The following is a 57,548-nucleotide window of genomic DNA, read 5'->3' on the forward strand; positions in this document are numbered from 1 at the left end:
CCTGCTCGTCGCCGCGACGGACCTGCTGAACCGGCACTGGGCCACCGGCCAGTCGTCGCTGGAGGACCAGCATCTGGGGGCGCTGCTGGCCTGGTCCGGGGCCCCGCCGCTGTTCCGTGTCCGGCCGCGCTACTTGTCGATGTCGCCGACGACGAAGAACAGCGACCCCAGGATCGCCACCATGTCGGCGACCAGCGTCCCCGGCAGCAGTACGGCCAGCGCCTGGATGTTGTTGTACGAGGCCGAACGCAGCTTCAGCCGGTACGGCGTCTTCTCGCCCTTGGAGACCAGGTAGTAGCCGTTGATCCCGAGGGGGTTCTCCGTCCAGGCGTACGTATGGCCCTCGGGCGCCTTCAGCACCTTCGGCAGCCGCTGGTTGACCGGCCCCGGCGGCAGACCGGCGAGCCGGTCCAGACAGGCGTCGGCCAGGTCCAGGGAGTTGTGCGTCTGGTCCAGCAGTACCTCGAAACGGGCCAGGCAGTCGCCTTCGGCCCTGGTCACGACCTTCAGGGTGTCCGCCAGCTCCCCGTACGCCAGATAGGGCTCGTCCCGCCGGAGGTCGAAGTCGACACCCGAGGCCCGGGCGATCGGCCCGCTGACCCCGTACGCGTGCACCGCGTCCGCGCCGAGCACCCCGACGCCCCGGGTACGGCCCCGGAAGATCTCGTTGCCGAGCACCAGCTTGTCGTAGACGTCCATCCGGGACCGGACATCGGCCACCGCCGCCCGCACCCGGCCCGCCCAGCCCGCCGGCAGGTCCTCCTTGAGCCCGCCGACCCGGTTGAACATGTAGTGCATCCGGCCGCCGGAGACCTCCTCCATCACGGTCTGGAGCTCCTCGCGCTCCCGGAAGGCATGGAAGACGGGCGTGATGCCGCCCAGCTCCAGCGGGTAGGAGCCGAGGAACATCAGATGGTTGAGCACCCGGTTCAGCTCGGCCAGCAGGGTCCGGATCCAGACCGCGCGCTCCGGCACCTCCATGCCGAGCATCCGCTCCACGGCCATCACGACGCCCAGCTCGTTCGAGAACGCCGACAGCCAGTCGTGGCGGTTGGCCAGCATGATGATCTGCCGGTAGTCGCGGGCCTCGAAGAGCTTCTCGGCACCGCGGTGCATATAGCCGACGACGGGTTCGGCCTGCTGGACGATCTCGCCGTCCAGTACGAGGCGGAGCCGGAGCACCCCGTGGGTGGACGGATGCTGGGGCCCGATGTTGAGCACCATGTCGGTGCTTTCCGCGGTCCCGCCGAGGCTGAACGTCGTCTCCGTCATGCGCTCAGTATCTCCCGCCGCGCGCCACGGCCTTTCCCGGTTCCCAGGCCGCCCGCCGGGGGCATTCCCCGGTCCCCTCCCTGGTCCCTTCCCCGGCCGGTCACCCGGCCCGATCCGCGAGCCCGCCCCCGGCCCGTTCCGTGCTCCGTTCCGGTCCCGCCCCGGCCCCGGACGGCGGGGGTACGGGCTGCCGCAGCCAGAGGAAGTCGCCGAGACCGCCGCGGGCAAGCAGCTCCGCCGCCTCCCCAGCCGCCGACAGCGCCCGCAGATACGCCCCGGGATCCGCGGAGGCCAGCGCCAGCGGCGGCCGGGCCGCGGTGATGCCAAGACCGGCCAGGGCCTCGCGCTGGGTGGTGAGCCGGGCCCCGGGCAGGGCGCAGGCGTCCAGGGCGACGTGCGAGGTCAGATCGCAGCTGCCGTCCGGTACCGGGGGCACCTCGCGCCCCGCGCGGAATCCCGTCAGGGTGCCGTACGGGGGCCGGGCCCCCGCGAGGTGCCCGTAGTCGACCGCGACCGCGAGACCGGCGCGCAGGGTCCCGACGGCCGCCGCCCACGCCTCGTCGCGCGGGCGGCCGATCTCGGCCCGCGACCCGGGCCCCTCCGGCGGCCACCAGCGGTCCAGCCAGTCGGCGTCCGGGCCGGTGACGGGCGGGCCGGGCCGCTCGCCGCCGTCGGCGCGGACCAGGACCAGCCGCGGTACGCCGTCCTCACCGGTCTCGGCGATGTCGACGGGCACATTGTCGAGCCACTCGTTCGCGAAGAGCAGCCCGCTCACCCCCTCGGGCGGCGTGTCCGTCCAGACGATCCGCGGATCCAGCCCCGCGGGCCGGGGCGCCAGCTCCACTGCGTACGCCCGTACCGCGAAGCCCTCGGGGAGCGCCGCCAGCACCCCGGTGACCAGCTCGCCCCGGCCCGCGCCCAGGTCGACGAAGGCGGGCGGACCGGCGGCGGGGTCCAGCGCGGCGGCCGTCTCCACCAGGAGCCGGGCCACGGCGGACGCGAAGAGCGGCGAGGCGTGCACGGAGGTCCGGAAGTGCCCCGCGGGCCCCTCGGGCCGCAGATAGAACCCGCCGGGCGCGCCGTACAGGGCCCGCTCGGTGGCCTCCCGCCAGGTGGCCCAGCCGCCTCCGGCGGCGGCCCGGTCCGCCGCGGGTTCTCCCGGCTCCCCGGGGCCCGGGGAGCCGTCCCGGGGACCGCCGGAGGCATCCCCCGGCGGGGCACCGGCCGGCCCGTCCCCGGAGGCCCGGCCCGCCGTCCCCGGGGTCCGGCTTTCTTCCGGGTGACATCCGCCTTCGCCGGCGCTCACCGGCCGGGTCTCTCTTTGGTCACCACTGTCACCGGTCACCACAGTCACCGCCGTCCCGGGCGGCCGGAGCGACCGCCGCCCGCCCGGCCCGCTCAGCCGTCCGGCCCGCACGGCTCCGACCAGGGGAATCGTCCGCCATACCGATCGTCTCCTCGTCCGCCACGACCAGCAGTCTCCACCTTGCGGAGTATGTCCTCACAGCCGGGATCGCTCTGGCGGTTGACCCCTACACCTGTCGGTCTTCCCTACGCTGGGTTACGTGCAGCGTCTCTATGACTTCCTCCGCAGACACCCCACGGGCGTCGACGCCTTCTGGGCCGTCGTCCTCCTGGGGTTTTCGGTTCTGGCGTGGGCCGACCCGGTCGGCCCGGGCGAGCAGTCATGGCTGATTCTGCCTCTGGGGCTGGGGATGGGCGTCGTGGTGGCGCTCCGCCGCCGGGCCCCGGAGAAGATGCTGGTGCTCGCCGCCGTCATCGGTGTCGTCCAGCTGGTGACCGGTGTCCCCCTGGGCCCCGGCAACTTCGCCATGCTGGTGATCATCTACACCGTCGCGGCCCAGTCCGGTCTGCGCTGGGCCTCCCGGTTCGCCCTGATCGGCGGATTGAGCGCGGCCACTTTCGCTCAGATCCGCTGGCCGCAGCCGGACACCACCGCCCTCGGCCAGATCTTCTTCACCATCATCCTGACGGTGCCGTTCGCCCTCGCCTGGGTCCTCGGCGACTCGGTCAGGACCCGGCGCGCCTACTTCGCCCAGCTGGAGGAGCGGGCCCACCGGCTGGAGAAGGAGCGCGAAGCGCAGTCCAAGGTCGCGGTGGCCGCCGAGCGGGCCCGGATCGCCCGGGAACTGCACGATGTCGTCGCGCACAACGTCTCCGTGATGGTGGTCCAGGCCGACGGCGCCGCCTATGTCCTGGACGCCGCCCCCGACCAGGCCAAGCAGGCCCTGGAGACCATCTCCACCACCGGCCGCCAGGCGCTGGCGGAGATGCGGCGGCTGCTCGGCGTACTGCGCACCGGCGACGACCCGGAGGGCGGGGAGTATGTGCCGCAGCCCGATGTCGGGCAGATCGAAGACCTGGTCGAACAGGTCCGCCGATCGGGCCTGACGGTCGACTTCAAGATCGAGGGGACGCCGCGGCAACTGCCGAGCGGCGTCGAGCTGACGGCGTACCGCATCGTCCAGGAAGCCCTGACGAACACCCGCAAGCACGGCGGCCCCGAGGTGGGGGCCAGCGTCCGGCTGGTCTACTTCGACGACGGACTCGGGCTGCTCGTCGAGGACGACGGCCGCGGTGCGACGCACGAGCTGTACGAGGACGGCGGCGCGGACGGACAGGGCCACGGGCTCATCGGTATGCGCGAACGCGTCGGTATGGTCGGCGGCACGCTGGACGCCGGGCCGCGCCCCGGCGGGGGCTTCCGGATCAGCGCGCTGCTCCCCCTCAGGACGGCCTGACCGGCCGGCCCGGCCGGGGCGCCGCACCGGCCCGCCCCGGTACCGGCACCGCACCGGCCAAGCACCGCACCGGCCGGCGACAGACAGAAGAGCACGACGGCTCACTACAGATAGAGGATCCTTCAGACATGTCCATCCGGGTGATGCTCGTCGACGACCAGGTACTGCTGCGGACCGGATTCCGGATGGTGCTCGCCGCCCAGCCCGATATGGAGGTCGTCGCGGAGGCGGGGGACGGGGCCGAGGCGATCGACATCCTCCGCGCCACCGCCGTCGACGTGGTCCTGATGGACGTCCGGATGCCGAGGCTGGACGGGGTGGAGGCCACCCGGCGGATCTGTGCCGAGCCGAACGCGCCCAAGGTGCTGATCCTGACCACCTTCGACCTCGACGAGTACGCGTTCTCCGGGCTGAAGGCCGGGGCCAGCGGGTTCATGCTCAAGGACGTACCGCCGGGAGAGCTGCTGGCGGCGATCCGCTCCGTGCACAGCGGGGACGCGGTGGTCGCGCCCTCGACCACACGACGGCTGCTGGACCGGTTCTCGCCCATGCTGCCGAGCCGCGGGGCCGAGCCCGCCAACAAGGACCTGGACCGGCTCACCGACCGCGAGCGCGAGGTGATGCTGCTTGTCGCGCAGGGCATGTCGAACGGCGAGATCGCGGCCCGGCTGGTGCTCTCCGAGGCCACCGTGAAGACGCATGTCGGCCGGATCCTGACCAAGCTGGGCCTGCGGGACCGGGTCCAGGTGGTGGTGCTGGCCTACGAGTCCGGCCTGGTCCGCGCGGGCGGCGGCCCGACCCGCTGAGACCCCGGCCGCTGGGACCCCGGCTGCCCGGATCCGGCCCCGGGGCGGGGCGCCGGGCTTAGGGTCGGGGGCATGCTGCTGTGGATCAACGGGCCCTTCGGGGGCGGCAAGACCCAGACCGCTTTCGAGCTGCGGCGCCGGCTGCCCGGCAGCTTCGTCTCCGACCCCGAGCGGGTGGGCTTCGGGCTGCACGGGATGACCCCCCGGTCCGTACGCGCCGACTTCCAGGACTACCCGGCCTGGCGCCAGGGAGTGTTCGAGGCCCTCGACCGGACGCTGCGGGAGTATCCCGGCACCGTCATCACCCCCATGACGGTGGTCGAGCCGCGCTACTTCCGCGAGACGGTCGGCAGACTGCGCGAGGCCGGGCACGAGGTGCACCACTTCGCGCTGCTCGCGGAGCGGGAGACGGTCCTCCGGCGGCTGCGGGAGCGCGGTCTCGGGCGGGGGCTGAAGAGCGAGAGCTTCGCCGTGGGCATGCTCGACCGCTGTCTGGACGGGCTGCGGGATCCGCTGTTCGCCGAGCACATCCGGACCGACGCGATCGGGGTGCCGCAGGTCGCCGACCGGATCGCGGCCGCCGCCGGGCTGACGCTGCGGCCGAACACGGACGGCCCGCTGACCCACCGGCTGCGCAAGGCCTGGACGGGCCTGCGGCATATCCGCATCGTCTGACCGGCGACCGGCGACCGGCGACCGGCGACCGGCGACCGGCGACCGGCGACCGGCGACGGGCGACCGGCGACGGGTGACCGGTGACCGGCGGCTTCCGCGGCGCTCCTCAGCGGAGTACGGCCTCCAGGAAGTCGCTGCCCAGCCTGGCGACGACGGCCACATCGAGCTGGTGCAGCACATAGCGGCCCCGGCGCCGGGTGGTGATCACCCCGGCCTTCTTCAGTACGGCCAGATGCCGGGAGACCTCGGGAGCGGTGATGCCGTGCGCCTCGGCCAGCTCGCTGGTGGTGTACGGGGTGCGGGCCAGATTGCGGCAGAGCTGGATGCGCATGGGGTGCGCGAGGGCCTCCATCCGGAGCTTCAGCAGCTCGACGGAGCCCGGCCCGGTGAATTCGGCGCCCCCGCCGACCGGGTAGAGGATCACCGGCCGCCAGGCGGGTGCGTGCAGCACCAGCAGATGGGGCCGGCCGAAGGCCGAGGGGACGAGCGTCAGCCCGGTGCCGACGGCCGGGTCCACCGCCGTGGTCCGGCCGGAGACGAGCTTGTCGACGGTGATCCGGGTCAGGCCCTCGTCCACCGAGACCGCGGGCGACACCGTGTGCAGCGCCTCGGCGAGGCCCTTGTGGCGCAGGATCTCCGCCTTGTGCCGGGCGTCAGCCGCGAGCTGCGGCGCCACCCGGCGCCAGGCGTCCGCGAAGAACGCCTCGTCGCAGTCCTCCAGCAGCCTGCGCAGCCAGGCCCGGAAGGCCGGGAGGTCGCCCAGCAGCTGCCGGGCGGCGGCCAGCACCTGGGGCCCGCGGGCGGCGGCCAGCGCCAGGGTCCGGTCCCGGTACACCGGATCGCCCAGCACATCGCCGCCCTTCCCGTACGACATACCGCAGGTGAAGTCGAGGGCGGCACCGGCGAACCGCTCGTCGTCGAGCCGGTCCATCAGGTCCAGCTCCTCGGCGAGCACCGCCCCCGGCCGCCGCGGGGTGGACAGCAGCCCGGCGAAGGGCATCAGCACATCGGAGTGGGTGGTCTGCCAGAGGAACCCGGCCTCGTGGAGACGGTCCGCGAGATCGGGGGAGAGCCCGGCGGCGGTGGCGGTCACCCAGCCGTGGAGCCCCGGATGGTGCCCGGGCGTGGACAGTGCGTGCAGGGCCATCCCCAGCTCCGCGAGGGGGGATATCTCGAAGGCGATGTGCTCCCGGGGCAGCCCGGCGATGTCGATGGTGACGCTCACGCACCCCATTCTGCGGGGCCGCCGGACGGCCCGGACAACGGTTGACGGGGGTCGTCAATCGACGTGACGGCGGTGCGGGGACGGGCGGAGCGTGAAGGACATGAACGCACTCCACCAGCACATGATCGACAGCTATCGGGCCACCGGCCACGGCACCCGTATCCCGCCCCGCCCGGGCACCCTCGACTGGCAGGCCGCTCGCGAACTCGTCTCCCAGGCCGCCCTGCCCCGCCGCCGGAGACGCTCCCTGCGGGAGCGCTGGGCGGGACGGCGCGGCCGGGGGGAGCCGGGGTGAGCGCACCCCGGGTCCCGTACGGGACGGGTCCGTACGGGGCCCGGGGTGCGCGGGGTCCGCAGCCCGTCCGGGCGGGACGGCCGTACGACCCGCGAGGCGCTGTTCAACGGCCGCCCCGGTCCCGCGGCTCCGGCCGCGGGCCCGCCCGGCGCGGCGGGCCTGTCGGACGGGCGTGCCATGCTGGCCGCGGCCGGGACCGGTGGGCGGGGTCGGACACGGCCCGAGAGATCAGGGGAGATACGGATGGATGCCGACTACTACGGGGCCGACAGCGAGAACGGGGACCGGATCGCCGACCCGTCGGAAGACGCGCTGTTCATGATGATCGGCGACCTCGACGAGTCCGGGAACACCTTCCTCCATATCCGGCCCGACGGGCCCGCCCCGGCCTGGTCCGCCACGGTGACCCTGGTGGGCACGGCGAAGGGGAACGTCTACGAGGTCGTCCGGCGCGACAGCGGGCGCAACGAGCACGAGGTCACCGTCTCGTCCGACCCCGACGACATCGCCCGCGGACTCACCATCTGGATGGCGGGCCGCGGCCTTCGCGGACCGAACGGCTGAACCACCCGCATCCGCTCAGCCGCCTGCCCGCCTGCCTGCCCGCCCGCATCCGCTCAGCCCGGCCGGCCGGCCCGCGGCTTCCCGGACCACCCGGGTCATGAAGTCCGCCACCGCCTCCTTCACATCGGTCTCCGTCCACTCCAGGCCCGCCCCGGTGACCGTCACCTCGGCCGCCGACACCCCCGGCACCCGGGGCTCGTCGGACCAGAAGTGGAAGAGGGTCGTCCCGCTCTCCTCCGACTGGGCGAGGGAGGCGGCGAGGAGCACCTCCGCCGGGTAGGGCAGCAGCACCGTGAACTGATGGGTGTGCGGTATGCCCGGGTGGACCCGGAACCAGGGCGCGGGCGACTCCGCGAAGGCAGCCGTCAGGGCGGCCGCGACCATCTTGGCCCGGGCCACGTACGAGGGGAGCTTCGGCAGCTCCCGCTCCAGACCGACGAGCGCCGCGAGCGCCGCCGGGAACTGCTGGAACAGCGTGCCCCCGTAGCGGTGGCGCCAGGCCCGGGCCTCCGCGGCCAGCTCCTCCGGGCCCGCCAGTGCCGCGCCCGAGAAACCGCCCAGCGACTTGTAGAACGACACGTACACACTGTCGGCGAGGGCCGCGATCTCGTGCAGCGGGCGGCCGAAGTGCGGCGGGCACTCCCACAGCCGCGCCCCGTCGAAGTGGACCACCGCGTCCCGCTCGCGGGCCGCCGCGGTGACCTCCGCCAGCTCCTCCCAGGACGGCAGGACGAACCCGGCGTCCCGCAGCGGCAGCTCCAGCATCAGGGCCCCGAACGGCTCCTCGAAATCACGGACCTCCCCGGCCGTCGGCAGCCGGGGCTCCGCCGTCGGATGCACCGTGCGCAGCCCGCTCAGCACCTGGAACGCGTCCCGCTCGTGCAGCTCGGGATGGGACATCGGATGCAGCGCCACCACCGGGCTGCCCGTCCGCCCGGCCCAGCAGCGCAGCGCGACCTGCTGCGCCATCGTGCCCGTCGGGAAGAAGACCGCGGCGGGCAGCCCCAGCAGCCCGGCCACCCGCTCCTCCAGCTCCCCGACCACCCCGTCGCCGTACCAGTCGGGACGGGTGTCCAGGTCGGTCACCCCGCCCGCCGCGGCCGACAGCGCCGCGAGATGCTCGCCCATCGTCAGCTCCACGGGGCGGCGGCAGAGCGTACGCTCCGCCGCCCGCCAGGCGGCCCGCCGCCGAGCTTGAAGATCCTTGTCGTCCGGCACTTCCGAGACCCCCGTCCAGATCAGTGCGAGCCCGCGCGGACACGGCGCGTCGACACGGCGCGTCCACCCGGATCCCGGCGGATCCGCCGCCGGGCCGTTCGCGATCACTTCGATGATTCACCAGTCCGCAATCACCGTCCACGCCTGTGGATAACTCGCCTGTGGACAACCGGAGGGGCGCCGACAGGGCTGGCGTAGCATGACGGAACATCGTCCGGTACCCCCCGCGGACTGGAACGGAAGGCCCCACCGCGTGAACGCTTCAGCCCCCCAGCAGCAACCGCCCGACCCCCGCGACCGCCCCGCCCGGCTGACCGTGGGCGTCGTCGGCGCAGGCCGGGTCGGACCCCCGCTCGCCGCCGCTCTCCGCCTCGCCGGACACCGTCCCGTCGCGGTCTCCGGAGTCTCGGACGCCTCCCGGCGCCGAGCCGCGGAGCTGCTCCCCGACGTTCCGCTGGTCCCGCCCGCCGAGGTGCTCGCCCGCGCCGAGCTGGTCCTGCTGACCGTCCCGGACGACGCGCTGCCCGCGCTGGTCGAAGGACTGGTCGGCACCAGCGCCGTCCGCCCCGGTCAGCTCCTCGTCCACACCTCCGGCCGGTACGGCACCGCGGTGCTCGACCCGGCGACCCGGGCCGGAGCGCTCCCGCTCGCCCTCCATCCGGCGATGACCTTCACCGGCACCGCCGTGGACGTCCAGCGGCTGGCGGGCTGCTCCTTCGGGGTGACCGCGCCCGAGCAGCTGCGGCTGGCCGCCGAGGCGCTGGTCATCGAGATGGGCGGCGAGCCCGAGTGGATCGCCGAGCAGGCCCGTCCGCTCTACCACGCCGCGCTCGCGCTGGGCGCGAACCACCTGGTCACCCTGGTGGCCCAGTCGATGGAGCTGCTCCGTGCCGCGGGTGTCGCCGCCCCCGACCGGATGCTCGGCCCCCTGCTCGGTGCCGCCCTCGACAATGCCCTGCGCTCGGGTGACGCGGCTCTTACCGGGCCCGTCGCCCGCGGTGACGCCGGTACGGTCGCGGCGCATGTCGCGGAGTTGCGCAAGCACGCCCCGGGGACGGTCGCCGGTTATCTGGCGATGGCCCGCACCACCGCGGACCGCGCCCTGGCGCACGGACTGCTCAAGCCCGAACTGGCCGAGGACCTGCTCGGTGTGCTGGCCGACGGCCGGGACCACCGCGACGGCGGCCGGGAGGACCGCGACGGGCAGGAGGGCGAGCGCCCATGAGCCGCGACCCCGGCCGGACCCCCGCCGAGTCACCGACGGCCCCCGAGGCTCCCGGGACCCTCAGGGCCCCCGAGGCATCCACGGCACCCACTGCACCCACTGCACCCACTGCACCCACTGCACCCACGGCACCCACGGCACCCGGGACACAGACCGTGCCCGAGGTGCCCGAGGGCCTTGTCCTGCTCCGGACCAAGGCGGAGCTGGCCGCGTACAACGCCGCCCCCGCCCCCCGTACCGCCGTCGTCATGACCATGGGCGCCCTCCACGAGGGCCACGCCACCCTGGTCCGCACCGCCAGGTCCCGGGCCGGTGCGGGCGGCCGGGTCGTCGTCACCGTCTTTGTGAACCCCCTCCAGTTCGGCGTGGGCGAGGACCTCGACCGCTACCCCCGCACCCTCGCCGCCGATCTGGTGGTCGCGGCCGCGGCCGGCGCGGACGCCGTCTTCGCCCCCTCCGCCGCCGAGATGTATCCCGGCGGCCGGCCGGAGGTCCGGATCACCGCGGGCCCGATGGGCGAGCGCCTCGAAGGCGCCAGCAGGCCCGGACACTTCGACGGCATGCTGACCGTCGTCGCCAAGCTCCTCCAGCTCACCCGCCCCGAGGTGGCCCTCTTCGGCCAGAAGGACGCCCAGCAGCTGGCGCTGATCCGCCGGATGGCCCACGATCTCGACTTCCCCGTGGAGATCGGCGGGGTGGAGACGGTCCGGGAGGCCGACGGCCTGGCGCTGTCGAGCCGTAACCGCTATCTCTCCGCCGCCGAGCGGCACACCGCGCTCGCCCTGTCCGCCGCGCTGTTCGCCGCCCGCGACCGGCTCGCCGCCCAGCAGGCCCTCTATGCCAGAGCGGCCTCCGGCAAACACCCCCAGGCCCGGGCCGAGGCGCTGTCGAAGATGGGCGAGGCCCGCGCCGCCGCCGATGCCGCGGCCGTCGCCCACGCGGGCCCCGGCGGTGCCGACGCGGTCCGGGCCGCCGCCCGTACCGTGCTCGACGACGCCGGTCGCGCCACCCCGCCGCTGACCGTCGACTATCTGGCCCTCGTCGACCCCGCCGACTTCACCGAGGTCCCCGACGACCACCGGGGCGAGGCCGTGCTCGCCGTCGCCGCCAGAGTCGGCAGCACCCGGCTGATCGACAACATCCCGCTGAGCTTCGGAGCCACCCCGTGACCGCCAGCCCCCGCCCCCCGGCGCCCCCCGCCCCCGGGATACGGCTCGACGCGCCCGCGCCCGGCTGGGCGATCGACGCCGATGTCGTGGTGGTCGGCTCCGGCGTCGCCGGACTTACCGCCGCCCTGCGCTGTGCCGCCACCGGCCTGTCGACCGTCGTCGTCACCAAGGCCCGGCTCGACGACGGCTCCACCCGCTGGGCCCAGGGCGGCATAGCCGCCGCCCTCGGTGAGGGCGACAGCCCCGAGCAGCATCTCGCCGACACCCTGGTCGCGGGCGCGGACCTGTGCGACGAGGAGGCCGTGCGGCTGCTCGTCACCGAGGGCCCGGACGCCGTCCGCAGACTGATCGCCTCCGGCGCGCACTTCGACACCTCCCCCGAGACCGGCGAGATCGAACTGACCCGCGAGGGCGGCCACCACCGCCGCCGGATCGCCCACGCGGGCGGCGACGCGACCGGCGCCGAGATCTCCCGCGCCCTGGTCGAGGCGGTCCGTACCGCCGGACTGCGCACCATCGAGAACGCCCTGGTGCTCGACCTCCTCACCGACGCCGCCGGGCGGACCGCGGGCATCAGCCTCCATGTCATGGGCGAGGGCCAGCACGACGGCGTCGGCGCCGTCCGCGCCCCGGCGGTCGTCCTCGCCACCGGCGGCATGGGCCAGATCTTCTCCGCCACCACCAACCCCGCCGTCTCCACCGGCGACGGTGTCGCGCTCGCCCTGCGCGCCGGAGCCGAGGTCTCCGACCTGGAGTTCGTCCAGTTCCACCCCACCGTGCTCTTCCTGGGCGCGGGCTCGGAGGGCCAGCAGCCGCTGGTGTCCGAAGCGGTACGGGGCGAGGGCGCCCATCTCGTCGACGCGTCCGGCACCCGCTTCATGCTCGGACAGCACGAGCTGGCCGAACTGGCGCCCCGGGACATCGTCGCCAAGGCGATCATGCGGCGGATGCGCGAACAGGGCGCCGACCACATGTACCTCGACGCCCGCCACTTCGGCGCGGAGATGTGGGAGCACCGCTTCCCGACCATCCTGGCCGCCTGCCGGGCCCACGGCTTCGACCCCGTCACCGAACCGATCCCCGTCGCCCCCGCCGCGCACTACGCCTCCGGCGGCGTCCGGACCGATTCGTACGGCCGGACCACCGTCCCCGGTCTGTACGCCTGCGGGGAGGTCGCCTGTACGGGCGTTCACGGCGCGAACCGCCTCGCCTCGAACTCCCTCCTCGAAGGCCTCGTCTTCGCCGAGCGCATCGCCGCCGACATCGCCACGGACACGGCCACGGCCCCGGACAGCGCCCCGGACACGGCCCCGGACACGGCCGGTACCGCCGACAGCGCCGGGACCACCGGCACCACCGGCACCACCGGTGCGGCGCCCCCCGCCGCCCCGACCGTCCTCCCGCTGATCGACCCCGGCGCCCGCCCCCGGATCCAGCGGATCATGTCCCTCGGCGCGGGTGTCCTCCGCTCCGCCGCGAGCCTCACGGAAGCGGCCCGCGCGCTCGAAGCGATCCGGGCCGAGGCCGAGCCCGCGCCCGGCCGCGCGGCACCGGGAACCGGCGGCCACCCCGCCCCGGCCCCCGCTCCCGCCGCCCCGGCCCCCGATTCCGCCCCCGGCCCCGATTCCGCCCCCGGCCCCGATTCCGGACCGGGTTCCGGCTCCGGCCCGTACCCGGACCCGTCCTCCGCTACGGTCTCCGGTACGGTCAAGCCCGCCGTCCCCGGTGTTGACGCCTGGGAGACCACCAACCTCCTCTGCGTCGCCCGGGTCCTGACCGCCGCCGCGCTGGAACGCGAGGAGACCCGCGGCTGTCACTGGCGGGAGGACCGGCCCGACCGCGACGACACGGCCTGGCGGCGCCATCTGGTGATCCGTCTCGCCCCCGACCGGACGCTCGTCGTCCACCGCACCGAGAGCACCGCTCTCCCCCCGACATCCTCCAGGGAGCACCAGCCGTGAGCACGCCCGAAGAACGTCCGGTCCCCGTGGACGTACCCCTGATCCAGATCGGCACCGCCGCCTCGGCGGGCGGCGGCTGCGGGGACGCCTGCGGCTGCGGCCACGGCGGCTCGGCGGACGGCGGACCGGACGACGAGATGTACGAGTGCGGGCTGGACCCCGCCCTCGCCGTCCTGCTCGCCGAGGCCGGGCTCGACCCCGTCCAGGTCGAGGACATCGCACATCTCGCGCTCAGCGAGGACCTCGACGGCGGGCTGGACGTGACGAGCACGGCCACCGTCCCCGCCGACGCCGTCGCCACCGGCGACTTCACGGCCCGCGAGGCCGGCACGGTCGCGGGGATCCAGATCGCCGAGGCCGTGCTCTCCATCGTCGCCACCGACGAGTTCGAGGTCGAGCGGCACGTCGCCGACGGCGACCGCGTCGAGGCCGGGCAGAAGCTCCTCTCGGTCACCACCCGCACCCGGGAACTGCTCACCGGCGAGCGCAGCGCCCTCAACATCCTCTGCCGCCTCTCCGGTATCGCGACGGCCACCCGCGCCTGGGCGGACGCCCTGGAAGGCACCGGCGCCAGGGTCCGCGACACCCGTAAGACCACGCCCGGACTGCGCGCCCTGGAGAAGTACGCGGTGCGCTGCGGCGGCGGGGTCAACCACCGGATGTCCCTCTCGGACGCGGCCCTGGTCAAGGACAACCACGTGGTCGCGGCGGGCGGGATCGCCGAGGCGTTCAAGGCCGTACGGGACGTCTTCCCCGGCCTGCCGGTGGAGGTCGAGGCCGACACCCTGGACCAGGTCCGGGAGGTCGTCGAGGCGGGCGCGGACCTGATCCTCCTGGACAACTTCACCCCGGAGCAGACGGCGGAGGCCGTGGCCCTGGTCGCGGGCCGGGCGACGCTGGAATCCTCCGGCCGCCTCACCCTCGACAACGCCCGCGCCTACGCGGACACCGGCGTCGACTATCTCGCGGTGGGCGCGCTCACCCACTCGGCGCGCATCCTCGATATCGGTCTCGACCTGCGGGAACCCGATCCCGCCCCGGCCGGTGCCGACGCCCCCGCGGACCCCCGTGAGGCCGGTGCCTGATGCTGCTCACCATCGATGTCGGCAACACCCATATGGTTCTGGGCCTCTTCGACGGCGAGGAGATCGTCGAGCACTGGCGCATCTCCACCGACGCCCGCCGCACCGCCGACGAGCTGGCGGTCCTCCTCCAGGGGCTGATGGGCATGCACCCCCTGCTCGGGATGGAGCTGGGGGACGGCATCGAGGGCATCTGCATCTGCTCGACGGTCCCCGCCGTCCTCCACGAGCTGCGGGAGGTCACCCGCCGCTACTACGGGGACGTGCCGGCCATCCTCGTCGAGCCGGGCGTCAAGACCGGTGTGCCTGTCCTCACCGACCACCCCAAGGAGGTCGGTGCCGACCGCATCATCAACTCCGTCGCGGCGGTCGAGCTGTACGGCGGTCCGGCGATCGTCGTCGACTTCGGTACGGCGACGACGTTCGACGCGGTCAGCGCGCGCGGGGAGTACGTCGGCGGGGTCATCGCCCCGGGCATCGAGATCTCGGTGGACGCGCTCGGCGTCAAGGGCGCCCAGCTCCGCAAGATCGAACTGGCCCGGCCGCGGAGCGTCATCGGCAAGAACACCGTCGAGGCCATGCAGTCCGGCATCGTCTACGGCTTCGCGGGACAGGTCGACGGCGTGGTGCACCGGATGAAGCGCGAGCTGTCCCCGCAGGACCCCGACGAGGTCACCGTGATCGCGACGGGCGGGCTGGCGCCGATGGTGCTGGGGGAGTCGTCGGAGATCGACGAGCACGAGCCGTGGCTCACCCTGGTCGGGCTCCGTCTGGTCTACGAGCGCAACATCACGCGGCTGTAGTCCGCCCGCGCCCTGCCCCGGTCGTTCCCGGGCGCGCTCGTCCCGGCCGCGGCCGTTCCGCGTCCTGCCCCGGTTGCCCCGGGCCCGGCCGTCCCCGCCGCGGCCGTCCCGGTACCGGTCGCCCCTGCCCCGAGCCGCCTCCGAAGGGACGCGCCCGGGGAATGGGAATAGCCCGATATTGCCGAAAAGTGCCCGTATCGTCAGGCCATGCCCACGCCTTACGGATCCCGCGGCGGTATGGCCTTCAGCGCAGACGAGCTGCGTGTGCTCCGACGCGCCCTCGCCGTCGCCCTGCATCCCGTCCCCCTCGCCGACGAGGACGTCCAGGACTGTCTGCGGCTCGCGGACTCCGTCGACGAGGCGGCGCTGGAGGCCGGGCGGCTCCGCGCGTTCCTGCTCGCCGACCTCGGCCGGTACCGCTCCGCGCTGCCCGGTGCCGCCGCCGGGTATCTGGAGCTGCTCCAGGACGCGCTGGCCGCCGGATACGACCCCGGCCCGGAGGATCTGGCCGCCCTGCGCGGGCTCCGCGGGCATATCGCCGCCGAAGCCGTGCTGGAGCGGTGCCAGGTGCTGGCCGAGCGCTCCGTACGGGCCCGGCTCGCCGGACGGCGGGTCACGGCTCCCGGCCCCCGTACCCGGCTGCTCGCCCTGCCCGGCGGCCGGACCGGGGCCGCGGTGGTACGGGTCCCCGCCCCCACCCCCGCTCCTGTTCCTACCCCCGTCCCCGTCCCCGTCGCCGCCGCCGACGAGGGCCGGGGCGGGGACCAGGGCGGTGGCGACGGGGCGGAGGAGAAGCCCGCGCCGCGCCCCAAGCCCCGGCCGGCCCCGAAGCCCTCGCCCGAGCCGGCCGCCCCGCCGCCCGGCGAACGGCCGGTGCCCAAGCCGTCCGAGGTGTTCCCGCCGCGCCGCCGTCCCGTGCCCCCGCCCGGACAGCTGGCCACGGCCTGAGCTGCCCGAGGGGTCGTTCCGCGCCGCCGGGGCCGCCCCGGGCCCCCGGCGGCGCCGCGCAACGGCCCTTGGCTACCCTGAATCCATGGACTACGTATCGGCGCTCGTGCCTCCCGTGGTGATGGCCACCTTCTTCACGATCCTGATCGTCACGATCGTCAAGAGCCAGGGCGGCCCGAACAAGACCAAGGAAGACGCGTTCGTGGACGCGGCGCTCGCGCGCGCCGAGGCGGGCGGCCGGGACTCCGCGGGCGACGCCGCCGGAGCCAAGAGCGACTGACCCCGCTCCTCCGGGGGCACCCCGTTCTTCCGGGCGCACCCCGCCCGGAGCCGCGGGCTTCCCGAGCGGACGGACATCAGGACGTGCGACAGGCCACTGCGGCCCGTGGCGCGTCCTTTTTGTTCCACTATTGCGGAATATGTTGAGTTATCCATAGCTATCCGCAGTTTTACCGCTATGGTGGCAATGTGCCCCGTCAATTGGGAGAGCTCGAAGACGCGGTGATGACACGCGTCTGGCAATGGAACCGGCCGGTCACCGTCCGGGAAGTACTGGAAGACCTTCAACAGGACCGTTCCATCGCCTACACGACGGTCATGACCGTGATGGACAATCTCCATCAGAAGGGCTGGGTCCGGCGGGAAGTCGAAGGCCGCGCCTATCGATATACCGCGGTCTCCACCCGGGCCGCCTACTCGGCCGCTCTGATGAACGAGGCATGGGCCCAGAGCGACAACCCCGCGGCCGCCCTCGTCGCCTTCTTCGGGATGATGTCGCCCGAGCAGCGGGAAGCCCTCCAGGCCGCAGTCCGGATGGTCCAGACCGAACCCGCCCCGACCCCGGAAGAGGCGCCGGAACCAGCCGTACCGGAAGCCCCCGGAGAGGCCGCGGAAGGGACTCCGGAAGAGACCCCGGAAGTGACTCCGGAACCGGCCGCGCGGGAAGCGCCGGAGCAGCCCTCGGAAGAGACGCGGGAAGGGGCGCGGGAAGAGGCGCCGGAAGAGAGTCCGGAACAAGCCCCGGAAGAGAGTCCGGAACAAGCCCCGGAAGGTGCGCCGCGAGAGGCGCCGGAACAAGCCCCGGGAGAGACCGGCGCCGACCGCGGAGAGGCTGCCGACGAGGGTGAACCCCCGGGGCGATAGCGTCGGCCCATGTCGAATCCCGCAGCAAATGCCATCACCGTCCGCCGCGCCCGGACGGGCGATGTGCCGGCGGTCCGCAGGCTCCTCGACCCCTTCGTGTCCGCGGGCATCCTGCTCGACAAAGCGACTGTCACTCTTTACGAAGACATCCAGGAGTTCTGGGTGGCGGAACGGGACACGGACGCCGTCGTCGTCGGCTGCGGCGCGCTCCACGTCATGTGGGAAGACCTCGCGGAAGTGCGCACTCTCGCCGTCGACCCGCTCCACAAGGGATCCGGCATCGGCCATCTGCTGCTCGACAAGCTGTTGCACACCGCGCGCTGGCTCGGTGTCCGGCGGGTTTTCTGCCTCACCTTCGAAGTCGACTTCTTCGGCAAGCACGGCTTCGTCGAGATCGGTGAGACGCCGGTCGACGGAGATGTCTACACCGAGCTGCTGCGTTCCTATGACGAGGGCGTGGCCGAGTTCCTCGGACTCGAACGCGTGAAGCCGAACACCCTCGGCAACAGCCGCATGCTTCTCCAGCTCTGATCACCCGTCCGCGTGACCCCGCCGGGCATCACTCCGGCATCACCCGGGGCGATCCCTATGTCCGAATCGCGTACGTTTCCCGCCCTCTCCGGGATCTGAACCTGTCCCAAGGGTTTGAGTTTTCCAGAGAAAAGCGGTTTCCTTTCCGCGTACTGCATTTTCGATGAAAGGAAATCCGGTGGCACAGAAGGTTCAGGTCCTTCTTGTCGATGACCTCGACGGCGGCGAGGCGGACGAGACCGTGACGTTCGCGCTGGACGGCAAGACATACGAGATCGACCTCACCACCGCCAATGCGGACAAGCTCCGCTCGCTGCTGGAGCCGTACGCCAAGAACGGCCGGCGTACCGGTGGCCGCGCGTCCACGGGCCGCAGCAAGGGCCGGGCCGCGAGCGACAACAAGAACACCGCGGAAGTCCGTGCCTGGGCCAAGGCGAACGGTTACGAGGTCAACGACCGCGGCCGCGTCCCCGCCACGGTCCGCGAGGCGTACGAGAAGGCCAACGGCTGACAACGGCCGGCCGGGGCCGATCGGCGGGCGGCAGCGCCCTCTAATCGGCCGCGTATTCGCAGGCTGCGTATTCGTACACGTATCCGGTTCCGGTGGGCGGTCCGGTACGGGTATTCGTCCGCAGCAATCGGGCCCGGTGGCATTCCGTCGCCACCGTGTCCAGGAGTCTCACGAGATCGGGCCCCCGCAGACGTCCGGGGTGCCCGTCCGCTCCGCTGCCCGGCAGGCCGGGCAGCTCCGACTCCGGCTCGCGCCCCGGCGCGGGGGGCCGCAGCCATACGGCGGCCCCCCGGGAGCCCGTCCAGCGGGGCGGCAGGGGGGCGGCCATCCGGCCCCCCGCCCCCACGGCGGTCAGGTCCAGGGCGACCCCGCCCCACTCCAGCCAGGCCAGCAGGCCCGGCACCTCCTCGGCCGCCCCGGCGGCGACGAGCAGGCGCATCAGGTCCCCGTGCAGGGCGACCGGCCCGGTCCGTACACCCGCGGCCGCCCGCCGCAGTACGGCCGCGCCCGCGGCGGCGGGCAGTTCCAGTACGTCGAAGTCCAGCCCCGTGAGCAGCTGAGCCGGCGCACCGGGCCCGGCGCCCGCGGCGGTCCGCCAGCCGAGCCGGGTCTCGTACCAGTGCGCCACATCGGCTCCGGCGGGTCCGGAGCGGTCCGGGCGCCCGAGGGGCCTGCGCGGCGCCGGAAGGGCGCCCCGCGGCGGAAGCGGCCGCAGGGGCACCGGGGGCACCCGGGGCGGTGGAGACGGCGGCGGAGTCGGTACGGGCGGCGCTGCGCTCATGTCCCGGGAACTTCCGGAGCCGCCCGCGAGTTACGCAGAGTGCCGGACCGGCCGCGTTCCGTGCCCGAGTCGCGGGCGATCACGGGCGTTCGGCCCCCCGGTCTTGTTCGCCCGTAGCTGAGGGAACCGGGGCGCGCCGCATGGAGTGTCAGTGCTTACGGGTAAGACATTCCTAGTGAGGAGGGGCGACACGCTCGCACGGAGGCCGTGCGTTCGCCATCGGCGTACAGATGGTGAGAGTAACTGCCTGGCCTGCGGGAACATCGTCTCGCACCATCGGGTTGGAGCAGGTGTCGGCGTTCAGGGGTCAGGAGGCCACAGACGGGTGTCGGCAGTTGGAATGAGCGGTCCCCGCTTGCGGGACTAAGCTGCGGAAGGACAGGGAGGGGACCGACCCCTTACTGCCTGACCGCTCTGAGGAGCGATTAACGATGTTCGAGAGGTTCACCGACCGCGCGCGGCGGGTTGTCGTCCTGGCTCAGGAAGAAGCCCGGATGCTCAACCACAACTACATCGGCACCGAGCACATCCTCCTGGGCCTGATCCACGAGGGTGAGGGTGTCGCCGCTAAGGCCCTGGAGAGCCTCGGGATTTCGCTCGAGGCGGTCCGCCAGCAGGTTGAGGAGATCATCGGCCAGGGCCAGCAGGCCCCGTCCGGCCACATCCCCTTCACCCCCCGTGCCAAGAAGGTCCTGGAGCTGTCGCTCCGCGAGGCCCTCCAGCTCGGGCACAACTACATCGGCACCGAGCACATCCTGCTCGGCCTGATCCGCGAGGGCGAGGGCGTCGCCGCCCAGGTCCTGGTGAAGCTGGGCGCCGATCTGAACCGGGTCCGGCAGCAGGTCATCCAACTGCTCTCCGGGTACTCGGGCAAGGAGGCCGCCACCGCCGGCGGCCCCGCCGAGGGCACGCCTTCGACGTCCCTCGTCCTGGACCAGTTCGGCCGCAATCTCACCCAGGCCGCCCGCGAGTCCAAGCTCGACCCGGTCATCGGGCGCGAGAAGGAGATCGAGCGGGTCATGCAGGTGCTGTCCCGCCGCACCAAGAACAACCCCGTGCTCATCGGCGAGCCCGGCGTCGGCAAGACCGCCGTCGTCGAGGGCCTGGCGCAGGCCATCGTCAAGGGCGAGGTGCCCGAGACCCTCAAGGACAAGCACCTCTACACCCTCGACCTGGGCGCGCTGGTCGCCGGCTCCCGGTACCGCGGTGACTTCGAGGAGCGTCTGAAGAAGGTCCTCAAGGAGATCCGCACCCGCGGCGACATCATCCTGTTCATCGACGAGCTGCACACGCTCGTCGGCGCGGGTGCCGCCGAGGGCGCGATCGACGCCGCCTCCATCCTCAAGCCGATGCTGGCCCGTGGTGAGCTCCAGACCATCGGTGCCACGACGCTCGACGAGTACCGCAAGCACCTGGAGAAGGACGCCGCGCTGGAGCGCCGCTTCCAGCCGATCCAGGTCGCCGAGCCGTCGCTGCCGCACACCATCGAGATCCTCAAGGGCCTCCGCGACCGCTACGAGGCGCACCACCGGGTCTCCATCACCGACGAGGCGCTGGTCCAGGCCGCGACCCTGGCCGACCGGTACATCTCGGACCGCTTCCTGCCGGACAAGGCGATCGACCTGATCGACGAGGCCGGTTCCCGGATGCGCATCCGCCGGATGACCGCGCCGCCGGACCTCCGCGAGTTCGACGAGAAGATCGCGGGCGTCCGCCGCGACAAGGAGTCGGCCATCGACTCCCAGGACTTCGAGAAGGCGGCTTCCCTCCGCGACAAGGAGAAGCAGCTGCTGGCGGCGAAGGCCAAGCGGGAGAAGGAATGGAAGGCCGGCGACATGGACGTCGTCGCCGAGGTCGACGGTGAGCTGATCGCCGAAGTCCTGGCCACGGCGACCGGTATTCCGGTCTTCAAGCTGACCGAGGAGGAGTCCTCCCGTCTGCTCCGTATGGAGGACGAGCTCCACAAGCGCGTCATCGGGCAGAAGGACGCCATCAAGGCGCTCTCCCAGGCCATTCGCCGGACCCGTGCCGGTCTGAAGGACCCGAAGCGCCCCGGCGGCTCGTTCATCTTCGCCGGGCCGTCCGGTGTCGGTAAGACCGAGCTGTCCAAGACGCTCGCCGAATTCCTCTTCGGTGACGAGGACGCGCTGATCTCCCTCGACATGTCGGAGTTCAGCGAGAAGCACACGGTTTCCCGCCTCTTCGGCTCCCCGCCCGGATATGTGGGCTACGAGGAGGGCGGCCAGCTCACCGAGAAGGTGCGCCGCAAGCCGTTCTCCGTCGTCCTCTTCGACGAGGTCGAGAAGGCCCACCCCGATATCTTCAATTCCCTTCTGCAGATCCTGGAGGACGGCCGCCTGACCGACTCCCAGGGCCGGGTCGTGGACTTCAAGAACACGGTCATCATCATGACGACCAACCTCGGGACCCGGGACATCTCCAAGGGATTCAACCTCGGCTTCGCCGCCCAGGGTGACGTCAAGACCGGCTACGAGCGGATGAAGGCAAAGGTCAACGAGGAGCTGAAGCAGCACTTCCGCCCCGAGTTCCTGAACCGCGTCGACGACACCGTCGTCTTCCACCAGCTGTCCGAGGACGACATCATCCAGATCGTCGACCTCATGATCGCCAAGGTGGACGAGCGGCTGAAGGACCGCGATATGGGTCTGGAGCTCAGCTCCACGGCCAAGTCGCTCCTCGCCAAGCGGGGCTACGACCCCGTGCTGGGCGCCCGGCCGCTGCGCCGGACCATCCAGCGCGAGATCGAGGACATCCTCTCGGAGAAGATCCTCTTCGGCGAGCTGCGGCCCGGTCACATTGTGGTCGTCGACACCGAGGGCGAGGGCGAGGAGAAGAAGTTCGTCTTCCGCGGCGAGGAGAAGGCCGCGCTCCCCGATGTGCCCCCGATCGAGCAGGCGGCCGGCGGCGCCGGACCGAACCTGTCGAAGGACGCGTAACACCGCCGCGGGGACAGCCCCCCGCACGGTGACACCGCCGAGGCGGTGACGGCCGTGGCCCCGGCCCGTACGGACTCCGTACGGGCCGGGGCCACGGTTTTTTCACGCGGTCTTTCTTCTGCGGCCCCCTCAGGGGAGCCCGCTCAGGGGCCGGGGCCGGTGACCAGGCGGATCAGATGGGTGGTGGGCTTCCGGGCCTCCGGCGGGATCAGGTCGGCGGGCGGCAGCAGCCGGAGGACATCACTGCCGAGGGCCGCCAGGGACTCGGCCGTCCCGTGGTCGCGCGGCGGCAGGAGGGTGCGGACGGCTTTGTCCAGGGCCCCGCGGACCTCGGGGGCCAGCCGCGCGTTCTCGGCGCAGCGCCCCGCCAGGACGTACAGCCTTGTCCGCTCGTCCTCGTCGGGGACGGCCGAACCGATCAGGAGCAGTCCCCTGATCAGCCGGGCCAGCGCCTGCGGGCCGCAGTGCCCGCCCGCGAGCAGGACGACTCCGGACCACTCCTCGTCGGGGGCATGGGCGATCAGCTCGTCCACCGCGTCCTCCTCGACGAGCGCCTTCGCCGCGAGGAATTCCTGGAGCGGTCGGTGGACGAAGCGGAGGGAGCCGTCGGCCGCCTCCACCAGGACGCCGCTGCGGTGCAGGAGGTGCCGGAGGACCTGCTCGGCGGTGCCCCGGGCGTTCAGCTCCGGCATCCGGGAGAGCAGCCGGTCGATCTGGGCGATCGCCCGGGCCCGGGAGATCTCGCTCCAGCCGGACCGCACCTGCCAGGCGGCGATGCGCTGGAGGACCTGGAAGCATTCGCCCGCCGACATCCGGATGCCTTCGGGCTCCCCGGACCGGCCGACCGCCCGGCGGGCGTCGCGTTCGCCCAGCAGCAGCTCCAGTGCCTCCCGGTACAGCGTCCAGGGGCCGTGGGGGAGGCGGCCGTCGTACTGGGTGTGGAGGGCGCAGACGAGGGTGCAGAGCAGCGGGGTCCGGGCGAAGTCCCGGAGGGAGCGGTCCCGGCCGAGCCATCGGAGCAGACGCTGTTCCAGCGGGAGACCGTCGCCGTCGTGGCCCGTGTCGGCCTCGGTGGCCCGGTGCCAGGCGGAGACGAACATCTCCAGGTCGAAAGTGCCCATCGGGAGGAGCCGTACCTCGGCGAAGCCTTCGGCGGCCAGCCAGCCGGTGGCGACGGCATGCGGCCGGACGGTGGTGACACAGCGGTTCCCCGGGAAGTGCCCGAGGAGTCCGGTGAGCCACCGGCGGGCCGCTTCCCGGTCGGCCTCCGGCAGTTCGTCCACGCCGTCGGCCAGGAGCAGGGCCCGGCCCTCCGACAGGACGCGCAGCGCCCAGCCCTCGGGGGGCCGGGGGAACTCCGGCGGCAGCGGCAGCGGATCACCGGGACCGGGGAAGTCCGCGCCCGGGGCGCGCAGGGCCCGCAGCGGGAGGAGGAAGGGCACCAGGGGGCCGGTGCCGTAGGGGGACGCTCCGGTGGCAGTGCGGACCGCGAGCCGGGTGAGCAGGGTGGTCTTTCCGGAGCCCGGCTCGCCGCGCAGCAGGATCCGGGGGCGGTCGGTGAGCAGCGATTCGACCAGGAATCTGACCGAGGGGCCCGCCGAGGGATCCTCGACGACACCCTCCAGGTCCAGATAGGCGGTGTCGAGGTCCCATTGCGACGGAACCGCCGGGAGGCCGTCGATACCGAGGACCCGGGTACGGCGGTAGGTGTCGGCGAGGGCTTCGGCGTACTCCCGTTCGTACCGGTCGTCCGCGGACTCCCGGGGGACGATCAGGTTCCGGGACGGGTCCAGCCAGGGGGCCAGTGCGCGGAGCCCCGGGTGCTCGGCCAGTCGCCGGAGGGGGAGGCAGTGGGCGCGGATCCGGCCTTCGTGGTTGGCGAGCCACTGGACCAGGCCGACGAGGGTGCCCCCGGCGAAGACGGGGGCGCCGAGCAGGCCGCCGAGGGCGCCGAGCCGGAGGGGTTCGAGGGGCGGGCGGGTCTCGAAGTCGAAGAGCAGTGTGCCCGGGTCGGCGACCGAGCGGAGCGTGCCGGTGTAGCTGCGGATGTCGAGCCGGTCCCGGTCCCGGTCCCGGGTCGGCATCGTGTGGCAGCCGGTGATCCGGCCCGTGACGGGAGGGCCGGGGGCGAGGGCGCCGAACCGGGGCTGGAAGCCGAGCCGGCCGTCCCCGGCGAGCAGGACGGCCGCGTCCAGCGCGGAGTCCGACCAGAGCACCGGCAGGTCCGGCCCGGCGTTGCCCCGCGGGCCGGTGACCCCGGCCGCCGTCCGTTGGCCGACGATACGGGCGCTGGTCAGGACGAGATGCGGGGAGATCCGCACCCCGGTGCCCAGACCCTCGCCCCGGACCTGCACCACCAGTGCCTCCCGGCCGGGACCGGGACCTGGGCCGGGTCCGGCGTCGGTCACGGCAGGTCCGGTCCGGGGCCGGAGCGGCCGAAGTCGCTGGTGTCGCCGAGGTCGTCGTTGCCGACCAGCCAGGCGCCGCCGGTCTGCGGGTTCTGCGGTTTCAGGGTGAGGGCCACCCGGTGGGTGCTGGTGGAGCCGCGGGTGTGGTCGGCGCCCGCGTCCACCACCCAGGCCTTCACCCGGCCCCCGGCGGTGGTGTCGCGGCGCAGTTCGACGGTGAACTCCAGCTCGATGTCGCCCACCTGGAACTGGAGGGCGGAGCCTTCGCCGCGCCCGGCCGCGGTGAGCAGCTGGGTGCGGACGGCGTCGACGGCGTCGGCCAGGTCGATCAGGGGGGAGACGGCGTCGGCGGTGGTCATGGGGTCACCTTTCCCGGGGAGTTGCGGCTGATCAGGGGGAAGGCCAGCCGACTGCCGAAGTGTTCATGGCCGGTCAGCCGGAGCTGGGCGAGGTCCGTGCAGTAGATGTCGATGCGCAGGCGCGGGGAGGCGCCGTGCAGCGGGGTGAGGTCGATCTCGTAGGGCTGGGTTCCGGTCGGCGGGGTGAACTGAAGGGCCCTCAGCTTCGGGAAGGCGCGGGCGATGGTCTCGGTGTCGGGAGCCGGTGGGGTGTTGAAGAGGACCAGGCTTCTGATCCTGGTCGAGAGTACGGCGGCGCTGTCCAGCTCCACCCGGAAGTCCAGCCGCAGGGAGCGCAGGGTGGGGACCCGGTTGGTCGTGGTGAGCAGTGAGGAGAGCCGGGCCGGAGCGCTCAGCAGCAGGCCCTCGGGTGCCCAGAGTTCCAGGGCGCGGTACGGCAGCTCCTTGTCGTCGACGACATGGAGGTGTTCGACCGTGGGCCGGGGTCCGTAGAGGCTCAGTATCTGGGCGTCGGCGGTGAACGAGACGAAGCGGTGGGTCCCCAGGGTGCTCAGCGAGGTGAGTGCGGGGCAGTCGCGCAGGGCCAGGTGGACGACGGACCGCCGTTCGGCGATCACCCGGAGATCGGTGAGCGCGGAGTTGCCGATGAACGAGGCGCCGAGCAGCCCGGTCGCCGGCAGGGCGGCGTCCAGGTCCCGCGACGTATGGTCGCCGTAGACCATCACGGAGGTCACCGGCCCGAGGCTGGTGAGCAGGGCGAGGTGTTCCGGTGTCGGTACGGGGACGTCCACGTCGTCCAGCGCGATCCGGGACAGCACCTCGTCGGCGTACCGCCGGGCCGGGAAGCTGCGCCAGGCGAGCGCGAGGGCGTTACGGGTCCGGTGGTCGCCGACCCCGGTGAATTCGCGCAGCCGGGGGATCGCGGACTCGTCGCCGACCCGCGCGTAGACGCTGACGACCATCTCGTCGAGGGCCGGGTCACCGGTGGGGCCGGGCAGCAGCGGGAGGACGTAGTCGCCGAGTTCGGCGAGGAGATGGGATTCGGCGTCGTTCCCGGGCGGCATCACGCTCCGTACCGCCTGTTCGGCCCGGGCCCGGGTCTCGGCGTCCAGGAAGACGGCGTTGGCGGCGCACTGGCCGGCCAGGATCAGCAGGGCGCGGGCCCGGGCCGCGGGGAGTTCGGGGGCGCTGTCGATGAGTCCGTGGACCAGCCGCGCGCCCCGGCGTTCGAGATGGCCGACGGCGAGCAGGACGACATCGCGCCAGAGCTCGTCGCGGGCGCGGGCGACGAGTTCGCCGATGCTGTTGGTCTCGGCCAGCTCCTTCGCGGCCAGATAGTCCTGGAAGGTGCGGTGGATGAACTGGATGGAGTCGCCGGTGCGCTGCTGGAGGAGCCCGCTGCGGTTGATCAGATGGACCAGGATCCCGCGGGCGTCGGCCTGCTCCCGCACCTGGGGCATAAAGCCCGTGGCCTGGTCGATGCGCTGGACGGCCTCCTCGGGGGTGAACTGGGTCTGGCCGCAGCGCACCAGCCAGACGGCGATGTGCTGGAGCAGCAGCTTGTGCTCGTCGACGCCGATGGTGAGCCCCTCGGGGGCGTCGATGCCGCGTTCGCGGTCGCGTTTGCCGAGCAGCATGTCGAGGGTGGCGCGGTAGAGGTCCCAGCGGGTGTGGGGGAGCCGGCCGCGGCGTTTGCGGTGGAGCGCGCAGATCACGGCGCAGAGCAGGGGGGTACGGGCGAGATCGCGCAGCACCCGGTTGCCGGTGAACTCGCGGACGAGCCGTTGCCGCAGCTCGTCCAGGCGCCCGGCCTCGGCGGCGGCGCGGGCGTGGTCGAGTCCGGCGTATTCGAGCTGGGCGGCGCGGTGCCAGGCGGTGACGAAGGCGGTGATGTCGTCGTCGCTCATCGGCAGGAGCAGCAGATCGGTGAAGCCCTCGCCGGTGAGCCAGTCCTTTTCGACGGCGCCGGGGCGGACGGTGGCCAGACAGCGGGTGTCGGGGTGGCGGGTGAGGAGCCGGGTCAGCCAGGTGCGGGCCCGGTCGCGGTCGGCCTGGGGGAGTTCGTCGAGGCCGTCGACGAGGAGGAGGCCGCGGCCGGACGCGAGGATGCGTTCCGCCCAGCCGTCGGGGGCGCGGCCGACGGCCAGGCCGGCGATGTGGCCGAGGTCGTCGGGGGCGGGGAAACCGGTGCCGTGGGCCCGGATGCTGCGCATCGGGACGACCAGCGGGATCAGGCCGTTCAGCTCCGCCAGGGGATCGGGGAGGGTGCCGCAGGCGGCGTGTGCGGCCAGCCACCAGACCAGGGTGGTCTTGCCGGCCCCGGCCTCGCCGCGGAGCAGGATGCGGTTGCTGCGGCCGAGTAACTGCTCCACCCGGCGGGGCCGGTCGTCGAGGTCGGGGCCGGGGAAGACCCGGAGCTTGGCCGCGGTGGTGAGGTCCGCCCGGGTGAGCCGCCGCTCGGGGTCGAGCCGGGGGCGGGCGTCCGGTTCGTCGGCGATCGCCTCCCGCAGTTCGTCCAGCAGCTTCCGGGGACTGCGGCGGGTCTCCTCGTCGCGGCCGGTCGCCTCCAGGCTGAGGTAGGCGGTGTCCAGGTCCCAGTTGGATTCGCTGACGCCCAGCTCGTCGATGCCGAAGACCTCCGTCTTGGCGTACTGGGCTTTCACCGCGTCCGCGTACCGCTCCTCGAAGGGGGCGTCGGCGGGGTCGAAGCCGGACATCCGCTCCAGCCGGGGGGTGACCGGGAGACCGCCGAAGGCCCAGTTCGCCAGGGCGTCGATGGGGACGGCTTCGAGCTGCTGGCCATGGGCGCCGCTGACCCCGGCGACGATGCCGAGGAGGACGGGGCCGGCGAGGACGGGGGCGCCGGAGAGCCCGGCGAGGGGGGAGCGGCCGTCGGGCAGCGGGGGGCCCGGGGTGTGGTCGAGCCAGAGGGTGAGGGCGCCGCGGGCCTGTCCGGCGGCGGGCAGGACGGTGCCCGTGTACTGGCCGAAGTCGAGCTTGTTGCCGCCGTAGCGCTGATGGCCGGGGAAGCCGGTGGTCTGGATGCCGTGCAGGGGATCGTCCCTGGTCAGGGCGGCGATACGGAGGAGCCCCAGGCGGTCGGCGGAGACGATGTCCTCGGTCGCGCGCAGCAGGACGGCATCCCGGCCGGGCCAGACCTTGACCACGTCGCAGGGGAAGGAGCGGGTGCTGGTCAGATGCAGCACGCTCGGCCCGCCCTGGACGCCCTGGAGGACATGTGCGCAGGTCAGCACGTGTCTGGGGGTGAGGAGCACGCCGCTGCCCTGCCGGCTGCCGAAGACGGCGACGACTCGCATGGAAGGGCCGTTCCGCACGCTTTCCACCCCCGTTTTCGCCCCCGTTTCCCCCTCCGACATTAGTGGTGCGGGCCACAATGCCGCCGTCGAATCGGTGACAAGGCACACAGGCCGTTCCGGGCCTACTAGCCGCTTTAGGAGCGGGGCCCGAGGGGGCCGGGGGCGCCCGGGGCGGTGCGGGACCGGGGCGGGGGCCGGGCAGGGGCCGGTCGGCGGGCCGGGGGCGGCGGGGCCCGGCCCGGAGGGGTGGCGGAGCGCCGGAAGCACCGGAGGTACAAGGGCTTAAACCCCAATTCGCAGGGGAAATTTCCGGCTTTTCGATCATGCATGAACGAAATGATCGAAAGGTGTCAATGGGTTGAATCACTCCGCCGCCGCTACGACGGAATGTCGTAGTTGGGGGGTTTGAGGTGAAGTGCCGGGGTCGGTTACCAAGGGATGGCAACACCGCATCCCGGCGCAATTCCGCGTCGGGTCACTTTCTGCCCGGAGGCATTTCTCTTATGACGCGCGTCACTTCCCGTCTTCCCCGCCCGGCGTTTCTCCGTACCCGCGCCGGGATCCTGGTTGCAGGCCTGGGAGCAACCGCCGTGCTCGGAACGGGCGCCGCGTTTGCCGTAGAGGCCACCGGCTCCCCGTCCACCGCCCCGGTCAAGGCCGCCGAGAAGGCGCCCGCGGCCGCCAAGCCCGCCGCGCCGGTCAAGGCCGTCCCGCAGTCCGCCCCCAAGGCGGCTCCGCAGGCCGCGCCCAAGCCCGCCGCCCCGCAGGCCGCCGCCCCGTCCTGGGTGAAGCCGCTCGCCTCGTACTCGCTGAGCGCGACGTACGGCAAGGCCGGCAACATGTGGGCCAGCAACCACTCCGGCCAGGACTTCGCCGTCCCGACCGGCACCCCGGTCGTCTCCATCGGCGCCGGTACCGTCGTGAAGGCCGGCCCGAACGGCGCCGGTGACGGTCCCGCCTACGGCAACGCCGTCGTCGTCAAGCACAACAACGGCATGTACTCGCAGTACGCCCACCTCTCCACGGTGAACGTCTCCGCGGGCCAGACCGTCAAGGCCGGTCAGCTGATCGCCAAGTCCGGCAACACCGGCAACTCCAGCGGTCCGCACCTGCACATGGAGATCCGTACGACCCCGAACTACGGCAGCTCCGTCGACCCGGTCAGCTTCCTGCGTTCCGTCGGCGTCTCCCTCTGATCAGGGAGTACGCGACCGCGCACCGGCCGTGACGGCCTGCGCCCCCGTTGTGCCACGACCCCGAGGACGGCTTCCCCGCCGCCTCGGGGTCGTGGCGTTTCCACGGCGCTCGCGGGCACCCGGGAAGCCCCGTGAGCCCCGGAGTCCCGTGAGCCCCGGAGTCCCGTGAGCCCCGGGCTCCGGCTCCACGGCCACCCGGGCGCTCGTGGGCACCCGCGGCCACCCGGGCGCCGTGCGCCCGCGGCCGGTCAGCGCTCCAGGGCCCGCAGCTCGTCCTCCGGCAGCATCGGGAAGCTGCCCGTGCTCGTCGGAGCGTGTTCGGGCAGCCACAGCACGGCGATCGCGCCGCCCGCCTCCGCGAGGCCCTTCACCGCGCCCGCCGCGCCCGCGGAGCCCGCGGGATCCGCCGGAGTCCCCGCCGGGTCCCGCCCGGCATCCTTCGCCGAAGCCCCCGAAGCCCCCGAAGCCCCCGAAGCCCCCGAAGCCCCCGAAGCGCCCGCGGCCCGGGGCGCCGGTCCGCCCGGCCCGGCGTTGCGGAAGGTCAGCCGGGCCCCCAGCACCCGCGCCTGCCCCGCCGCGATCGTCAGCCCCAGCCCGTGACCGGTGCCCGCCCGGTCGCTCGCCCCGGTACGGAACCGGCTCGGGCCCTCCCGCAGCAGCGCCTCCGGGAAACCGGGCCCGTGGTCCCGTACCCGGACCACCCGGCCCTCCACCGTGACCTCCACCGGCGCCGCCCCGTACTTCACGGCGTTCGTCAGCAGGTTCAGCAGGATCCGCTCCAGCCGCCGCGGATCCGTCGCCACCCACGACTCGTGGACCACCAGAACCCGGACATCCGGATTGAGCAGGGCCACCCGGCGGCTGACGAACTCCCCGAGGGCGATGTCCTGGAGCTCCGCCCGCTCGGAAGCGCCGTCGAGCCGCGCCACCTCCAGCACGTCCTCCACCAGGGTCCGCAGCGCCTGCGCCCGGTCCCGGACCAGCTCCGACGGCCGCCCCGGCGGCAGCAGCTCGGCCGCCGTCAGCAGCCCGGTCACCGGGGTCCGCAGCTCGTGCGCGATATCGGCGGTCACCCGCCGCTCGGCCTCGATCCGCTCGTGCAGCGCGTCCGTCAGCGCGTCCACGGCCCGCGCCAGATCGTCGGTCTCGTCCCGTACGACTCCGCCGATGGCATCCCGGACCCGGACCTCCGTCTGGCCCGCGGCCACCGTCGCCGCAGCCGCGGCCGCCTTGCGGAGCCGGCGCGAGATCTGCCCGCCGACCAGCACCCCGAGCGCACAGCCGCCGAAGACCACCGACACCGAGCCGATGATCAGCGCCCGGTTGAGATCGCTGAGGACGGTCGCCGTACGCCCGGTGAACTGGATCCGCAGGGAGAGCACATTGCCGTCGGACAGCGGGACGGCGGCCCAGACCTCCGGCGGCCCGTCGCCGTTGTCCACGACATACGTCCCCTGCCGGTGCTGCGCGGTCAGCCGCCGCAGCTCCCGGGGCAGCTCCCGGTCGTTGAGCTTGGCGCCGAACCGCGGTTCCTTGCTCTTGGACGCCTCGTACCACCGCTGCGCCAGCAGCACCCGGTCCATCTGGACGTCCCGGGTGTTGTCGAGCATCGACACCCGGGCCGCGTTGTGCACCACCAGACTCAGGGTGACCGCGATCAGCGCGCCCACCGCGGCGATCGCGATGCTGATCTTCCAACGGATACCGGTACGGATCACGGGCCGCCGGAACAGCGGCGGCCGGGCGACCGGGGAGTCCGCCGCCGCGGGGGTACGGCGGGGCTCCGGCACCCCGGCGGTCGCGGCCCGGCGGCCGAGGACGGCCCGGAGCCGCCCCGCGACGCCGGCGGGGCGGGAGTCTCCGGCCCGCCCGGCACGGGATTCCGTACCGGCGGCCGGTGCGGGTCCGGTGGGCTCGGCGGGTACGGCGGCGGGCCCGCCCCGCTCTCTCGGCGGTCGCTTCATGCCTTGAGCTTGTAGCCGAACCCGCGGACCGTCTCGATCCGGTCCTGCCCGATCTTGGCCCGCAGCCGCTGGACATGGACGTCCACGACCCGGGTGTCCCCGTCCCAGCCGTAGTCCCAGACCCGCTCCAGCAGCTTCTCGCGGGAGAGCACGGTCCCCGGCGACGAGGAGAACTCCAGCAGCAGCCGCATCTCGGTCGGCGTCAGCGCCACCGTGGCACCGTCCTTGCGGACCTCCATGCCCTCCGTGTCGACCACCAGGTCGCCGAAGGTCAGCACCGGTCCCGGCCCGCCGGGGCCGTCGCCCGCCGCGGCGCCGTCGCCGCCGCCCGCATGGCCGAAGCGGCGGAGTACGGCCCGGATCCGGGCGACCAGCACCGCGCCGTCGAACGGCTTGGTGACATAGTCGTCCGCCCCGGCCTCCAGCCCGAGGACCACGTCGATGCTGTCCGCCCGCGCGGACAGCATGATGACCGGCACGGTCGACTCGTCCCGGATGCGGCGGCAGAGACTGACGCCGTCCAGCCCGGGAACCATCACGTCGAGCAGCGCGATATCCGGCCGGTCCGCGCGGAAGGCCTCCAGCCCCAGCAGCCCGTCGGGCATCGCGGTGACCGTGAAGCCCTGCCGTTCCAGGGCGATCTGGGTGGCTTCCCGGATGACGTCGTCGTCCTCGACGAACAGGACATGGGTCTCGGCCATCGGGTCTCTCAGCTCTTCTCTCGGTTCGAACTCGGGGCCTGGACGGTGGCCGCGGCCGGTGCGCTCGCGGCGGGCGGGACTGCGGCGGGAGGCATCGCGGTAACCGGGGCCGCGGCCGGTGCGCTCGGCGCCCTCGCGGCGGTCGGTGCCGCAGTCGTCGGGACCGCGGCGGGCGGGATCGTGGTCACGGGCCCTCCGCCCCGGGCAGGACAACCGTCCTGGACGGCTCCTCGGACTCCGTACCGCCCGTCCCCACCACGAACCCCGGATGGGACCGGGCCGGCGGCGGCGCCGACTGCTTGCCCGGCACCACGAAGGTCTCTCCGGCGGCCGAGGGCATACCGCCGTACTGGGTCCGCGACCAGTGCGTCTGCACGAACCGGCCGGAGACGCTCCCGGAGGTGGCGGACCAGCGGTACGTCGTCACCTCCTCGGCCGTCGGCGTGGCGATCGGATCGGCCGTCTCGTAGACCTGCTTGGTGACCACCAGGTCGTCCCGGTCGATCGACGAGTAGACGGCGGGCTCCACCGTCGCGAACACGTTCTGGTACGCCGAGCCGTTGAGCCGGTAGACGAAGGAGCCGACGGCCACCCCGTCGGCGCAGCTCGTGACGTTCACGACGATGTCGGGCACGGAGCCGCCGGTGAGATGGCCGAGCGCCATGTCCACCGGATACGCGCCCTCGGCACAGGGTTTGAGGTCCTTCTTGATCCGCTGGTCGATCCCGGGGTCCCTGCGCAGCAGCTCCACCGCGTCCGGGGTCTTCAGCTTGGCCCCCGGGGCCGGGCTGACCGGCGAAGTCGGACCCGGGTTCTTCGCGGTCTCGCCGGCCGCCGGCCCGTTGTCCCGCAGCCCCGTACCGCCCGCCGAACACCCGGCCGTGAACACGCCGAGGACGGCGAGCGCGGCCACTGCCGCTCCGCTCGCCGTCCGCCGGTTCCTGCTGCGTCCCTGTGTCAGGCCGCGCAACGCTCCTGCCCCCGTCCGTCCTGCTGCCGTCCCGGCCGGATCACCGGCCGCCGCCCCTGCCGCGGCACCCGCCGCTCGTCCTCGGCCCGGCCGCCTGCCACGGTCCCGCGGACCGCCGGGCGCTCCCGGCCGTCCCCGCCGCCGCTGCCGGTCCGCACCGAACGCAGCGACCGTTCCCCGATCTGCAGATCCCGGCACTCCGCGGCCCGGCTCTCCAGCTCCTGACGGAGCCGGGCGAGCGCCCGGTGCAGAGTGCTCTTCACCGTACCGGTCGACATGCCCAGCGCGGCGGCGGTCTCCTCGGTGCTCATCTGCTCCCAGTGCCGCAGGACGACCACACTGCGCTGCTTCGGCGCCAGCACCTTCAGCGCGTCCAGCAGCAGGGCGCGGTCCGCGCGCTGCTCCGAGCCGTCGTCGACCGAAGCGTCCGGCAGCTGCTCCGTGGGCACCTCGTCGAGCTTCCGGGCCCGCCACCACTCGGTCCGGGTGTTGATCATCACCCGGCGCAGATAGGCGTCGGCCAGCGACTTGTCCGCGATGCCGTCCCAGCGGCCGTACGTCCGCACCAGCGCGGTCTGCAACAGGTCCTGGGCATCGACCGGGTCCGGGACCAGGCGGCGGGCACTGCGCAGCAGCGCCTCCTGCCGTGTGCGTACGTACTCCTCGAAACCGAGCACCTCGCCCTGCGCCGTCATTCCGACCGCCTCCACCCCGTGTGTCCCGACCCGATCCGTCGACCGGCCGCCGCGGATCAGGTGCGCCCCCGCGCTCCCCGCTGCTGTTCTCCGGTCCTTACGCCACAGAAACTACGGAGCGGTTGTCACGGCACTGTGCGCTGCACCCCACGGCGGACGCACGGCCGCCCATCGGTTGTGTAACAGCCCGGGTTTGAGGGGGTGGCAGACGGGGGAAAGGCGGTCGGCGGACCGGGGCCGCGGACCGGTGTTACGGCTCTGAACAGGGAAAACAGGCTTTGTTACGGATGCGGGTCCGGGTGAAACGGGATGAATACGGGACCGGTGTGACGGGCCGGGATCAGCCCGGCAGCCGGTACAGACCGCCGTCCAGCGGCTCGACCAATCCGTCCGAGACCAGCCCGTCCAGGGCCCTGGCCCGCTGCACCGGCTCGTGCCAGACCGTGTCCAGCGCCGACTGCGGCACCGGCTCGCGCGAGGCCCGCAACACCGCCAGCAGCTTGCCCCGCACCTGACGGTCCGTCCCGGCGTAGGTCTGCCCCCGCCGGGCCGCGCCCTGGTGCGCGGGCTTCCCGGCCAGCCGCCAGGCGCACTGCGCGGCGATCGGGCAGCGTCCGCAGTCCTCGTTGCGCGCGGTGCAGACCAGCGCGCCCAGCTCCATGGAGGCCGCCGCCCAGCGGGCCGCGGTCGCCTCGTCGTCCGGGAGCAGTGCGCGGGCCAGCTTCCGTTCCGCGGCGGTGGTCGCCGTCGGCGGGTACTGGATCCCGGCCGACGCCCGGGCGAAGACGCGCCGGACGTTGGTGTCGAGGACGGCGTGCCGCTGGCCGTACGCGAAGGAGGCCACCGCCGCCGCCGTGTACTCGCCGATACCGGGCAGCGCCAGCAGCTGGGCATGGTCGCTCGGTACGTCGCCGCCGTGCCGCTCCGCTATCGCCTGCGCCGCTCCGTGCAGCCGCAGCGCCCGGCGCGGATAGCCGAGCCGGCCCCAGGCGCGGACGGCCTCGCCCGCGGGCTCGGCGGCCAGATCGGCGGGCCGGGGCCAGCGGGCCAGCCACTGCTCGTACACGGGAAGCACCCGGCTGACGGGGGTCTGCTGGAGCATGAACTCGGAGACCATCACACCCCATGCGCCCGCCTCGGGGCGGCGCCAGGGCAGATCGCGGGCGTGCTCGTCGAACCACGCGATCACGGGGCTGTGGAGGGACGCGGCGTCGGAGGCGGAGGGCTCGCCGGCGGACCCGGCGGCGGGGGCGGGGGCAGTCGTCGTGTCAGTCATGGCCCTTCGATCCTGACACGTCCCCGGGGGTGGTCACGGCAACTGCCCCGGACCGTCGGCTAAGCGGCGCAGGGGGTCCGGCCGTGTGGCGGAGCGCCTTGGACCAAGTGGTCCACGCGCCCCGGGCCGGCGCCGGCCCGCCCGCGCCCCGGCGCGGCGGTCAGCGGCGCCGGCTCCGCCGCCCGGCCGCCGCGGCTCCGGTGCCCCGGTCCCCGCCCGCGGGGCCCGGTCCGGCGAACCAGGCGACCACTCCGGTCCGGCTCGTCCGCAGCCCCGTCAGCAGGCCCGTCGCGGGCCGGGTCAGCAGCCGGACGAAGAGGAAGGCGACGATCCCGCCCAGGACCAGCCCGACCGCCACGTCGTGCGGGTAGTGGACGCCGACATAGACCCGGGAGAACGCCATCAGCAGTGCCATCGGCACCACGAGCGCCGCGATCCGCGGCCACGCCAGGACCAGCGCGACGGCCGCGGCTCCGGCTATCGAGGCATGGTTGCTGGGGAAGGACCAGTCGCCGGTGGGCGGGCAGGTCACCAGCGACGGGGCCGCCTCCGTCACCGTGCGGCAGGGGCGTTCCTCGTCGAAGAGGGACTTCAGGGATTCGCTGACGACATATCCGGCGGCCGTGGCGAGCGGCGCCAGGACGGCCACGGCGACGGCCCGGGCGGAGCCCGTGCGCTCCCGCCACCAGGCGACGGTGAAGAGCACCGCGAAGACCAGCAGTCCGGCCTCGGTCCACACCTCGGCGGCGTGCTGGAGCCAGGAGGGGGCGTCATGGGCGAAGTCGGTGATATCGCGGTAGAGACCGCGGGTGAGGGAACTGTCCATGACGGGGACCGTATCGAGCGGCCGTCCGCGGGTCCCGGGCCGATCGGCAACGGCCGCCCCCGACGAAAGTAGGGTGCCGCTCCCGTACCGCCGTGCCGTACCGCCGTCCCGTACCGCCGTACCGCCGTACCGCCGTGCCGTACGCCGCCCGTACCGCCGTCCCGTACCGCACCCGGTCCTGCCGCCTCGTCCTGCCGCCCCGCGGACGGTGGCCGGTCCGGAGCCGTCTCCGGGATGATGATCGGCAGAACTTCGGACGAGTGCGGCGGGTGGGACGGGAGTTGGGCGCGTCCTCTCGTAGAGTTTGACCCGTGGGAACTCTGCGCAATCCAACCGGGCCGCTCCCCTCCTCCATCTACTGGCGACGGAGGGCGGTGGCGCTCGCGCTGATCGCGGTCCTCCTTCTGATCGCCGTGTGGGTGTTCACCTCGGGCGGAGGTGACGGCGACCGCAGCGACGGGGCCAACAAGAGTTCCTCGCCCGCGTCTTCGATCACGCCGGGCCCCAAGCAGTCCGGCCCGGCGATCAGCCGCCAGCCCGGCGGCCGGGACCAGCCCGGTGCCCCGGGCGGCGACAGCGCGGGCGGTGACTCGTCCGGCGGCGAGGGCTCCGGCGGTACGGAAGGCTCCGGCGGGTCCGGCGGCGCGGACGGCGGTACGGGACAGACCTCCGGCTCCGGCGGTACGGGCGGCCCCGGCCGGACCGGTGAGCGCGTCCCGGCCGGCTCCGCCCTGCCCGACTGCCCCGCGGACGCCCTGGGGTTGAGCCTGGCACCCACCCGGCTCACCTACGCCATCGGTGAGAAGCCCGCCTTCCGGCTCACCGCGGTGAACTCCTCCGGCACGGACTGCAAGGTCGACCTGGGCCGCTCGTCCGCCGTGCTGACGGTCACGGACGCGGACGACGAGGAGGTGTGGTCGTCCGACGACTGCCCCCGCGACCAGGCCAGCGTGCTGCTGAAGGTCCCGGCGCGCACGACGATCACCCACACCTACGAATGGGACCGCGTCCGCAGCTCCGGACCGTGCACGACGGCGGCCACGGACCGGGTCGGCGCCGGGACCTATCTGCTGGAGGCGAAGTTCCCGGGCGAGACGGTCGGCCCGGCGTCCTTCGTACTGGCCAAGGACTGACACCCCGGGCTGCCCGCGGCACGCCCGGGGGCACCGCCCCCGGGCCGCGGCACGGGCGTACCGGTGCGGCACCCGGCGGGCCGGGCGGCTGCCCGGACGTCAGACGTAGCGCTCCAGAATGGACGACTCCGCGAGCCGCGACAGGCCCTCCCGGACGCTCCTGGCCCGCGCCTCGCCGACGCCGTCGACCGTCTGGAGGTCGTCCACGCTGGCCGCGAGCAGCTTCTGCAGCCCGCCGAAGTGCTCCACCAGCCGCTCGATGATCGCCCCGGGCAGCCTCGGCACCTTCGCCAGCAGCCGGTAGCCGCGGGGCGAGACCGCCGAGTCCAGGGTCTCGGGCGAGCTGGTGTAGCCCAGCGCCCTTGCCACATTGGCCAGTTCCAGCAGCTCGGGATGGGTGAGGGCGTCCAGCTCGGCCAGCGCGTCCTCGACCGTACGCGGCCGCTGGGTGCCCCGGGCCGCCGCGGCCCTCGGGGAGCTGGGCTCCGGCACATAGTCCCGGACGACCAGCTCGCGCTCGGGCTCCACTCCCGCGATCAGCTCGTCGAGCTGAAGGGCCAGCAGCCGTCCGTCGGTGCCCAGCTCGACCACGTACTCCGCGATCTCGGTGGCGATCCGGCGGACCATCTCCAGCCGCTGCGCCACGGCCGTGACGTCCCGGACCGTGACCAGGTCCTCGATCTCCAGGGCGGAGAGGGTGCCCGCGACCTCGTCCAGACGGAGCTTGTACCGCTCCAGGGTGGCGAGGGCCTGGTTGGCCCGGGAGAGGATCGCCGCCGACTCCTCCAGCACCCGCCGCTCGCCGTCCACGTAGAGCGCGATCAGACGCATCGACTGGGAGACGGAGACGACGGGGAAGCCGCACTGCTTGGAGACCCGGTCGGCGGTACGGTGCCGGGTGCCGGTCTCCTCGGTGGGGATCGACGCGTCCGGGACGAGCTGCACCCCGGCGCGGAGGATCTTGGTGATGTCCTTGTCGAGGATCAGCGCGCCGTCCAGCTTGCACAGCTCGCGCAGCCGGGTCGCGGTGAACTCGACGTCCAGCACGAACCCGCCCGTGCACATGGCGTCCACGGACTTGTCCATACCGAGGACGATCAGTCCGCCGGTGTTCCCGCGGAGGATGCGCTCCAGTCCGTCACGGAGGGCGGTGCCGGGCGCGACCGCGCTCAGGGCGGCGCGGATCTGCGCTTCGGTGCCGGAGCCCGCGCCGGACTTTCCGGGTGCTGCTGCCCGGTCGTTGGCTGCCACTGCACTCCTCCGGCTCGTACGGATGGGCGAGACCAGGGCAAAGTCTACCGGCGCGTGTCCGCGCCCCGTGGGCTGTCCGCGCGCTCTGTGCGCCGGGCGCTGTCGGGGGCCCCGTTCAGAAGGGCTCCGGGTCCTCGTCACGGGGCCGGTCCCGGCCGTTGTCACGGGTGCCGCCGCGGGTGCCGCCGCGGCCGCTCCGGGCAGCGGCCTCACCGGCGCCCCAGGGCGCCGTCTCCGGTCCTCCGGCCGGTGCTTCGCCGCCGCGGCGGCGGCCGCGCGGCAGCACCCGCAGCGCGTCGCCCATGTTCGCGACCTCGGTCACTGTCATCCCGGGCGGCACCTTCCCCGGATCGGCGGGCACCAGCGCATGGGTGAAGCCCAGCCGGTGGGCCTCGGCGAGCCGCCGCTGGACGCCCGTGACCCGCCGGACCTCGCCGGCCAGCCCGACCTCCCCGATCGCCACCAGGTTCTTCGGCAGCGGAGTGTCGCTCGCGGCCGACGCCAGCGCCAGCGCGACCGCCAGATCGGCGGCCGGCTCGGAGAGCTTCACCCCGCCGACCGTGGCGCTGTAGATGTCCCGCTTGCCGAGGGCGCTGATCCGGCCGCGCTGCTCCAGCACCGCCAGCATCATCGAGACCCGGGAGGTCTCCAGACCCGAGGTGGTGCGCCGGGGCGAGGGGATCTGCGAGTCGACGGTGAGCGCCTGCACCTCGGCCACCAGAGGTCTGCGGCCCTCCAGAGTCACCGTCAGACAGGTGCCGGGCACCGGCTCGTCACGGCGGGTCAGAAAGAGCCCGGAAGGGTCGGCGAGCCCGGTGATGCCCTCGTCGTGCAGTTCGAAGCAGCCGACCTCGTCGGTCGCGCCGTAGCGGTTCTTCACCCCGCGGACCAGCCGCAGCCGGGCGTGCCGGTCGCCCTCGAAGTGCAGCACCACATCGACCAGGTGCTCCAGCAGCCGGGGGCCGGCGATCGCGCCGTCCTTGGTGACATGGCCGACCAGCAGCGTCGACATGCCCCGCTCCTTGGAGGCCCGGATCAGCGCCCCCGCGACCTCCCGCACCTGCGCCATTCCGCCGGGCGCCCCGTCGATCTCCGGGGAGGCGACGGTCTGCACCGAGTCGAGGATCAGCAGGGACGGCTTCACCTCGTCGAGATGGCCGAGGACGGAGGCGAGATTGGTCTCCGCGGCGAGATAGAGGTGGTCGTGCAGGGCGTTGATCCGGTCGGCGCGCAGCCGGACCTGGCCCGCGGACTCCTCGCCCGTGACGTACAGCGTCCGGTGCTCCGGGCCGGCCGCCTTCGCCGCGACGTCCAGCAGCAGCGTCGACTTGCCGACACCCGGCTCCCCGGCGAGCAGCACCACGGCCCCCGGCACCAGCCCGCCGCCCAGCACCCGGTCCAGCTCGGGCACCCCGGTGGTGCGGGCGGTCGCCTGCCGTCCGTCGACCTGGCCGATGGGGAGGGCGGGGGAGCTGACCCGCCCGGCGGCGGTGGTCCGTACGGCCGGGGCCGCGCCGTACTCCTCGACCGTCCCCCAGGCCTGGCACTCGGGGCAGCGGCCGAGCCACTTCGCGGTCGTCCAGCCGCATTCGGTGCAGCGGTAGGACGGACGGTCCTTCGCGGATTTGGTACGGGCAGCCATGGGGAAACCGTAGCCGCCGCCACCGACAGTCCGGTCCGCGGCGGGGTACGGCGGGCCCGGCGGCGCCGGTGCGGAGGGGGCGCGGGCCGGTCGCGCGCGGGCCCGCTTCCGGGGTCCGGCCGCTCCCCGGCGGGGTCGGATCGGGCCGGACCGGGCCGGACCGGGCATACGAATCGGCCCAAGGAGGGGTGGATTGAACGATTCCTGTCCCCTTTTGAGCGAACTGCTCACCCGTAAGAATTAAAAGCTGGAAAGCGGTGAGAACGCCGTGCTTGCTGTGCCTACGGTCACCTGGTGACGAGCAGTTGGCCGAACCAGACCTCCCGCACCCCGCGGGGCACCGGGGCGCACCGGTCGCACCGCCGCGCGCCCGGCGCGGCCCCGCAGCAGTCCGCGCCCGCGCGCACCGGCCGCACCGGAGCACAGCCCGACCCGGCGCCGGTCCCGGCCCGCGACCCCGGGCGGCCCGGCGAACCGTCCGGCGGCACCGGCACCGGCACCGGCGCCCGCGGCCGCCGTACCGGAGGCCGGGAGCGCTACGGGCAGCGGTACGAGCCCTACCTCGACGGACTGTTCACGTACTGCCTCTCCGTGCTCTGCGACCACGACTCCGCCACCGCGGCGCTCGGCGAGGCCCTCGCCGCCGCGGACCGCCACCACGGCCGCGCGCCGGACGACCCGCCCGGCGACCCCGCCCCCGGCCGCCGCGGCATCCCCTCCGGCCCGGTGGACGACGATCCCGCCCCCGGCCGGCGGGCCTGGCTGTACGCCCTCGCCCGCTGGGCCTGCCGGCGCCGCCTCGCGGAACGGCGACGCGCCCGCCCCGGAGCGCACACCGGCAGAAACCCCGGCACGCACCGGAGCACGGCAGCTCCGCCCCCGGCCGGACCCGGCCCCGCCGGGCCGTCGCCCACCGGCTTCCCGGCCACGGACGCTCCCACGGCCACGGACACCCCCACGGCCGTGAACCCGGCCACGGATCCGGGTCCCGGCGCCGACTCCGCATCCGAATCCGACTCCGCAGCCGAATCCGGCGCGGACCACGAACCCGCCGCCCGCCACCGCGCCCGGCTGGCGCTGCTCGCTTGGCCCGAGGCCGCCGGCACCACCCCCGAGCAGCGCGAAGCCCTTGAACTCTCCGTCCGCCACGGCCTCGGGACCCGGGAGACCGCGGCCGTCCTCGCCCTCGACGCGACCCGCGCCCGGGACCTGATCGCCACCGCGGGCTGCGAGCTGGAGCGCACCCGCGCCGCCCTCGCCGTGGTCTCCTCGGGCGACTGCCCCGCCGTCGCCGGACTCAGCGGCGACGACCGGGTCCTGCTCTCCGCCGCGCTCCGTACCGAACTCGTCCGCCATGTCGACGACTGCCCGCGCTGCCGCCGGGCCGCCGAACGGGCCGAGGCCCTCGGCCCCTGGCCCGGTGCCGCGCCCCGCCCCGGCACCCTGCCGCTGCTCGCGGCCGACCGCCCGGCCGTGTACGCGGCCATGCGTACCGCCCGGGCCGCCCGCACCCGTTCCGGCACTCCCCGCTTCGGCTCCGGCGGCTTTCCCCTCGACCCCAGGGACCACACAGCGCGCCGTGAGAGGCTGCGCGCCCGCGCGCTGACCACCACGGTCGTCGCCACCGTCCTCGCGGCCCCGGTCCTCGCCCTCTGGGCGGCCTACCGCGGCGCGCCCCTCACCGGCGAATCCCATGCGGGCCCCGCCGTCACCGCCTCCGAGAAGGCCGCCGGCGCGGAGCGCTCCGGTGACCCGTACGCCCCCGACGACGCCTACGACCGCTACGAGAACACCGGCGGCACCACGCCCGGCGGCCACCCCGGCGGGGTCTCCGTGGAGGTCGTCAACACCGGCACCCCCGCACCGCCCGCGCGCCCCGGCGCACCCGCGCCCGGCCGTCTCGGCCTCACCGCGCGGGCGTACGGCGACACCACCCGGCTCACCCTCACCGCCTCCGGCGCCGCCCCCGTCATCTGGTCCGTCCGCACCGGCGCCCCCTGGCTGCGGTTCAGCAGCACCTCCGGCCTGCTGCACCCCGGCGAGTCCGTCACCGTACTGGTCACCGTCGACCCGGACCGCGAACCGGCCGGCCCGTGGCGCGCCCGTCTCCGGATCGAACCCACGGGGGCGGTGCTCCGCATCGACGGCCGGGGTGCCGGGCCGCATTCGCCGAACCCCCGGCCCACCCGGCCGGGCGAACCGTCCGGGCCGCCCCCGTCGCCCCGGCCGACCGCGAGCCCGTCGCCGACGCAGAGCCCGTCGCCCACCCCCACGCCGTCGCCGACGGAGAGCGAACCGGAGACATCCCCCTCACCCACGCCGAGCACCACCGAACCCGGCCCGGACCCGTCGCCTCCGGACGGTTCCCCGTCCCAGAGCGACGGTTCGTAGCCCGCCCGCGGCAGCCGCCGGTCAGCTCCCGCAGCCGCCCGTGCCCCCGCCGCAGCCCGCCGTACCCCCGGCCCCCGCCCGATCGGCCGGACCGGCCGGATCCGCGGGGTGCGGTGCCAGCAGCGGGAGCTGTGACGCCAGCCGCGCCTCGCAGAGCCCCACCAGCACCTCGTACGCCTCTTTGCCCATCAGCTCCGTCAGCTCGGGCCGGTACGACACGTACACCGGGTCGCCCGCTCCGTGCGCCGAGGTCGCCGACGTGCACCACCAGTGCAGATCGTGGCCGCCGGGGCCCCAGCCCCGGCGGTCGTACTCACCGATGGAGATCTGGAGCACCTTGGTGTCGTCGGGCCGCTCGATCCAGTCGTACGACCGCCGCACCGGCAGCTGCCAGCACACGTCCGGTTTGGTCTCCAGCGGCTCCCGGCCCTCCTTCAGGGCCAGGATGTGCAGCGCGCAGCCCGCGCCGCCCGCGAACCCGGGACGGTTCTGGAAGATGCACGACCCCTTCCAGCGGCGGGTCTGGCGCTCCCCGTCGTCCTCGTCCTCTTCGATCCATCCCGTGGCGGTTCCCTCACCGTGGAACTGCCACAGCTCGGGAGTGAGCCTGGCCACATGACCGGCCACCCGCTCCTCGTCCTCCTCGTCCGAGAAGTGCGCCCCGAGCGTGCAGCAGCCGTCGGCCGCGCGCCCCGCCTGGATGCCCTGGCAGCCGCTGCCGAAAATGCAGCTCCAGCGCGAGGTCAGCCAGGTCAGATCGCAGCGGAAGACCTGCTCGTCGTCGGCGGGGTCGGGAAACTCCACCCAGGCCCGCGGAAAGTCCAGGCCGACCTCGTCACGGGGGGCCGGGGCCGGGCCCCCGGAGCTCTCTGCTTTGCCCGGCTTCGCCTTTTTCGTCTTTGGCACAGGTCAAGGGTATGTCCGCGATCGCAGTAGCGTTCGTACTCATGAGACTCGGAGTCCTCGACGTCGGTTCGAACACAGTGCACCTCCTGGTGGTGGACGCGCACCCCGGCGCCCGCCCCCTCCCCGCCCATTCGTACAAGGCGGAACTGCGCCTCGCCGAACTGCTCGACGAGCAGGGCGCGATCAGCGCCGCCGGGATAAAGCGACTGATCGGCACGATCGGCCGGGCCATGCAGGCCGCCGAGGACCAGGGCTGTCAGCAGGTGCTCTCCTTCGCCACCTCCGCGGTGCGCGAGGCCACCAACGCCGATCACGTCCTCGGCCGCGTCAAGGCCGAGACCGGGGTCGAGCTGGAGGTCCTCACCGGCGCGGACGAGGCCCGCCTCACCTTTCTCGCCGTCCGCCGCTGGTTCGGCTGGTCCGCCGGGAAGCTGCTGGTCCTGGACATCGGCGGCGGTTCGCTGGAGATCGCCTACGGCATCGACGAGGAGCCCGACGCGGCCGTCTCGCTGCCCCTGGGCGCGGGCCGGCTGACCGCCGGGATGCTGCCGGGCGACCCGCCGGACGCCGAGGCGGTACGGGCGCTGCGCCGCCATGTCCGCGCCGAGATCGCCAGTACGGTCGGCGAGTTCAGCCGCTTCGGACGGCCCGACCACATCGTCGCCACCTCCAAGACGTTCAAGCAGCTGGCCAGGATCGCGGGCGCGGCCCGCGACGCCGAGGGGCTGTACGTCCAGCGCGAGCTGAGCCACAAGGCCGTGACGGACTGGGTGCCCAGGCTGGCGGCGATGACCGCGGCCCAGCGCGCCGAACTCCCCGGGGTCTCGGTGGGCCGGGCCCGGCAGCTGCTGGCCGGGGCGCTGGTCGCCGAGGGCGCCATGGACCTCTTCGGCGCCCAGGAGGTCGAGATCTGCCCGTGGGCGCTGCGCGAGGGCGTCATCCTGCGCCGCCTGGACCACCTCCCGGCCGCGCCCGCGGTCGGCCCGGCGGTCCGCTCGTAGCACCCGGAGCCCCGGAGCCCGGGGCAGTGCGCCCCCGGCTCGTGGCGCCCGGGGCCGGGGCCGGGGACCGTACCCTGTGTCCGTGGCAGACGTGGCAACAGGAACGGGCACCGACGGGACGGACGGCGGCGGCCCGCGGGCCGGCGGCCCCGGCCCCGGGCGCCGGGAGATCCTCCGGGTGCCCGCGCGGGCGCAGGGCCCCAAGGTGCTGCTCTCCACCGCCTCCGTCTACCCGGAGTCCACCGCCACCGCCTTCGAGATCGCCGCCCGCCTCGGCTACGACGGTGTGGAGGTCATGGTCTGGACCGACCCGGTCAGCCAGGACGTGGAGGCGCTCCGCCGCCTCGCCGACTACCACGCGGTGCCGGTCCACGCGGTCCACGCGCCCTGTCTGCTGATCACCCAGCGGGTCTGGTCGACCGACCCGTGGGTCAAGCTCCAGCGGGCCCGGGCCGCCGCCGAGACACTGGGCGCCTCGACCGTCGTCGTACACCCGCCGTTCCGCTGGCAGCGCCAGTACGCCCGGGAGTTCGTCGAGGGCATCTGGCGGATGGCCGACGAGACGGACGTCCGGTTCGCGGTGGAGAACATGTACCCGTGGCGCTACCGGGACCGCGAGATGCTCGCGTACGCCCCCGAGTGGGACGTCACCAAGGACGACTACCGCCACTTCACGATCGACCTCTCCCATACGGCGACCGCCCGCGCGGACACCCTGGCCATGGCCGACCGGATGGGCGACCGGCTCGGCCATGTGCACATGGCCGACGGCAAGGGGTCGGCGAAGGACGAGCACTTGGTGCCGGGGCGCGGCGACCAGCCGTGCGCCGAGCTGCTGGGACGGCTGGCCCGGACCGGCTTCGACGGCCATGTGGTGATCGAGGTCAACACCCGGCGGGCGATGTCGTCGGCCGAACGCGAGGCCGACCTCGCGGAGGCGCTGGCCTTCACCCGGCTCCATCTGGCGGCGGCAACGGACCCGGCCCCCGACCCGGCCCCGCAGCCGGCCGCCGGAGACGTACGAGACGCACCGGACGTACGAGACGCACCGGACGTACGGGACGCACCCGAGGTACGAGACGCACCCGAGGTACGAGACGCGCCGGAGGTACGGAACGGAGCCCCCGGCGGCGGAGCGGACCGGGGAGCGCCCCGCGCATGACGGACGGCACGGCGGAACCCGCACCCGGGAAGGGCGGCACGGAGCCCCGGGGCCGAGGCGCCCGTACCCCCGCCCGGCCTGCCGCCGGGACCCCTGCCGCCGGGCGCGGCACCCCCGCCGGGCGCGGCACTCCCGCCGGGGGCGACGTCCCGGCCGCGCCGCCGCGGCGCGGGCGCGGCCGCCCGGCCCGTACCGGGGCCGCGGAGGGCCCCGGCGCCCGGGACCGGATCCTGTACGCGGCCCGGGAGCAGTTCGCCGAACGCGGCTACGACAAGACGACCATGCGCGGGATCGCCCGGGCGGCCGGTGTGGACGCGGCCCTGGTCCACCACTACTTCGGGACGAAGGACGAGGTCTTCGCCGCGGCGATCGAGATCTCCTTCGAGCCCGCGCTCGCCCTGGCCACGATCTTCGGCGAGGCACCGCCACCGGCTGCCGGGCCCGCGGCCGACACCGCCCCCACCGCCCCCACTGCCTCCACCGACACCGCCCTCACCGACGCGACCCCCACCGCCGGGGCACCGACGCCTGGGAGCCCCGGGCCCGAAACCCCCGCCACCGCGGGATCCGGCCCCGGACCCGCCCCCGCCGCCCGCACCCTCGACGGAGTCGGCGAGCGGCTCGCCCGCTTCTTCCTCGGTGTCTGGGAGAACCCGGCCTCCCGCGCCCCCCTGCTCGCGATCGTGCGGTCCGCCCTCACCAACGAGGCCGCCGCGGCCGTCTTCCGGGAGTTCGTGCTCCGCAGACTGCTGGAGCGGGTCGCTGAGCGGCTGGAGGTCACGGACCCCGGGCTCCGGGCCGAGCTGGCGGCGGCGCAGATGGTCGGGGTGGCCCTTCTGCGGTACGTGATCAAAGCCGAGCCGCTGGCCTCGGCCGATCCGGAGGAGGTGGTCCGCCTGGTGGCCCCGGCCCTCCAGCATCATCTGACCGCCCCGGATCCGAGCGGCATCCACCCGGCTTCCACCCCGCGTCCGGGCGGGACGGCCGCCGGGGCCGTGCCGTGAGCCGGTCCGGGCAGTCCCGTATTCCGGACGGAATGTCCAGATCTTGGAGTCCGGGGCGTAGGCTTTGACCTACTGACCGACCCTACCGAGGAGCGAGAGCGACGATGCCCGAGCTGAGGTCCCGCACAGTCACCCACGGCCGCAACATGGCGGGCGCCCGCGCCCTGATGCGCGCCTCGGGCGTAGCGAGCGCGGACATCGGCAAGCCCATTGTCGCCGTGGCGAACTCCTTCACCGAGTTCGTCCCCGGTCACACCCACCTCCAGCCGGTCGGCCGGATCGTCAGCGAGGCGATCAAGGCGGCGGGCGCGGTTCCCCGCGAGTTCAACACGATCGCCGTCGACGACGGCATCGCCATGGGCCACGGCGGAATGCTCTACTCCCTCCCGTCCCGCGATCTGATCGCGGACAGCGTGGAGTACATGGTCGAGGCGCACTGCGCGGACGCGCTGATCTGCATCTCCAACTGCGACAAGATCACCCCGGGCATGCTCAATGCCGCGCTCCGGCTGAACATCCCGACCGTCTTCGTCTCCGGCGGTCCGATGGAGGCCGGCCGGGCGACCCTGGTCAACGGCACCGTCCGCAAGCTCGACCTGATCAACGCGATCGTCGACGCCGTCGACGAGACCGTCTCCGACGAGGACGTGCTGCGGATCGAGGAGAACGCCTGTCCGACCTGCGGTTCCTGTTCGGGCATGTTCACCGCCAACTCGATGAACTGCCTCACCGAGGCGATGGGCCTCTCCCTCCCCGGCAACGGTTCGGTCCTCGCCACCCACACCGCCCGCCGCGCGCTCTACGAGAACGCGGGCCGTACGGTCGTCGAGATCACCAAGCGGTACTACGAGGAGGACGACGACCGGGTCCTGCCCCGGAACGTCGCCACCCGCGCCGCCTTCGACAACGCCATGGCCCTGGACATCGCCATGGGCGGTTCGACCAACACCATCCTGCATCTGCTGGCGGCCGCGCAGGAGGCCGAGCTGGACTACGGACTGGCCGACATCGACGCGGTCTCGCGCCGGGTGCCGTGTCTGGCGAAGGTCGCGCCGAACGTCGCGCCCCAGGGCACGTACTACATGGAGGACGTCCACCGGGCGGGCGGCATCCCCGCCATCCTCGGCGAGCTGTACCGCGCCGGGCTGCTGAACGAGGACGTCCACACCGTCCACTCGCCCTCCGTCAAGCAGTGGCTGGGCACCTGGGACGTCCGCGGCGGCTCCCCGTCCGAGGAGGCCCTCGAACTGTGGCACGCGGCCCCCGGCTGCGTCCGCTCCGCCGAGGCGTTCTCCCAGTCCGAGCGGTGGGAGACCCTCGACACCGACGCCGCGAACGGCTGTATCCGCGACGCCGCCCACGCCTACAGCAAGGACGGCGGGCTGGCCGTGCTGAAGGGCAATCTGGCGGTCGACGGCTGTGTGGTGAAGACGGCCGGAGTCGACGAGTCCATCTGGACCTTCGAGGGCCCGGCCGTGGTCTGCGAATCGCAGGAGGAGGCCGTCGACAAGATCCTCCGCAAGGAGGTCAAGGAGGGCGACGTCGTCGTCATCCGCTACGAGGGCCCCAAGGGCGGCCCGGGTATGCAGGAGATGCTCTACCCGACGTCCTTCCTCAAGGGCCGGGGCCTGGGCAAGGCGTGCGCCCTGGTCACCGACGGCCGTTTCTCCGGCGGCACCTCGGGTCTCTCCATCGGCCACGCGTCGCCGGAGGCGGCTTCGGGCGGCACGATCGCCCTGGTCGAGAACGGCGACCGGATCCGGATCGACATCCCCGGCCGCTCCATCGAGCTGCTCGTGCCGGAGGAGGAGCTGGCGGCCCGCCGCGCGGCGCTGAACGGCGTGTACGCGCCCAAGGCGCGCGAGCGGAAGGTGTCGGCGGCGCTGCGGGCGTACGCCGCGATGGCGACCAGCGCGGACAAGGGCGCGGTCCGGGACGTCTCCCGCCTCGGCTGACCCGCCGGGCCCGCGGGGCCCCTCGGCGTACGAACAGTCCGGCCGGTGGCCGGGACCCGGAGCGCGGGTCCCGGCCACCGCCGTATCCGCCCCGGCCCCGTGCCCGCTCCCCACGCGCGGTCGCTTACCGCTGTCGCTCGACCACCGACCGAGCGCGGAGAGCGGGACAGCGGATCCAGTCTGCTCCGTCACTCACTCACTCGCCCGGCAGGCGCATCAGCGCTTGGCCGAAGCGTGGGCCGGCGCCGGAGACCACGAAGGACCGGCCCCCGGCGGCGACAGGCCCGATTCCCCGCCCGCCCCACGGCTCGCCCGTCCGCCCGTCCGCCCGGGGCCCGCGGGGCGGCCCCGTACAGGGCCTAGTAACGCGTCGGGTCGGACGAGGTCATCGCGTAGACCGAGCCGTCCGGTGCCGTGCCGAACACCCGGTCCGCCGTCGCGACCGGGGCCGGCAGGAACGAGGTGTACGTCCGGGCGCCGCCGTCCATCCGGGGGTCGGTCTGGCCGAGGAGTCTGCCGCGGGTCGCGTGCACCGCGAGCAGCCGGCCGTCCCCGGCGGTGACGAAGACCGCGGGTCCGCTCGTCACCGGCCGCGACAGATGCGTCGCCCCGGTCTCCAGCCGCCACGACTGCTTCCGCTTCGCACCGGGACCGTCGCCGGGACCGACCCGGACGGCCACCAGGGACCCGCCCGCGCCGCTGATGTACACCGTGCCCCCGGCGGTCACGGCCTGGGCCTGCGGGACCGGGGCCTCCAGGGCGGTCCGCCGGACCACGGGCCCGCCCGTACCGCCGCCCGGCGCGAGTGTGACGACCGCGTCCGTGCTTCCGCTTGCGTCCGTGGTGATCAGGTGGAGGGTGCCGGACGCGTACCCCGCCGGCCGCAGCGAGCCCGCCAGCCGGTGCTTCCTGAGCAGGGCGCCGGTGCCCGGGTCGACAGCGCGGACGGTGGTGCCCGTCCCGCTGGTGTCCGGCTCGACGGCGTAGATCGTACGGCCGCCGTCGACCCACTCGGCGACACTTCCCGAACCGTGCCGGGCCCGCCACCGCTCCCGGCCGGTACGGGCGTCCAGGGCCCGTACCTGGCCGTCGTTGCGGGTCAGCAGCACCAGACCGCCGACGTAGCGGACGCCCTCGTCCTGCCGGGTCGGGGCGGACCAGCGGACCCGGCCGGTGGCCGGGTCCAGTGCCTCGACGGGTGCGCCGCCGAAGGTCCGGACATGCACCAGACCGCCCGCGACGGACGGGGCGCGCGGCCCGATGTCCGCCGGCGCGCCCTTCTCCGCGGGCCGGGACCAGAGCGTACGGCCGGTCGCCGGGTCGAGCCGGGCGGCCCGCACTCCCGGTGCGGCGCAGTAGAGCGCGGCGGTCCCGGGCGCGAGGGCGCACGCGGGCGTACGTTCCTCGCCGCGCGCCTGCCCGAGCCGTACGCTCCACTTCTCCGCCCGGCCCCCGGCCGTACCACCGGCTTCCGCTGCCGTTCCGGTGCGGGCCTCGGGCCGTACGGTGGCCGTGCCGGAGCCGTCCCCGGCCAGCCGGGCCGCCACCGCCCCGGCCGCCACCAGCACGGCGAAGGCGGCCGCCGCCACGACCCACCGCCGCCGCTTCCGCTTTGGACTCCCGGTGCCGCTTCCGGTGCCAGTACCGCCGCCTCCGGAGTCCGCCGGGCCGACGGCCGACCCCGCCGCTGCGGGGAAACCGTGCGCCCCCGCTCCGGAAAGCCCGTGAGTCCCGTGAGTCCTGTCCGTCCTGCCCGTCCCGTCCGTCCTGTCCGTCCTGCCCGGCTCCGGAAACACCGCCCCGGCCGCCGCGGGAAACGCCGGCCCCGGCACGCTCTCGCGCGGATCCGGCGCCCTCGGCACCGGGACATAGGCCTGGGTGTCGTACGACGCCGAGGGCGAGGCCTCCCGCAGCGCCACCATCAGCTCGTACGGCGTCGGCCGGGCCGCCGGGTCCTTCGCCAGGCAGCGCCGGATCAGCGGGACCAGCCCCGGCGGCACCCCCACCAGGTCGGGTTCGTCATGGACGACCTGGTACGCCACGATGTACGGGCTGTCGGAGTCGAAGGGCCCCCGCCCGGTCATCGAGTGCACCAGCACCGCGCCCATCGCGAACACATCGGCGGCGGGCCCCACTTCCCGGGGCCGCTGGAACTGCTCGGGCGCCATGAACGGCGGCGTACCGATCAGCTTCCCCGTCTCGGTCCGCAGATCGCTGTCGGCCGGCCGGGAGATCCCGAAGTCGATGACCTTCGGCCCGTCCGGCGCCAGCAGCACATTGCTGGGTTTGAGATCGCGGTGGACGACGCCCGCCCGGTGGATATCGCGCAGCGCCTCGGCCAGCCCGGCACCCGTTCTCCGGGCCTCCTCGGGGTCCATCGGGCCATTCCGCTTGACCCGTTCGGCCAGGGTGGGGCCATCGATGAAAAGGGTTGCCATCCAGGGCCGCCCGGCATCCGGATCGGCATCGACGACGGGCGCGGTAAAGGCCCCGCTGACCCGTCTCGCCGCCGCTACTTCCTGCCGGAAACGTGCCCTGAACTCCGGGTCCGTGGCGTGCTCGGCATGGATGACCTTCACCGCGAGCCGCAGCCCCGACGCGGAGGTCGCCAGATGGACCACCCCCATGCCGCCGGTCCCGAGAGAGGCTTCGAGCCGGTACTGGCCTGCGTACTCCGGTTGTCCGGATTCCGGCGCCTGCCCGGTGCTGCGCAGCGGTGGCATCCCCACCCCCGATGGTCGATCGTGCGCACACGCGAACTCAGGAGCCTAGTCGATGGTGAGTACGACACCGGAGTGGTTGACCGCCGGGGCGCGGCGTACCGTACCCGTACGCAGATACACCAACGGGGGAGATTTCCATGGCAATCGAGGAAGCCCGTCCGGAAACCGACGTTCCGCCCGCGCCGCCGGAGCAGCTCGCCACGGCCACCGCGGCCACCACGGCCGCCGTCGCCTCCGCCGTCGGCCCGGTGACGGACGTGGCCACGGATACGGTCGCGGATACGGTCACGGACGTACTGACGGAGACGGCGTCCGCGTCGGACGTCACCGGCTCCGTCCGCTACTACCCGGTCGCGCCCGGTGTCGCCCTCCATGTCCGGATGGGCCCCGGTACCCAGTACGACGTCATCCGCACCCTCCCGGTCGGCGCCCGGGTGCCGATCTTCTGCCAGAAGCCGGGGCAGGCCGTCAAAGGCCCCTACGGCACCTCGCGGATCTGGGACAACATCGGCAACGGCGAGTTCGTCTCCGACGCCTATGTACGGACCGGCAGCGACGGCTATGTGACCATCCGCTGCTGACCGCCGCGTGCCACTGCCCGCCGCCGCCCGTCTCCGCGCACCGCTGTCCACCGCCGCCGACGGCCCCCGGGGAGAACCGGGGATAATCGAGCCCGTGAGCGAGCAGCAGCAGCAGAACAGCGGTGACGGGGCGACGCCGAGCGGACCGCAGCCCGAGCCCATCCGGTTCTTCGGGACGACCTGGGTCGACCACGACGGCGGCTACGGGCTGCGCCGCGCCGGCGTGGCCGCGGGCGCGCTCGCGGGAGCGGCCGTCGGCGCCTTCGCCCTGCGCCTGGGTTACCAGGGCCTGACCATCGCCGAGGTCGGGGGCATTCTGAACGCCCTGGTCATCGTGATGTTCGCGGTGTGCAGCACGATCGCCTTCCGGAAGACCTGGGAGGGCTTCACACGCCGCCCGTCGGGCGCGGCGACCCCGGACGCGCTGCGCAGCGTACGTACGGTCGGCTTTGTCGGCGTGCTGCTGGCCTGGTTCCTCCGGGCGCTGAAGGAGGCACCGGGGGAGGGGCTGCACCGCCGGGAGTACGAGACCGCCCGCACCCAGTACGACAAGCGCCGCCGCACCCGCACGGGCAACCCGGCGGCCCGTGGCACCGGCCCGGCGCCCGGCCGTACGGCCCGGGGCAAGCGCAAGCGCTGAGCCGTACCGCCGCACCCGGTCCGCGGGCGGACAGGAGTAACCCTTCTCCTTCCCGGCCAGGATCTCCACCATGACGGATTTCTCGCCCCGGACGCCCCCGCAGCCGCACCCTTCGCACGAGACGGCCCCGCACGAGACGGCCCCGCACGGGACACCCCCGGGCGGGCTGGCCGGGTCGCCGCGCGCCCGGTCCTTCGACGGCGCGGCCGCCCAGTACGCCGCGGCCCGCCCCGGCTATCCGCCCGCGCTCTTCGACGCCGTCGAGGAGCTGGCCGGGAGGCCCCTGCGCGGCGCCCGGGTCGCCGATGTCGGCGCGGGTACCGGAATCTCCTCCGGACTGCTGGCCGGGCGGGGCGCCCGGGTCACCGCCGTGGAGCCGGGCGCGGGCATGGCGCGCGAATTCCGCCGGGCGCATCCGGGGATTCCGCTGGTACGGGGTATCGGCGACGCGCTTCCGCTGGCCGGTGGCTGCGCGGACCTGATCACCTACGCGCAGTCCTGGCACTGGACCGACCCGGCCCGTTCGCTGCCCGAGGCGGTACGCGTCCTGCGGCCCGGCGGCGCGCTCGCCCTCTGGTGGAACGCCGCCGACTACACCGTGCCGTGGGTCGCCGCCCAGGGCGCCCGGTTCCGGCAGTGGATCCCCGAGTGGACCAACGGCTCGCCGGGGCGGGCCCGCGAGCTGCCCGCGGCCTGCCGGGCGGTGCACCGGACCCTCCGCTGGAACCGCTCCGTACCGCTCGCCACCCATCTCGACAACATCGGCAGTCACTCCCTGCTCCTCACCCTCGGCGGGGACCGGGCGGCCGAACTGCTGGACCGGGAGCGGGCGGAGCTGCTCCGGGAGTTCCCGGACGGGACGGTCCCGGAGGCGTACACGGTCGAACTGACTGTCACAATCACCGCAGCCGGCTGACCGCCCCGGGAGCCGGCTCCGGGGACCCGGGGCCCGGCCGGTACAACGCCCCACCCGCACCCCGCACCCGCACACCGCTCCACCGCCCCACCGGAAAGCACGAGACCGAGAAGCCGAGCACCGAGAAGCCGAGCACCGAGCACCGAGGACCGAGCACATGGCCGAGCTGTCCGAGTTCGAGAACCACCGTCAGCGCCTGTGGGCCATCGCCTACCGCATCACGGGCTCCGTGGCCGATGCCGAGGACGCCGTCCAGGAGACCTGGCTGCGCTGGCAGAAACTGCCGGACGGCACGGCCGACGAACCCGGGGCCTATCTGACCACTGTGGTCAGCCGGATCTGTTACGACCAGCTCACCTCGGCCCGCGCCCGGCGCGAGTCCTATGTCGGGCCCTGGCTCCCCGAACCGGTGGTCACCGAAGGCGGGCCCGAGGAGCGGGCGACCCTCGACGAGTCGGTGGGCACCGCACTGCTCACCGTCCTCGAACGCCTCAGCCCGCCCGAGCGGACCGCGCTCGTCCTCCACGACGTCTTCGCCGTGCCGTTCCCGGAGATCGCGGACGTGGTGGGGCGCAGCTCCGACTCCGTACGGCAGCTGGCGTCCCGGGCCCGCCGCCGGGTCCGCGACGAAGCGCCCCGGCGCTCCATCGACCGGGCCGAGCACCGGCGCACCGTCGAGGCCTTCCTCGCGGCCGTCACCGGCGGCGATCTGGAGGGGCTGCTGGAGGTCCTCGACCCCGAGGTGGTCTGGCGCTCCGACGGCGGCGGCAAGGTCTTCGCGGCCCGGGTGCCCGTGGTGGGCCGGGCCCGGGTGGCCCAGTTCGTCAGCGGGCTGCTGCGCAACTTCGTGCCCGGTCAGGCCTGGATCGCGATCCACGACGTCAACGGTGCCCCGGGGCTGGTCGCGGCCGACCCGGTCGAAGGCTGGTCCGCCGTCTACTCCTTTACCGTGCACGAGGGCCGGGTCGTCGGCGTCGACTGCAGCCTCAACCCCGACAAGCTCGGTCACCTCGACTTCGAAGCCCTCCGCACCCTCCCCCCGACGCCCCCCGCCCAGGACTGACCCCCACCCCGGCCGGGCCGCACCCGGGAGCCCCCGCCAGGGTTCCCGCCCCGAAGCTGCCCGGGCCGGGCCCGGCCGGGTACCGCTCGGGCCCGCGCCGCCCCGGGGTTCCGGCCCCGGCCCGCCGGGCGCCGCGGGGAAGGCCGGAGCGGGCGCCGTCCGGGCCCGGCGCTGCCCGGCCGCCGCCCCGCCCGGAGGCACCCGGCCTGCCCAGCGCCCGGAGCCCACGGCAGGTGTGACCGGCGTCATGTCACACCTGCCGGGGCTGCGTCGTCACCTGGGTATGACGACGACACAGCAGCAGCGAGACGCAGAGAACAAGCCGCGGGTCACGGTTCTGGGGGCCGGGTACGGAGGGCTGCTGGCCGCGCTGAGGCTCGCCCCGCACGCCCGGGTGACCCTCGTCGACCCCAGCGACCGCTTCACCGAGCGCGTCCGCCTCCATGAGCGCGCCGCGGCCCGCGCCGATGTCACCCGGCCTCTGGCCGGGCTGCTGCGCGGCACCGGCATCAGGCATCTGGCGCACCGGGCCACCGCGCTCGACCCGGCGGCCCGGACGATCACCACGGACGACGGCCGGACCCTGCCGTACGACCGCCTGGTCTACGCCCTCGGCAGCCGCACCGGCACCCCGGCGGCCGCTCCCGCCCCCGGGCGCCCCGCCTCACCCGCCCCCGGCACCACAGCTGCCCCGGACTCCACCCCGCCCGCCCCCGACGGCCGTCTCTACACCGCGGAAACCGCCGCGGAGCTGCGCCGCCGGATGCACGGCACCCCGGGCACGGTCGCGGTCGTCGGCGGAGGTCTGACCGGGATCGAGATGGCGGCCGAACTCGCCGAGAGCCACCCCGGCTGGTCCGTACGCCTCCTCTCCGGCGGACCCGTTGCCGCCGGGCACTCCGCCCGCGGCCGCGCCCATGTCCTGACCGCCCTCGCGGACCTCGGTGTCCGGGTCGAGGAGGGCACCACGGTCCCCGGCCCCGAGGCGGTGGACGCCGACGCCGTCGTCTGGGCGGCGTCGATGGTCCCCAACACCGGCCTCGCCTCCGCCGCCGGACTGACCCTCGACCCCGCGACCGGCCGGATCGCCGTCGACACCACCCTCCGCTCCCTCAGCCACCCCGAGATCTACGCCGCCGGGGACGCCGCGGCCGCCCACAGCGATCTCGCGGGCGCCCTGCGCATGGGCTGTGCGACCGCCCTGCCCACCGGCTCACGGGCCGCGTCCTCGGTGATCTCCGATCTCCGGGGCGAGCAGCCCGGAGCGCTGAAGTTCACCTACCTCCTCCAGTGCGTCAGCCTCGGCCGCCGCGACGGTCTGGTCCAGTTCGTCAGGAAGGACGACTCCCCGCGCCCCCGGGCCCTCACCGGCCGGACGGCGGCCCGGGTCAAGGAGCAGATCGTGCTCTCCACCGTCCGCACCCTCCATCTCGCCCGCCGCGCCCCGGGCCTGATCCCCGCCATCCCCGGCATGAGCTGACCAACACCGGCACTCCCACCCCCCACCCCCTCCCTCCGCACCCCTTCTCCTCCCTCCTCACCCCTTTATCCGGGCGCACCCCGCGGCGCACACGACACCCCCGGCACCCCCGGACATCCGCGCGCCCGGCCGCTTGACGGCCGACACCCCCGGGAGCAGTATTCATCGCATGATGAATAAATCCGGGGGTGCCCCGGACATCGCCGTCCTCGCCCGCGGTCTCACCGTCACCCGGGGCGATCGCACCGTGCTCCACTCCGTCGACTTCACCGTCTCGCCCGGCCGTATCACCGGCCTCCTCGGCCCCTCCGGCTGCGGCAAGACCACCCTGATGCGCGCCCTCGTCGGCGCCCAGGCCCGCGTCACCGGCACCCTCGATGTCCTCGGCCTCCCGGCGGGCCATCCCGCGCTCCGCCCTCGCATCGGCTATGTCACCCAGGCCCCCTCCGTCTACGACGACCTCACCGTCCGCCGGAACCTGGAGTACTTCGCGGCCGTCCTCCGCCCCGGCCGCGCACACCGCGCCGCCCGCCGCGCCGACGTCGACCGCGCCATCGCCGATGTCGAGCTGACCTCCCACGCCGACCGGCTCACCGACCGGCTCTCCGGCGGCCAGCGCAGCCGCGTCTCCCTCGCCGTCGCCCTGCTCGGCGCCCCCGAACTGCTCGTCCTCGACGAGCCCACCGTCGGCCTCGACCCCGTCCTCCGCCGCGAACTCTGGACCCTCTTCCACCGCATCGCCGCCGAACGCGGCGCCACGATCCTCATCTCCTCCCATGTCATGGACGAGGCCGAACGCTGCCACCGCCTCCTCCTGATGCGCGAAGGCCGGATCCTCGCCGAGGACACCCCCGACGGCCTCCGCGAACGCACCCGCACCCCCTCCGTCGAAGCGGCCTTCCTCCACCTCGTCGACGAGGCTGACGGGGCGGACGAGGCGGACAGGGCGGACAGGGCGGACAGGGCAGTTGAGGCCAACAAGACGGACAAGGCCGCCACGACCGGACCCACCTCCGCCCGCACCCCCGCACCCCACCCCCGGACACCACGGCAGGACACCGGTCAGGAGGCCGCCCGATGAGCACCGCCCGCACCCTGGCCACCGCCGCCCGCGTGCTGCGCCAACTGGCCCACGACCGCCGCTCCGTCGCCCTGATGCTCCTCGTTCCCTGTGTGATGCTCCTGCTGCTCCGCTATGTCTTCGACGGCCGCCCCAGCACCTTCGACTCCATCGGCGCCTCCCTCCTCGGGATCTTCCCGCTGATCACGATGTTCCTGGTGACCTCCATCGCCACCCTCCGCGAACGCACCTCCGGCACCCTCGAACGCCTGCTGGCCATGCCCCTGGCCAAGACCGACCTCATCGCCGGCTACGCCCTCGCCTTCGGCCTGGTCGCCGTCGCCCAGTCACTCCTCGCCACCGGGCTCGCCCTCTGGGGCCTCGGCCTCGACATCACCGGCTCCCCCTGGCTCCTCCTTGTCGTCGCCGTGCTCGACGCCCTCCTCGGCACCGCACTCGGACTCTTCGTCTCCGCCTTCGCGGCCTCCGAGTTCCAGGCCGTCCAGTTCATGCCGGCCGTGGTCTTTCCCCAGCTCCTGCTCTGCGGACTCTTCGCCCCGCGCGAGTCCATGCAGCCCGTTCTCGAAGCCGTCTCCACCGCCCTCCCCATGTCCTACGCCGTCGACGCCATGACCCAGGTCCAGCGGCACGCCGACGCCACCGGAGCCTTTGTCACCGACACCCTGGTCGTCGCGGGCTGCGCCCTCCTCGTCCTCGCCCTCGGCGCGGCCACCCTCCGCCGCCGCACCCCCTGAGCCCCGGTCACCGGCCACCCGCCCGCCCGCCGGTGCGAGGATGGGGCCAAACCCCCCAGCGGCGAGGTGAACAGAGCCATGACCCAGACAGTCGCAGTCCTCGGCACGGGCAAGATCGGCGAGGCCCTTCTCAGCGGAATGATCCGCGGGGGCTGGCGGCCGGCCGATCTCCTGGTCACCACCCGCCGCACCGAACGTGCCGAGGAACTCCGCACCCGCTACGGAGTGGAGCCCGTCGGCAACCG

General features: G+C 73.8%; 47 protein-coding genes and 3 pseudogenes (1 of these 50 running past the window's edge). 32 read left to right on the top strand and 18 right to left on the bottom strand.

Annotated features, from left to right (window positions below; all coding sequences use genetic code 11):
• Positions 1-129: 129 nt before the first annotated feature.
• Together ACWDR0_RS22575 and ACWDR0_RS22580 are read right to left on the bottom strand one after the other, a co-directional pair.
• Positions 130-1,272 (bottom strand): NADH-quinone oxidoreductase subunit D, encoded by a 1,143-nt coding sequence (locus tag ACWDR0_RS22575; RefSeq protein ID WP_456353534.1) that lies wholly within the window; start codon positions 1,270-1,272, stop codon positions 130-132.
• Between the two features lie 100 nt (positions 1,273-1,372).
• Positions 1,373-2,359: an SAM-dependent methyltransferase gene (locus ACWDR0_RS22580; protein ID WP_456353578.1), complete on the bottom strand. Its 987-nt coding sequence runs from the start codon at positions 2,357-2,359 to the stop codon at positions 1,373-1,375.
• Positions 2,360-2,837: 478 nt separating this feature from the next.
• Here ACWDR0_RS22580 and ACWDR0_RS22585 point away from each other — a divergent pair, with 478 nt between their 5' ends.
• The 3 genes from ACWDR0_RS22585 (at position 2,838) to ACWDR0_RS22595 (ending at position 5,515) form a co-directional block, all read left to right on the top strand.
• A complete protein-coding gene (locus ACWDR0_RS22585) occupies positions 2,838-4,034 on the top strand; it encodes a sensor histidine kinase (RefSeq protein WP_456353535.1) in 1,197 nt (398 codons plus the stop codon).
• 128 nt (positions 4,035-4,162) lie between these two features.
• Complete coding sequence (locus ACWDR0_RS22590; RefSeq protein ID WP_456353536.1) at positions 4,163-4,840, top strand: response regulator transcription factor; 678 nt, start codon at positions 4,163-4,165, stop codon at positions 4,838-4,840.
• Positions 4,841-4,912: 72 nt separating this feature from the next.
• Positions 4,913-5,515, top strand: a complete 603-nt coding sequence (locus ACWDR0_RS22595; protein WP_456353537.1) for an AAA family ATPase — start codon at positions 4,913-4,915, stop codon at positions 5,513-5,515.
• 106 nt (positions 5,516-5,621) lie between these two features.
• Here ACWDR0_RS22595 and ACWDR0_RS22600 read toward each other — a convergent pair whose 3' ends face one another.
• The gene (locus ACWDR0_RS22600) at positions 5,622-6,749 is read right to left on the bottom strand and encodes a DUF5937 family protein (protein ID WP_456353538.1); all 1,128 of its coding nucleotides are present in this window, start codon (positions 6,747-6,749) and stop codon (positions 5,622-5,624) included.
• 91 nt (positions 6,750-6,840) lie between these two features.
• Here ACWDR0_RS22600 and ACWDR0_RS22605 point away from each other — a divergent pair, with 91 nt between their 5' ends.
• Both ACWDR0_RS22605 and ACWDR0_RS22610 read left to right on the top strand, forming a co-directional pair.
• Positions 6,841-7,035: a hypothetical protein gene (locus tag ACWDR0_RS22605; RefSeq protein ID WP_456353539.1), complete on the top strand. Its 195-nt coding sequence runs from the start codon at positions 6,841-6,843 to the stop codon at positions 7,033-7,035.
• A gap of 243 nt (positions 7,036-7,278) precedes the next feature.
• Entirely contained in the window at positions 7,279-7,599 is a 321-nt protein-coding gene (locus ACWDR0_RS22610; RefSeq protein WP_456353540.1) for a hypothetical protein, read from the top strand.
• Positions 7,600-7,614: 15 nt separating this feature from the next.
• On the opposite strand, the gene ACWDR0_RS22615 is transcribed toward ACWDR0_RS22610, so the two are convergent.
• Positions 7,615-8,817 carry a threonine aldolase family protein gene (locus tag ACWDR0_RS22615; RefSeq protein ID WP_456353541.1) on the bottom strand — a complete coding sequence of 401 codons (1,203 nt, stop codon included), beginning with the start codon at positions 8,815-8,817 and terminating at the stop codon, positions 7,615-7,617.
• Positions 8,818-9,016: 199 nt separating this feature from the next.
• Between ACWDR0_RS22615 and ACWDR0_RS22620 the strand changes: the two genes are divergently transcribed.
• From ACWDR0_RS22620 to ACWDR0_RS22665, 10 genes are all read left to right on the top strand, one after another.
• On the top strand, positions 9,017-10,042 hold the full coding sequence (locus ACWDR0_RS22620; protein WP_456353542.1) for a Rossmann-like and DUF2520 domain-containing protein: 1,026 nt from the start codon (positions 9,017-9,019) through the stop codon (positions 10,040-10,042).
• Positions 10,039-11,211: a pantoate--beta-alanine ligase gene (gene panC, locus ACWDR0_RS22625; protein ID WP_456353543.1), complete on the top strand. Its 1,173-nt coding sequence runs from the start codon at positions 10,039-10,041 to the stop codon at positions 11,209-11,211. The genes ACWDR0_RS22620 and panC overlap by 4 nt, the downstream gene beginning before the upstream one ends.
• On the top strand, positions 11,208-13,172 hold the full coding sequence (locus tag ACWDR0_RS22630) for an L-aspartate oxidase (RefSeq protein ID WP_456353544.1): 1,965 nt from the start codon (positions 11,208-11,210) through the stop codon (positions 13,170-13,172). Before panC ends, ACWDR0_RS22630 begins: the two co-directional genes overlap by 4 nt.
• Positions 13,169-14,257, top strand: coding sequence for a carboxylating nicotinate-nucleotide diphosphorylase (gene nadC, locus ACWDR0_RS22635; RefSeq protein WP_456353545.1), 1,089 nt, complete (start codon positions 13,169-13,171; stop codon positions 14,255-14,257). The genes ACWDR0_RS22630 and nadC overlap by 4 nt, the downstream gene beginning before the upstream one ends.
• Positions 14,257-15,057 (top strand): type III pantothenate kinase, encoded by an 801-nt coding sequence (locus ACWDR0_RS22640; protein ID WP_456353546.1) that lies wholly within the window; start codon positions 14,257-14,259, stop codon positions 15,055-15,057. The genes nadC and ACWDR0_RS22640 overlap by 1 nt, the downstream gene beginning before the upstream one ends.
• A gap of 237 nt (positions 15,058-15,294) precedes the next feature.
• A complete protein-coding gene (locus ACWDR0_RS22645) occupies positions 15,295-16,005 on the top strand; it encodes a hypothetical protein (protein WP_456353579.1) in 711 nt (236 codons plus the stop codon).
• 85 nt (positions 16,006-16,090) lie between these two features.
• Positions 16,091-16,285 (top strand): hypothetical protein, encoded by a 195-nt coding sequence (locus tag ACWDR0_RS22650; RefSeq protein ID WP_456353547.1) that lies wholly within the window; start codon positions 16,091-16,093, stop codon positions 16,283-16,285.
• A 188-nt stretch (positions 16,286-16,473) separates the two neighbouring features.
• Positions 16,474-17,148 (top strand): BlaI/MecI/CopY family transcriptional regulator, encoded by a 675-nt coding sequence (locus ACWDR0_RS22655; RefSeq protein WP_456353548.1) that lies wholly within the window; start codon positions 16,474-16,476, stop codon positions 17,146-17,148.
• A 9-nt stretch (positions 17,149-17,157) separates the two neighbouring features.
• Positions 17,158-17,679, top strand: coding sequence for an amino-acid N-acetyltransferase (locus ACWDR0_RS22660; RefSeq protein ID WP_456353549.1), 522 nt, complete (start codon positions 17,158-17,160; stop codon positions 17,677-17,679).
• Between the two features lie 178 nt (positions 17,680-17,857).
• The gene (locus tag ACWDR0_RS22665; protein WP_456353550.1) at positions 17,858-18,190 is read left to right on the top strand and encodes a histone-like nucleoid-structuring protein Lsr2; all 333 of its coding nucleotides are present in this window, start codon (positions 17,858-17,860) and stop codon (positions 18,188-18,190) included.
• A gap of 40 nt (positions 18,191-18,230) precedes the next feature.
• Here the strand turns inward: ACWDR0_RS22665 and ACWDR0_RS22670 are convergent, their stop codons facing one another.
• Entirely contained in the window at positions 18,231-18,971 is a 741-nt protein-coding gene (locus tag ACWDR0_RS22670) for an SCO3374 family protein (RefSeq protein ID WP_456353551.1), read from the bottom strand.
• Positions 18,972-19,402: 431 nt separating this feature from the next.
• On the opposite strand from ACWDR0_RS22670, the gene ACWDR0_RS22675 reads away from it, so the two are divergent.
• Complete coding sequence (locus ACWDR0_RS22675) at positions 19,403-21,928, top strand: ATP-dependent Clp protease ATP-binding subunit (RefSeq protein ID WP_456353552.1); 2,526 nt, start codon at positions 19,403-19,405, stop codon at positions 21,926-21,928.
• A 143-nt stretch (positions 21,929-22,071) separates the two neighbouring features.
• On the opposite strand, the gene ACWDR0_RS22680 is transcribed toward ACWDR0_RS22675, so the two are convergent.
• Genes ACWDR0_RS22680 through ACWDR0_RS22690 form a run of 3 tightly spaced genes read right to left on the bottom strand, consistent with a single transcriptional unit; the run spans position 22,072 to position 28,012 of the window.
• Positions 22,072-24,336 (bottom strand): NACHT domain-containing protein, encoded by a 2,265-nt coding sequence (locus tag ACWDR0_RS22680; protein ID WP_456353553.1) that lies wholly within the window; start codon positions 24,334-24,336, stop codon positions 22,072-22,074.
• Positions 24,333-24,695 (bottom strand): trypco2 family protein, encoded by a 363-nt coding sequence (locus tag ACWDR0_RS22685; RefSeq protein ID WP_456353554.1) that lies wholly within the window; start codon positions 24,693-24,695, stop codon positions 24,333-24,335. The genes ACWDR0_RS22680 and ACWDR0_RS22685 overlap by 4 nt, the downstream gene beginning before the upstream one ends.
• Complete coding sequence (locus tag ACWDR0_RS22690) at positions 24,692-28,012, bottom strand: NACHT domain-containing protein (RefSeq protein ID WP_456353555.1); 3,321 nt, start codon at positions 28,010-28,012, stop codon at positions 24,692-24,694. The genes ACWDR0_RS22685 and ACWDR0_RS22690 overlap by 4 nt, the downstream gene beginning before the upstream one ends.
• 503 nt (positions 28,013-28,515) lie before the next feature.
• On the opposite strand from ACWDR0_RS22690, the gene ACWDR0_RS22695 reads away from it, so the two are divergent.
• The gene (locus ACWDR0_RS22695; RefSeq protein WP_456353556.1) at positions 28,516-29,208 is read left to right on the top strand and encodes a M23 family metallopeptidase; all 693 of its coding nucleotides are present in this window, start codon (positions 28,516-28,518) and stop codon (positions 29,206-29,208) included.
• Between the two features lie 248 nt (positions 29,209-29,456).
• Here the strand turns inward: ACWDR0_RS22695 and cseC are convergent, their stop codons facing one another.
• The 6 genes from cseC to ACWDR0_RS22725 all read right to left on the bottom strand — a co-directional run bounded on the left by cseC (position 29,457) and on the right by ACWDR0_RS22725 (position 35,640).
• The gene (gene cseC, locus ACWDR0_RS22700) at positions 29,457-31,172 is read right to left on the bottom strand and encodes a two-component system sensor histidine kinase CseC (RefSeq protein WP_456353557.1); all 1,716 of its coding nucleotides are present in this window, start codon (positions 31,170-31,172) and stop codon (positions 29,457-29,459) included.
• On the bottom strand, positions 31,169-31,873 hold the full coding sequence (gene cseB, locus ACWDR0_RS22705) for a two-component system response regulator CseB (protein WP_456353558.1): 705 nt from the start codon (positions 31,871-31,873) through the stop codon (positions 31,169-31,171). Before cseB ends, cseC begins: the two co-directional genes overlap by 4 nt.
• Positions 31,874-32,057: 184 nt before the next feature.
• Positions 32,058-32,786, bottom strand: coding sequence for a hypothetical protein (locus ACWDR0_RS22710; protein WP_456353559.1), 729 nt, complete (start codon positions 32,784-32,786; stop codon positions 32,058-32,060).
• A 44-nt stretch (positions 32,787-32,830) separates the two neighbouring features.
• Positions 32,831-33,538, bottom strand: coding sequence for a SigE family RNA polymerase sigma factor (locus ACWDR0_RS22715; protein ID WP_456353560.1), 708 nt, complete (start codon positions 33,536-33,538; stop codon positions 32,831-32,833).
• A 340-nt stretch (positions 33,539-33,878) separates the two neighbouring features.
• Positions 33,879-34,814: an A/G-specific adenine glycosylase gene (locus ACWDR0_RS22720; protein WP_456353561.1), complete on the bottom strand. Its 936-nt coding sequence runs from the start codon at positions 34,812-34,814 to the stop codon at positions 33,879-33,881.
• 160 nt (positions 34,815-34,974) lie between these two features.
• The gene (locus tag ACWDR0_RS22725; RefSeq protein WP_456353562.1) at positions 34,975-35,640 is read right to left on the bottom strand and encodes a phosphatase PAP2 family protein; all 666 of its coding nucleotides are present in this window, start codon (positions 35,638-35,640) and stop codon (positions 34,975-34,977) included.
• Between the two features lie 311 nt (positions 35,641-35,951).
• On the opposite strand from ACWDR0_RS22725, the gene ACWDR0_RS22730 reads away from it, so the two are divergent.
• Positions 35,952-36,773: a hypothetical protein gene (locus ACWDR0_RS22730; protein ID WP_456353563.1), complete on the top strand. Its 822-nt coding sequence runs from the start codon at positions 35,952-35,954 to the stop codon at positions 36,771-36,773.
• Positions 36,774-36,872: 99 nt separating this feature from the next.
• On the opposite strand, the gene disA is transcribed toward ACWDR0_RS22730, so the two are convergent.
• Together disA and radA are read right to left on the bottom strand one after the other, a co-directional pair.
• Positions 36,873-38,024, bottom strand: coding sequence for a DNA integrity scanning diadenylate cyclase DisA (gene disA / locus ACWDR0_RS22735; RefSeq protein ID WP_456353564.1), 1,152 nt, complete (start codon positions 38,022-38,024; stop codon positions 36,873-36,875).
• Positions 38,025-38,139: 115 nt separating this feature from the next.
• Entirely contained in the window at positions 38,140-39,666 is a 1,527-nt protein-coding gene (radA, locus tag ACWDR0_RS22740) for a DNA repair protein RadA (protein ID WP_456353565.1), read from the bottom strand.
• 294 nt (positions 39,667-39,960) lie between these two features.
• On the opposite strand from radA, the gene ACWDR0_RS22745 reads away from it, so the two are divergent.
• On the top strand, positions 39,961-42,057 hold the full coding sequence (locus ACWDR0_RS22745) for a BACON domain-containing protein (protein ID WP_456353566.1): 2,097 nt from the start codon (positions 39,961-39,963) through the stop codon (positions 42,055-42,057).
• Between the two features lie 21 nt (positions 42,058-42,078).
• On the opposite strand, the gene ACWDR0_RS22750 is transcribed toward ACWDR0_RS22745, so the two are convergent.
• Positions 42,079-42,963, bottom strand: a complete 885-nt coding sequence (locus ACWDR0_RS22750; protein WP_456353567.1) for a hypothetical protein — start codon at positions 42,961-42,963, stop codon at positions 42,079-42,081.
• Positions 42,964-43,004: 41 nt separating this feature from the next.
• On the opposite strand from ACWDR0_RS22750, the gene ACWDR0_RS22755 reads away from it, so the two are divergent.
• From ACWDR0_RS22755 to ilvD, 5 genes and pseudogenes are all read left to right on the top strand, one after another.
• Complete coding sequence (locus tag ACWDR0_RS22755; RefSeq protein WP_456353568.1) at positions 43,005-43,964, top strand: Ppx/GppA phosphatase family protein; 960 nt, start codon at positions 43,005-43,007, stop codon at positions 43,962-43,964.
• A 178-nt stretch (positions 43,965-44,142) separates the two neighbouring features.
• Positions 44,143-44,967: pseudogene (locus ACWDR0_RS22760) on the top strand (sugar phosphate isomerase/epimerase family protein); the annotation flags it as partial.
• A 305-nt stretch (positions 44,968-45,272) separates the two neighbouring features.
• Positions 45,273-45,542: pseudogene (locus ACWDR0_RS22765) on the top strand (helix-turn-helix domain-containing protein); the annotation flags it as partial.
• A 183-nt stretch (positions 45,543-45,725) separates the two neighbouring features.
• A pseudogene (locus ACWDR0_RS22770) lies at positions 45,726-46,130 on the top strand (TetR/AcrR family transcriptional regulator); the annotation flags it as partial.
• A gap of 104 nt (positions 46,131-46,234) precedes the next feature.
• Entirely contained in the window at positions 46,235-48,085 is a 1,851-nt protein-coding gene (gene ilvD / locus ACWDR0_RS22775) for a dihydroxy-acid dehydratase (RefSeq protein ID WP_456353569.1), read from the top strand.
• A 359-nt stretch (positions 48,086-48,444) separates the two neighbouring features.
• On the opposite strand, the gene ACWDR0_RS22780 is transcribed toward ilvD, so the two are convergent.
• On the bottom strand, positions 48,445-50,808 hold the full coding sequence (locus ACWDR0_RS22780) for a protein kinase domain-containing protein (RefSeq protein ID WP_456353580.1): 2,364 nt from the start codon (positions 50,806-50,808) through the stop codon (positions 48,445-48,447).
• Between the two features lie 296 nt (positions 50,809-51,104).
• Between ACWDR0_RS22780 and ACWDR0_RS22785 the strand changes: the two genes are divergently transcribed.
• The 8 genes from ACWDR0_RS22785 to proC all read left to right on the top strand — a co-directional run.
• Positions 51,105-51,389, top strand: coding sequence for a peptidase (locus tag ACWDR0_RS22785; RefSeq protein ID WP_456353581.1), 285 nt, complete (start codon positions 51,105-51,107; stop codon positions 51,387-51,389).
• 94 nt (positions 51,390-51,483) lie between these two features.
• Positions 51,484-52,029 (top strand): hypothetical protein, encoded by a 546-nt coding sequence (locus ACWDR0_RS22790; protein ID WP_456353570.1) that lies wholly within the window; start codon positions 51,484-51,486, stop codon positions 52,027-52,029.
• Between the two features lie 70 nt (positions 52,030-52,099).
• Positions 52,100-52,945, top strand: coding sequence for a class I SAM-dependent methyltransferase (locus ACWDR0_RS22795; RefSeq protein ID WP_456353571.1), 846 nt, complete (start codon positions 52,100-52,102; stop codon positions 52,943-52,945).
• 157 nt (positions 52,946-53,102) lie between these two features.
• A complete protein-coding gene (gene sigJ / locus ACWDR0_RS22800; protein ID WP_456353572.1) occupies positions 53,103-54,008 on the top strand; it encodes an RNA polymerase sigma factor SigJ in 906 nt (301 codons plus the stop codon).
• A 283-nt stretch (positions 54,009-54,291) separates the two neighbouring features.
• Positions 54,292-55,488, top strand: a complete 1,197-nt coding sequence (locus ACWDR0_RS22805) for an NAD(P)/FAD-dependent oxidoreductase (RefSeq protein ID WP_456353573.1) — start codon at positions 54,292-54,294, stop codon at positions 55,486-55,488.
• Between the two features lie 169 nt (positions 55,489-55,657).
• The gene (locus tag ACWDR0_RS22810) at positions 55,658-56,569 is read left to right on the top strand and encodes an ABC transporter ATP-binding protein (protein WP_456353574.1); all 912 of its coding nucleotides are present in this window, start codon (positions 55,658-55,660) and stop codon (positions 56,567-56,569) included.
• Positions 56,566-57,303, top strand: coding sequence for an ABC transporter permease (locus tag ACWDR0_RS22815; protein WP_456353575.1), 738 nt, complete (start codon positions 56,566-56,568; stop codon positions 57,301-57,303). The genes ACWDR0_RS22810 and ACWDR0_RS22815 overlap by 4 nt, the downstream gene beginning before the upstream one ends.
• A 78-nt stretch (positions 57,304-57,381) precedes the next feature.
• On the top strand, positions 57,382-57,548 hold the 5' portion of the coding sequence (proC, locus tag ACWDR0_RS22820; RefSeq protein WP_456353576.1) for a pyrroline-5-carboxylate reductase. 643 nt of this gene lie beyond the right edge of the window; only the first 167 of its 810 coding nucleotides appear in the window; the start codon lies at positions 57,382-57,384; its stop codon lies off the right edge, out of view.

It is taken from the genome of Streptomyces sp. NPDC003691 (genome assembly GCF_053981115.1).

Bases quoted from the DNA above. Each gene is read 5' to 3' on its own strand.
- ACWDR0_RS22590 (WP_456353536.1), top strand. From the start codon at position 4,163: ATGTCCATCCGGGTGATGCTCGTCGACGACCAGGTACTGCTGCGGACC.
- ACWDR0_RS22640 (WP_456353546.1), top strand. From the start codon at position 14,257: ATGCTGCTCACCATCGATGTCGGCAACACCCATATGGTTCTGGGCCTC.
- ACWDR0_RS22645 (WP_456353579.1), top strand. From the start codon at position 15,295: ATGGCCTTCAGCGCAGACGAGCTGCGTGTGCTCCGACGCGCCCTCGCC.
- panC (WP_456353543.1), top strand. From the start codon at position 10,039: ATGAGCCGCGACCCCGGCCGGACCCCCGCCGAGTCACCGACGGCCCCC.
- ACWDR0_RS22805 (WP_456353573.1), top strand. From the start codon at position 54,292: ATGACGACGACACAGCAGCAGCGAGACGCAGAGAACAAGCCGCGGGTC.
- ACWDR0_RS22780 (WP_456353580.1), bottom strand. From the start codon at position 50,808: ATGCCACCGCTGCGCAGCACCGGGCAGGCGCCGGAATCCGGACAACCG.
- ACWDR0_RS22605 (WP_456353539.1), top strand. From the start codon at position 6,841: ATGAACGCACTCCACCAGCACATGATCGACAGCTATCGGGCCACCGGC.
- ACWDR0_RS22755 (WP_456353568.1), top strand. From the start codon at position 43,005: ATGAGACTCGGAGTCCTCGACGTCGGTTCGAACACAGTGCACCTCCTG.
- radA (WP_456353565.1), bottom strand. From the start codon at position 39,666: ATGGCTGCCCGTACCAAATCCGCGAAGGACCGTCCGTCCTACCGCTGC.
- ACWDR0_RS22610 (WP_456353540.1), top strand. From the start codon at position 7,279: ATGGATGCCGACTACTACGGGGCCGACAGCGAGAACGGGGACCGGATC.
- ilvD (WP_456353569.1), top strand. From the start codon at position 46,235: ATGCCCGAGCTGAGGTCCCGCACAGTCACCCACGGCCGCAACATGGCG.
- ACWDR0_RS22620 (WP_456353542.1), top strand. From the start codon at position 9,017: ATGACGGAACATCGTCCGGTACCCCCCGCGGACTGGAACGGAAGGCCC.
- ACWDR0_RS22670 (WP_456353551.1), bottom strand. From the start codon at position 18,971: ATGAGCGCAGCGCCGCCCGTACCGACTCCGCCGCCGTCTCCACCGCCC.
- sigJ (WP_456353572.1), top strand. From the start codon at position 53,103: ATGGCCGAGCTGTCCGAGTTCGAGAACCACCGTCAGCGCCTGTGGGCC.
- ACWDR0_RS22695 (WP_456353556.1), top strand. From the start codon at position 28,516: ATGACGCGCGTCACTTCCCGTCTTCCCCGCCCGGCGTTTCTCCGTACC.
- cseB (WP_456353558.1), bottom strand. From the start codon at position 31,873: ATGGCCGAGACCCATGTCCTGTTCGTCGAGGACGACGACGTCATCCGG.
- ACWDR0_RS22715 (WP_456353560.1), bottom strand. From the start codon at position 33,538: ATGACGGCGCAGGGCGAGGTGCTCGGTTTCGAGGAGTACGTACGCACA.
- cseC (WP_456353557.1), bottom strand. From the start codon at position 31,172: ATGAAGCGACCGCCGAGAGAGCGGGGCGGGCCCGCCGCCGTACCCGCC.
- ACWDR0_RS22690 (WP_456353555.1), bottom strand. From the start codon at position 28,012: ATGCGAGTCGTCGCCGTCTTCGGCAGCCGGCAGGGCAGCGGCGTGCTC.
- ACWDR0_RS22795 (WP_456353571.1), top strand. From the start codon at position 52,100: ATGACGGATTTCTCGCCCCGGACGCCCCCGCAGCCGCACCCTTCGCAC.
- ACWDR0_RS22815 (WP_456353575.1), top strand. From the start codon at position 56,566: ATGAGCACCGCCCGCACCCTGGCCACCGCCGCCCGCGTGCTGCGCCAA.
- ACWDR0_RS22650 (WP_456353547.1), top strand. From the start codon at position 16,091: ATGGACTACGTATCGGCGCTCGTGCCTCCCGTGGTGATGGCCACCTTC.
- ACWDR0_RS22595 (WP_456353537.1), top strand. From the start codon at position 4,913: ATGCTGCTGTGGATCAACGGGCCCTTCGGGGGCGGCAAGACCCAGACC.
- ACWDR0_RS22600 (WP_456353538.1), bottom strand. From the start codon at position 6,749: ATGGGGTGCGTGAGCGTCACCATCGACATCGCCGGGCTGCCCCGGGAG.
- ACWDR0_RS22575 (WP_456353534.1), bottom strand. From the start codon at position 1,272: ATGACGGAGACGACGTTCAGCCTCGGCGGGACCGCGGAAAGCACCGAC.
- ACWDR0_RS22720 (WP_456353561.1), bottom strand. From the start codon at position 34,814: ATGACTGACACGACGACTGCCCCCGCCCCCGCCGCCGGGTCCGCCGGC.
- ACWDR0_RS22660 (WP_456353549.1), top strand. From the start codon at position 17,158: ATGTCGAATCCCGCAGCAAATGCCATCACCGTCCGCCGCGCCCGGACG.
- ACWDR0_RS22810 (WP_456353574.1), top strand. From the start codon at position 55,658: ATGATGAATAAATCCGGGGGTGCCCCGGACATCGCCGTCCTCGCCCGC.
- ACWDR0_RS22725 (WP_456353562.1), bottom strand. From the start codon at position 35,640: ATGGACAGTTCCCTCACCCGCGGTCTCTACCGCGATATCACCGACTTC.
- ACWDR0_RS22685 (WP_456353554.1), bottom strand. From the start codon at position 24,695: ATGACCACCGCCGACGCCGTCTCCCCCCTGATCGACCTGGCCGACGCC.
- ACWDR0_RS22675 (WP_456353552.1), top strand. From the start codon at position 19,403: ATGTTCGAGAGGTTCACCGACCGCGCGCGGCGGGTTGTCGTCCTGGCT.